The following is a 57671-nucleotide window of genomic DNA, read 5'->3' on the forward strand; positions in this document are numbered from 1 at the left end:
GTTGCCGTCTGGTTGGCCTTGTGAGCGACGTTCAGCGGACCGATGGGTTCCGGGGCGGGCGGCACCTCTGGCGCGGTTGCAGGGGCCGCAGACGACGTCTATGTCGCGGAGGCGGATGGGGAGTCCGCGGGCCTTGCGGTCCCATGCGGCTGGGGTGTGGTCGGCCTGTAGGTCGTCGGTCGCGCCGCAGTCGGTGCAGAACGGCTGCAGGCGGCGGGCGCGGCGGGACAGGTTGCGCCACGCGGCATCGTATCCGCGGGCGGCGGGGGTCCGCTCCGGGGCCTCCGGGGGCTGGCAGGTGGGGCAGCGGATACCGGTGGGGACGACGTCGCCGCAGTCGATGCATGGGCGTGCGGTCATCGTGTGCCCTTCTCGATGGCGTCGTGGATGCGGTCGGCCAGCGCGCGTGCCTCCTGGTCGTTCATGAGCCAGTGGTCGTGGCCGAGTCGGATCTCGATGCGGTCGCCGCGGCGTCGGACTGTGCCACCGTCGCCGCCGAGCTGCAGGCGCTTCACTCGTCGGCACCGAGGGTGCGGTGGGCGTTGTCCCGCGCGTCGAGCAGGCCGGCGCGCAGCCGGAGCCCTGCGGCATCGCACGCCTCGAGGACCGGGCCGAGGATGCATCGGACGGTGAGCGACAGGGCGGCGGTGGCGAGGTACCCGAAGTACTCCGGGTCGTGGCGGGATAGCCACTCGACGGACACGCGGTCGGTGGCGTCGTCGTCACCAGCGGACGCGGCCATGTCGTACATCAGCAGCGTGGCGTCGGACTGCAGGCGGTCCACGTTCACGCGGCCGATGGGCATGCCCTGCTCGTCGGAGATGAAGAACTCGGCGGGCGGATTGTGGGGGTCGAACTCGTTCATGGGGTTCCCTTCCTCGGGGCAGTGATGTTCGTTCGGCAGTTGGTGTGCTCGCGCTCGCAGCCCGGGTACACGGACCACAGGCAGTACGGGCACAGGGATCCGACGGGCGGGCGCACGCGCGGGCCGGTCGGGATCGGCGGGTAGTTGGTCATGCGGCGGGCGGCCTCCGGTTGATCGTGCGGGGGCAGCCGCCGGTGTGATCGCCGGCGTTGCCCGGGTACACGGGCCAATGGCAGACGGGGCAGATGGAGCCCTCAGCGGGGAGGCTGGTGTCGGTAGTACTGACACCAGGTTCGGGGTCGGGCACCGACGCAAGCGAACGCTCAGAACTGGTCGCCTTAGTAAATGCCTGTCCTGTCCTGTCCTGTCCTGTGTTGTCGGTCGGGACGTCCCTGGGGATGTCCCCCGGGACAACAGGATCGGTGCTGGTGGGAAGGTCCGCAGCTTCCGCTTGGCGCTTGGCCTCACGCTGCCGACGCTTCTTCTCCCGTTCGTGCACGCGCGCCCGGTCGGCTGCCTCGAGCTGGGCGCGCGTCGTCTGGGTGTTCTCGTAGTCGGTGATGAGCCAGCCCTGCGACTGCGGGGTCCACAAGCCAGCGGCCACCAACTCGGACGGGGTGCCGCGCCGGAACCCAGGGATCAGGTTCAGGTCGTCGGGCAGCAGCACCCCGTCCGTGCGGTTGGACACCGACCACATGAGCGCGAGGCAGTACGAGCGGAACGCCTCGTCGGACGCGCGGGCGAAGCGAACGTCCATGAGCCAGCGTTCAGGTAGTCGTGCGTCGGTCACTTCTCGTTCGACCTCCTGGGGCAGTCCCAGACGCGCTGAGGGCGGCCGGGGCGCCGGCGTGAGTCGGTCCAGCCGACGAACCGAATGCGGCCGTCGTGCACCACGCCCTGCACGTACCCACCGAGGACCTGCGGATGCTGGTCCAGCCATTCGCGGGTGGCCTTCGGGAGCTGGGTGTGGATCGCGTCGGCGTCGAACGGCCGGCCGTCGGCGATGACCTTGTTGATCGCCTTGCGGATCCGCTCATGGTGTTTGAGCGTCAAGACGGTGGTGGATGCGGCTACTGCGGCCGCGGGCCCGGTCATGGCCGGAACCGTTCGTAGACGCTGTTGCAGTCGGGGCAGATGATCCCCGGGACGCACTCAAGCGCCCCGCCCGCGGCACCCTTCCGCCACGTCTTGATCACGCCACAGAGCGCAGGTGCCGGCGTGCCGCTGTTGATGTTGGTCTTGCGGACGTAGTGCCTGAGCAGGTCGTCGAGGTCGTCGTCCGCCGGGGCCTGGTCCGCAGTCTGCTGCATGTGGCGGATTGCCTCATTCAGTACGTCGCCCGATCGCGCCAGGGTTCGGGTCAGTTCTTCGGTTGCCTGCTGGTAGGAGGCAAGCACCTGCGGGGTGATCGAGCTGTTGAACGGTGTCGTGCTCACTGGCCTGCCTCCTGCGACTCGATGTCTGCGAGAGCATCCGCGAGGGCGTGCAGATCCCCGACGTCGAACAGGATGTGCATCGGCTTGTCCGGGTCGGGTCCGGCGACCGTCGCGGTGACCGTCTTCCAGGTGGCATTGACGGTGATCGCGTACACGCTGCCGTCGATGCAGTCGACGGGCGAGGCGGGGGTGAACAGGCCGGCGATCTCGGCGCGCTGGGCCGGGTCGGTGACGCCGAAGTCGTCGAGTACCGCGTCGAGGGGGCGGGCCTGGGCGGGTTCGTTTACACTGGTCATGACTGGTTCCTTCTGTGAGTTCTGGTCGTTGGGCTCGGATCCGTTGCCGGCAAGCTGGTGATCCGGGCCCTTCGTGCTGTCGGGGGTGCGGCGCGGCCGGCTGTACTCGGTGACGGGCGCGCCGTAGTCCTCACCGAGGTCGCAGTGGTGTTCCTGCGGGCGGTTCACGCGGCCCCCGAAGGGTTCGAGGCGGCCTCTGCCTCCGCGATCCACGCGAGCACGACGCTCTTGCGCCACACGCGCCGCTTGCCGAGCTTGAAGCTCGCGGGCCCAGTACCGACGTGGGCGTAGTACCGCCACGTCCCTTCCGGAATCCCCGTCTCTCGCTGGCAGTCCTTGGCCTGCCAGAGTTCGTCCTCCACGTCGGACCTCCATCCTTGTGACGCTTGATCTTCAAGCGTTCCGAGAATGAATCTAGATCACGCTCGCGCTTGCCGCAACTGGCAACGCTTGGAAACGATGCGCCTGGGGCATACGCTGTCGCCATGACGGATCACGCCGAGTGGGCCGAGGCGATGCAGCAGGCCCGTGCAGTCGAGGACGAAGAACTGAGAGCAGCCGCTGGGCTGGCAGAAGCGCAACTCGCGATCGAGGCCTACAAGGCGTTCACAGCCACCGAGGCTGCGTTCGGTGCCAAGGTGAAGCAGTGGCGTCGCGGTCGTGGCTGGTCGCAGGACGAACTGGCCAGTCGGATGACAGAGCTCGGTTTCGACATGCACCAGACCACGGTGGCGAAGATCGAGTCCGGAAATAGGCCGCTCCGCGTCGCTGAGGCGGCAGCCTTGGCGCACATCTTCGACGCAAACCCGCTAGCGGTGTTCTACAGCGCTGTCCCGGACGGTGCCGGGTGGAGTCGAGAGTCCATGCAGGAGCAGATGCTCGGTTACGAAGAGTCGATCGAGAACGCGAAACGAACGCTCCGGTCGGCGGCGGAGACCGTTGCGTACTGGGAACAGGAGCGGGCAGCGATCGCGCTGCAGCTCCGCCTGGCCGCGGAGGCACAGGGCCGGGGCGACGATGACGACACGTAATCGGCGGTCCGGGGTCGAGGACCGGTGGACCCGGGTCGACGGCCAACCGAGCGCGCGTCACGGCAAGGGCCTGCGGTGGATGGGCCGCTACGTCGACGACGAGGGCCGCGAGCACACCAAGGTGTTCCCACGCAGGGTCGACGCGAAGAAGTGGGTCGACGAACAGACTGCGGCGCTCGTCACCGGGGCCTGGATCTCTCCGGAGCGGGGAGCCGTGACGTTCGGAGCGTTCTACGCGGACTGGTCCGAACGGCAGGTGTGGGCACCGTCGACGCGGCAGAATGCGAACGAGACGGCGGCCGGAGTGCCCTTCCGCGGGACCGCCCTCAGCGAGATCCGCCGCTCGCACATCGAGGCGTGGATCAAGGCGATGAGCGAGCACCTGGCACCGACCACGATCAAGACGCGGGTCGTGATCGTCCGATCGGTGTTCCGGGCCGCGGTCGCCGACAAGCACATAGCGGCCGATCCCACGGCGGGGGTCACACTCCCTCGCACCCGGCGTCGCGAGGCGGCCATGGTGATACCGAGCAGCGACGAGGTGGGCGCGCTCCTGAGGGCCGCACCGGAGGGGTTTCGGGCGTTCGTCGCGCTCTGCGCTTTCGCCGGCCTGCGCCCCGGTGAGGCACAGGGGTTGCAGGTGGGTGCGGTGGACTTCCTGCGGCGACGGATCAACGTCGAGCGACAGATTCAGCGCGACGGATCTTCCGGCCGGCCCGCGACACCGAAATGGGGGTCCGAGCGCGTGGTGTTCGCGGCCGATGAACTCCTCGCAGAGCTCTCCGCTCACATCGCCACCCACCCACCCGCGGGCGACGGATGGCTGTTCCACGCCGACGGGGTGCCGTGGATCTACTCGAAGGTGGCGTACCGGTGGCGGCAGACTCTCGGCGCTGCTGGGCTCGACATGCAGGTTAAGTCACTGCGGCACTTCTATGCGTCGGGGTTGATCGCTGAGGGCTGCGACGTGGTGACCGTACAGCGCGCCATGGGGCACGCTACGGCGACGACGACGCTTTCGACGTACGCGCACCTGTGGCCCTCTGCGGAGGACCGGACGAGGGCTGCAGCGGGGTCGCTCGCACGGGCCGCGCTCGAGTCTCCTGCGGACTGCCTGCGGACTGGCGAGCATACGTAGGCCGATTACCTGCGGTTTTACCAAGATCACACACTAGCTTGGATACGCTGAACCGCGTGGACGACAAACTCGTATGGGTCGATTGTGAGATGACCGGCCTCGATCTGACCTCCGACCGCCTCATCGAAATCGCCGCGCTGGTGACCGACGGGGACCTGAACATCCTGGGTGAGGGCGTGGACCTGGTGATCCACGTGGACGACGACGCCCTCGCGGCGATGCCGCCCGTCGTGCAGGACATGCACGCCAAGTCCGGCCTGACCGAGGAGGTCCGCAGGTCGACGGTGACCGTGCGCGAAGCCGAGGAGGCCGTGCTGGCGTACCTCCGTGAGCACATCGAGGCCGGCGCCGTCCCGCTCGCGGGCAATTCGATCGCCACCGACCGCAGGTTCATCGCTCAGGAGATGCCCGAGCTCGACGGGTTCCTCCACTACCGCATGGTGGACGTCAGCTCGATCAAGGAGCTCTGCCGGCGCTGGTACCCCCGGATCTACTTCGGCCAGCCCGACAAGGGGCTCGCGCACCGCGCGCTGGCAGACATCCGCGAGTCGATCCGGGAGCTCAAGTACTACCGCGGAACGGCCTTCGTTCCCGCGCCGGGACCGTCGACCGACGAGATCTCCGCGGTGGTCACGGAGCTGGGCCCGGCCTGATCCCGCAGGTCGGACGGCCCGCCGGCATGGAAGCCATACCGATTAGCTTCCACCGGAGCCGTCGGGTAAAGTTCTTCGAGCCTGGCGATCCCAGGCACCTGGTGGGTGTAGTTCAGTTGGTAGAGCACCAGATTGTGATTCTGGCTGTCGCGGGTTCGAGTCCCGTCATCCACCCCAATCGGTGAAGGCCGGTTGATCAGCAGCAATGCTGGTCGACCGGCCTTCGTCGTCTCGTCCGTCGCGGTCGCGGCGGCCGACGCTGCGGTGGCACCCATCGCCGCGCCGCCGGAAGGGCGAGAAGCAACTGCACCGTGCCGGGCAGGGCGCGGATCCTCGCAAGAGTGGGCATCAGTCGAGCCTAGCGGTGGCCGGGGATGATCTACTTGCCGTGTGACTTCGCAAGACTCGACTAACCATGATGACACCACGCCGACGCCCGACGCCGCTCCGATGCCCGCGCAGGCGCGCGCCGCGGCCGCACCGAAGCCCCGGCAGGTGACGCTCGGGCACATCATCATCACGATCGCGGTGCTGATCAGCGGCCTGCTCGCCTGGCACCCGTGGCAGCAGCCGCCGAAAGCCACCTCGGACCCGGCGATTCTCGGCGAGCACGCCGAGAAGGGCGGGAAGGTCCGCTGCTACGCGAACGACGCGAACATGTCCTGCGTCTTCATCCCCGACGTGAAATAGCCGAGCGGGGCTCACCCGTGCCCACCCACGGGTGAGCCCGGGCGCCTCCGGCAACACGTGGGTCTCCGCCGAGAACCGGAGCTGGCCGTTCTTGCATCGTGTTGCCAGTGACGAAAGCCCAGTTCGGCACACTCATCTCGCTCGTGCGGAATGGTAAGCTCGGCGACGATTTCTGCGGCGCCTTCGATGCGCGCCGATTCACGACTGGAGACCGAGACCCTAGGAGGGTTCGACCTTGGCCGACGGGACGCGCACCAGTGCGGCACTGCGACGCGGAACGATCGGGGTGGTCACCGTTCTGGTATCGGGAGCACTGCTGATCCCCGCCTCCGCGACCGCGGCACCGTCGGCCCCCTCCCCGTCCGTTCCCTCCTCGCCGAAGCCGAGCGCGCCCGCGACGCCGAAGCCTGGCGTCCCGTCCGCGCCGAGGACGAGCGCACCGTCGACCCCGAGCGCCGCACCGACGCAGACCCCCGCCCCGAAGTCGGTGGCGCCGGGCGATCGCATCGACATCCTGCAGCGCTCGCTCGGTGGCGGCCGCTTCGAATCCCTGCAGTGCACCATGGGTTTCGCGGTCACCGCACCGAACGGCGAACGCCTCGGCGTCACGGCGGGGCACTGCGGTGCGCCGCAGCAGCCGGTCGGCGTGAAGAAGTGGATCGTCGGCGAGGTCGTGCAGTCGAACGCCCCGGAGGTCAAGGAGGATCCGAACCGTCCGGGGCACTACTCCCCCGTCGACCCGTTCGGTCCGGACTGGGCCACCTTCCGCCTGACCGATCCGCAGGTGAAGCTGCTGGCGTCCGCGCCCGGCCTGGCGCCGCGGTCCGTGGGCACCGCCCGGGTCGGTGATCCGGTGTGCCAGCTGGGCTCCGTGAACGGTCGACGGTGCGGCAAGGTCACCAAGGTCATGAACGACTGGATCGTCTCGGACATCGTCACCACGCAGGGCGACAGCGGCGGGCCGTTGGTGCGCACGTCCGACAACGCGGCGATCGGGATCATCACCGACGCGGTCACGCTCACCGACCGCGACTCGGGGCAGGTGATGCAGCGGCTCACGCAGTACTACTCGCTGAACGCGGTGCTCCGCGCCGCGGGCGGCGCCCAGCTCGCGACGCGCTGACACGCTGATCCCCGCGCGGCGGGGCTCGGATGTCATTACACTGCCGCCATGGCGATCCTGGACGATCTCAAGACCCGGTTCCTGCAGCTCGGCAAGCACAAGGCGGTGTCCCGCATGGTGCGCGCCACCGTGCCGCTGGACAAGGCCGTCACCCGGATCAGCGGCGGCGCGGTGCACCTCATCCCCGAGGCGCTGCTCCCCCAGCTCACTCTCACCACCGTGGGCAAACGCAGCGGACTGGCCCGCTCGGTGCCCCTGCTGTACGTGCGCGACGGCGACGACTACGTGGTGATCGCGTCCAACTTCGGCCAGAAGAACCACCCGGCGTGGTCCTACAACCTCGAGGCGAACCCCGACGCGGAGGTCCTCCTGGGTACCCGCCGCACGGCGGTGCGGGCTCAGCGGGTCACCGAGTCGGACCGGAACCGACTGTGGCCCAGCATCGTCGCGGTGTGGCCCGCCTACGACGACTACATCGATTGGGCCGGCGGCCGCACCATCAAGCTGTTCCGGCTCACGCCCCGCTGACCGCGGTCCCACTGCCGGTCAGGAAGGGCGTCACGATCTCGGGTTCGACGGTGCGCGCCGTGGCCGCGGCCCGGGAGGGTGTCACGTCGACGGCGCCGAACGCGCCCGCGGCCGTCGCCACCGTCAGTGTCGCGACGCGCGCCCGGCGCTGGAAGAAGGTCTCGGTGGTGACGAAACCGATCACGCCGTCGAACTCGAGGGCGGTCCGGGTGCGCGCCACGGTGCCCGCCCCGACGATGACGAGCCGCTCGTCGGTGACGCTGCCCAGGTTCGCGTAGCGCACGCGCGCGCAGAGCACCGCCAGCCCCAGGACCACGACGACGCCCACCAGCGGCAGTATCTTCCAGATCCACGTCCCCGGCACGACGACGGCGACGGCGATCAGCGCCGCAACGGGAATGACCGATGCCAGGAAGGCTCGGGTGTACCTGCGGCGCAGGGCCATCGGACCGTGCGCGACGAGCGGCGTCTCCACCGCGCCGCGCCGGCCCAGGATGGCGTCGGCGACGTGCACCGCCTCCGCGCGCGGCGCGGGCGGGAGCAGCGTCGGGTTGCGGTCGGTGCCCGTCGCGACGGCGCGCAGCTTCGCCCCGCCGGGGATCCGCATCAGCACCGGTTCGTGCAGCTGGACACCCCGGACGCGCTTGCGCTCGATCGTGGCCGCCACGGTGGAGATGAGCCCCCGGGTCGTGTGCAGCGCACCGTCGGCGCGGCGGACCAGGCGGAAGCCCCAGAACGCGAGCACGTAGGCGACGACCGACACGAGCACCGAAAGCACGACGATCAGCACGATCGCGCCCGGAATGATCACGGCCGCACCGAGATCGAGGATCCTGGCGAACCACGACTCCGCGAGCTCCGAGCCGCGCTCGCGCAGCCCCGCCTCGTCGACGATGCGGAACCCGATGCCCGCGCCGGCCGCCACCACGGCGAACCCGGTGAGCGAGAAGGGGGCGAAGCGGATCCAGCCCGGGCGCAGCCGCGCGAGCTCCTCTTCGGGCGGCTCGGGGATCGTGACGGGCGCGTTGTCGCCCTCGGCGTGCAGGTCCGGGTTCGACGGTGCCGCCGGAGCCGCCGTGCGCCGCAGCAGGTCCCGGCCCAGTTGCTCCGCGAGCGCGGCCGGGATCGGGTCGAGTACGAGCGCGGACTCCTTGCCGCCCACGCCGGTGCCGACGACGACCTTGCGCAGCGACAGGGCGCGCTCGATCGGCCCGGCGGTCACGTCCACGCTGCGGATCCGGTCACGGCGTGCCGTGGCAGAGATCCTGCGCACCAGTCCGTGCCGTAGTTCGAGCTGGTCCTCGGTGACGCGCCAGCGGGTGGTGAGCCACGGCAGGAGGCCGACCAGCACGCTGATCGCCACACCGGCGATGACGAAGAACACCGGTCCCACGGCGCGCCCCAGGAAGAAGACGCCGATCAGCGCCGGAATGAGCGACGGGATGGACTTGATCACCCGGGTCCCGATCCCCCACGGCGACAGCCGGTTCCACTCGGTCTCGTCAGGTCGCGTCATCAGCGTCCTCCGCCGCGCTCACGGTCAGGCTCGCCGCGATGGACTGCGCGGTCTCCGTCGGCAGGCCCGAGATCCGCACGGTGCCCGCAGACGAGGCCGTGGTCACCGTCACCGTCGAGAGGCCGAAGGCGCGCTCCAACGGTCCGGCGACGGTGTCGATCACCTGCACGCGTGAGACGGGGATCAGTACCCGCGTGCGGGTGAGCCAACCCGCCTGCGAGTACACCGCGACCGGGTTGATCTCCCAGCGGTGGAATGCGTACCGGAACCGCGGCATGACGATCAGGTGCGCCGCCGCGCCGACCGCGAGCACCAGGAAGGCCAGGACGGCGACGAACCACGGCACGGCGGGGATGACGGCGAGAACCACTGTGACCACGGGAATCACGACGCCCCAGCGGATCGCGGCGCGCACCGTCCACCACGTCTTCGCGCGGGGCGAGACCTGATGGGCCGGTGGTCTGAGCACCTCGGCAGTGCCGGTGGCACCGGACGCTCCAGGGTCGACGGGGATTCCGGGGACGGCCATGCGCCCAGCTAAGCAGAGGGTCCGGCGCGGTGCCAGCGCCCACGCGGTGGGCCAGGCGCGCGAGCTCGGCGACAAGCGCAGAAACACCACCTGAACAGCCGATTTCATGTTTCCCGTTCCGTCTTGCTAGAGTACTTCAGCACGCAGCGAGCGAGAGCACGAGGCGAGCAAGTACGCGCCATTAGCTCAATTGGCAGAGCAGCTGACTCTTAATCAGCGGGTTCGGGGTTCGAGTCCCTGATGGCGCACCATAGGTGCAGGTAGAGGCCCGGGAGCGACTTCGCTCCGGGGCCTTTTCCGTACCTACTCCACCCGATACCCACCGAGCCCACCGCTATGTCGGGTTATGGGCCGCTATGTCGTTGAAGTCAGCGAGGTTCGGGCACGCCGTACGTAGCGATCAGGGTTCGGCGGGTATCGGGTGGTGGCGCGAACGGCCGCGTGTCCACCGGCGCTATTCCCAGATGTAGGCGCCGGTCGGGCCGATCTTGCAAATCGCAGTACCTTCGCCGTTCGTCCCCAATGCAGGCGCTTGAGCACCCGGGTTCGAGCAAGCCGTACCGATTCTCACGGGCGTTCGACGGCTGGCGGTCTTGCTGATCCACACGCCGTCCAGGCCGCTGCAGTACATCGTTCCGTCCGCGGAGTCTTGCTGAATCCCCGGGCTGCATGTCGCCCCCGCGACTTCCGACGGGACGGCTGGAGCAGGAGCAGTTGTGGGCACCACCCGCAACGGCGTCGTCGTGATCGGCTCCGTTGTCACCACGGGTGCCGTGGTCGTTGCGATCGTCGACTGCGTCACGCTCACCGTCACAGTCGGCGCCGCCACCACGGACGTGGAGCTCGTCACCGCGGCCGGCGCCTCATCGCCGCCCGACCTGCTCACATAGACGCCGAGCACTGTCGCCGCGACCGCCAGCACAACCACGATCGCGGCGAGGATCGGCACCGTCCGCGACTTGCTGACCGACTCGACTGATGCAGCACGCAGGTGCGTGGCATCCGAGTCCGGCTCAGTAGCTCGGAGTTCCGTCACCGCGTCCGGTGCGATCTCCCGCTTCGGCACCGCCGGCACCACGATTGCACGCGAGTCGCCGAGCTGATCCCCCAGCGCGTCCCGCAGCGCATCGCCGAACTCGGCGCAGCTCTGGTACCGGTCGCCAGGCGCCTTCGCGAGCACCTTCGCGAACACCGCATCGAGTTCGGTCGGCAGCTGCGGCGCGACCTCACTCATCGTCGGCGGCTGCTGCGTCAGGTGCGCGTTCATCAGCCCAGTGATCGACTTACCGCTGTACGGCGACTGACCCGTCAACAGGTGGAAAGCGGTGCACCCCAGCGAATACACGTCCGCTCGGTTGTCGAGGTCCTCCCCCTCGATCGCCTCGGGCGAGATGTACTGCATCGTCCCGACCGTGATCCCCGTCGACGTCAGGGATGTCGCCTCCCCCGCGGCCTTGGCGATCCCGAAGTCGGCGAGCTTCACTGCCTCGAGGTCGCCGCCGTCGACACCGAGCAGGATGTTGGCGGGCTTCACATCCCGGTGCGTGATCCGCTGCTTGCGCCACGCATAGTCCAGCGCCGCACCGGCCCCAGTGATTAGCTCCAGCGCGAGGGTCGGATCCAGCGCACCGCCGGCCTTGATCAGTTCGGCAGCATCCGTCCCATCGACGTACTCCATCGTGATCCACAATCGGTTGTCGAACTCACCCCGGTCGTGGAGCGTGACGATGTTCGGGTGAGACAGCTGTGCTAGCAGATCAGCCTCACGCTGGAACCGCGTCTTGAAGTCGTCGTTACGCGAGACGCCCGCGTCGAGCAGCTTCAACGCGTCCTGGCGCGGCAGGCGCGGGTGTTCGACCAGGAAAACCTGCCCCATCCCGCCAGCACCCAGCTGACGGACGACGCGGTACCCGGCGATCTCAGTGATGCTCACCGTCCGATTCTGGCAGGCGCCCGGCCAAAGGTGGCACTGAGGGCTCCCAGGTGAGACGGTGTTTCAACTAGGAAATGAGGAGCGGCTTCCCCCGGCGAACGATCCGACCCTTCAGTTATTAGCTACCGTAAGTTATTCTTCGATCGAGCCTGGGGAGCAACCACCTCACCTGTCCCTGCAGCGTTCTCCCCAGGCTCTCACCCACCCCGAACGCCTCGAGCGAGTCAGTCGTCACCGTCGTCCCGGCCGGACCGGTAGCCGAACGCCCCGGCGAGGGCGATACCCAGAGCCAGGCCGACCGGGATGCCCACGCCGATGTTGCCCATCGCGGTGCCGATCACCGCCCCCAGAACCACGCCGAGCGCGATTCCCAGGGCCAGTTTGTTGTAGCCCTTGTCGCTCCACGGCCCCTTCGGCCGGGCGCCGGACCCGCGTCGGTCACCGTCGTCGCTCACACCCGCACCGTACCGCCCCGACCCGCGCGGACACCGGTAGAATCAGGAGCAATCGGTCGTGCCGACCCCGTCGACATCCTCCTGGAGTGAAGAAGCATGCGCATCCGCCCCGTCGTGTCCCGTCGCGCCCTGACGGTGGTGGCCGCAACGGCCGTCACCGCCGCCCTCGTCGCGAGCTGCACGACCTCGGCGAACGACGCGATGTCGCTGCCGGACGCGAGTCAGAAGATCACCGACTCGACGCCCTTCTTCGACCTACTGCGCCCGCAGATCACCTCGAGCGCCAGGAACGGCGCGGTCGACGTGCAGCCCGGGCTTCCGGTCAAGGTCACGGCCAGCGGCGGCACCCTCACCAAGGTCGTGATGACCAACCCGGACGGCAAGGAGGTGGCCGGCAAGCTCAGCGAGGACGGCCGCTCGTGGAGCAACTCCGAGGTGCTCGGCTACAACAAGCAGTACAAGCTGCGCGCGGAGGCCAACGGCATCGGCGGCGTGAACGTGGCCAACGCGACCTTCAGCACCCAGTCGCCGAACAACCAGACCCAGGCCTACTTCAGCACCGTCGGCGAGCCCGTGGTGGGCGTCGGGCAGACGGTCGGCGTGAAGTTCGACGAGGCGATCAAGGACCGGGTCGCCGCGCAGCGCGCCATCACCGTCGTCACCGAGCCGCCGGTCGAGGGCGCGTTCTACTGGATCAGCCCGACCGAGGTGCGCTGGCGCCCGCAGAACTACTTCAAGCCCGGCACCAAGGTCAGCGTGGACGTGAAGATCTACGGCGTGGACCTCGGCAACGGCACTTTCGGCCAGAAGGACGCGTCGACGAAGTTCACCATCGGCGAGGAGACAATCGCGACCGTCTTCGACAAGGACAAGATCATCCGGATCAGCAAGGGCGGCAAGGTGGTCAAGACGATGCCCACCTCGATGGGCGAGCCCAACAACGCCACCCCCAACGGGATCTACATGATCGGCGACCACCGCGATCAGATGATCATGGACTCGTCCACCTACGGCGTTCCGGTCAACTCCGCCAACGGATATCGCACCCTCGTGGACTACGCGACCCAGATGTCCTACAGCGGCATCTACGTGCACAGCGCGCCGTGGTCGATCAGCCAGCAGGGCGTGAGCAACGCCAGTCACGGCTGCCTCAACGTGAGCCCCGAGAACGCGCTCTGGTTCCTGCAGAACACGCGCCGGGGCGACATCGTCAAGGTCAGCGACACCATCGCCACAACCCTGGAGGGTAACGACGGACTAGGCGACTGGAACGTCCCGTGGGAGGTCTGGCGCGCCGGCAACGCGAAGACCGGGTAGCGCCTCGGCGGCGTCCGCGGGAACGGGTTCGACGGTGACCGTCGGCGCACCGTCGAAGCCCGGACGGGCCGTGCCGACGAAGGCCCGCAGCCAGTCGACGAGAACCGCGACGCGGTTGCCCATGCCCGCCAAGTAGTACAGGTGCACGGCCAGCCAGCCGGCCCACGCGAGGACGCCGGTCATGCCCGGCAGGCCCATCGGCGGCTGGAGCACGGCGTGCGGGGTGTCGATCATCGCCATGCTGCCCTTGTCCAGGTAGCGGAAGTGCGTGCCGGGGCCCGTCTTTCCGCGGATCACGTCGGCGGCGTGCCGGCCCTGCTGCATCGCGACGGGGCTCTGCCCGGGCAGGCCGTTCAGGCTGGTCATGTCGCCGAGGGCGAAGACATCCGCGCGGCCGCCGACCGTGAGGTCCCGGTTGATGAGCAGCCGGCCCGCGCGGTCGGTCTCGCAACCCGTGGCCTCGGCGATCACGCCCGCGAGCGGGGTGGCCTTGACGCCGGCCGACCAGACGACGGTGCCGGCCTCGATCTCGCGCTCGGCCCCGGTCTTGTCCTTGACGGTGACGGTCTCGCCCTCGATCGCGGTCACGAACGTACCGGTGTGCACCTGCACGCCGGCCTTCTCCAGCGCGGCCCGGGTGAAGCCCGAGAGGGTGCCGCCGTAGACGGGCAGCACCTCGTCGGCGCCCTCGACCAGGTGGATGCGGACCTGCGCGTCGTCGTGGAAACGGCGGGCGAGCTCGGCGACCTGGCCCGCGACCTCGACGCCGGTGGCGCCGGCGCCCACCACCACGAAGGTGCGGGCCGGGCTCTCGGCGGGTGCGGCGAACGCGGCGCGCATGCGTTCGCGGAGGTTCTCGGCGTCCTCCAGGGTCTTGAGGGCGAAGGTGCGGCTCTCCCACTCGTCGTGACCGAAGTACGCCTGCGCGGCGCCGGCGGCGACGATGAGGTAGGTGTAGCCGATCTGCTCGATGCCGTCCGCGGTAGCGTAGGTGACCACCTTGCGCTCGGCGTCGACCTCGGTGACGTACCCGGTGATCGCCTCGACGGTGCGCCGACCGCGGAGCACGTCCGCAATGGGCGGCGCGATGCGCGCACCCGTGGTGACGCCGGTGGCCACCTGGTACAGCAGCGGCTGGAAGAGGTGGGTGCCGTTCGCCGAGATCAGGGTCGTCTCGATGTCCGACTTGGCGAGCTGCTTCGCGGCGGCGAGGCCACCGAATCCCGAGCCGATCACCACGACATGAGTGCTGCGCATGATCTTCTCCTCCTTCACGACGTCGTTGTCTATTACCAGGCTGGTGCATGTGATCTGCCGCTTCAACCTGGTAGATCGCCTCCTTGGCGATCGCATCGATCTGTTCTGTTCATAGAATGGGGGTATGGAGTTCCGTCAGCTCGAGTACCTCGTCGCCGTCGCGGATCACGGCGGCTTCTCCCGCGCGGCCAAGCAGTGCTTCGTCTCGCAGTCGGCGGTGAGCCATCAGATCGCCACGCTGGAGAAGGAGCTCGGCGCGGAGCTGTTCGAACGCGCCGGGCGCCGGGTCACCCTCACCGCCGCCGGCGACGCGCTGCTCTCCCGCGCCCGCGAGCTGCTCCGGCTGCGCGACGAGGCCGTCGACGCGGTGCGCCCCCGTCCGGACCGGATCCGGCTCGCCGCGAACATGTCCTTCGCCCACTCGGCGCTCGCCGCGACCGCGGCGGTGCGGGAGCGGCACCCCGGCGCGGAGATCGACTTCCTCCTCAAACCCTTCGCGCAGCGCATCGCCGCGGTCAGGTCGGGCGAGGCGGACCTCGCCCTGATCCGCGGGCGGTTGGACGAGCCGGGCCTGTACCTCGAGCCGCTGTGGGTGGACAACCCCGTCGTCGCCTTCTCCACGCGGCACCCCCTGGCCGCACTCGGCCGCGCACCGTCGCCCCCCGAGCTCGCGGGCTACCCCCTGCTGCTCCCACCCGCGGACCGGCAGGTGCTGCTGCACCGCCTCGTCGCGAAGGTATTCGCGGCCGAGGGTCTCGAGGTCCGGCTCGGGCCGGAGATCCGCGACGGCCACCCCGTCGCCTTCGAGCTGGTCAACCACCCCGAGGGCTGGACGCTCCTCTACGAGGACCCGCGCCAGCCCGGCATCGCGAGCCGCCCGGCGCCCGGGTTCACGCTGCCCGTCTCCGCGGTGCTGCGCACCGACGCGACGCCCAACCCGCTGGTCGCCGAGCTGCTGGTGGGCCTGTCGAACGGGTACCTCCGCTAGGCCCGACGGTGCGCCGCCGCCGTGACCGATACGGTTACGGCATGACTACTTCCGCGCGCCTGCAGCCGGGTGATCCGGCACCGTCGTTCACCCTGCCCGACCAGGACGGCACGCCCGTCTCCCTCGCGGACTACCGCGGCCGGCGGGTGGTGCTGTACTTCTACCCCGCCGCGATGACGCCGGGCTGCACCAAGCAGGCCTGCGACTTCCGCGACAACCTGGCCGACTTCAGCGAGGCCGGCCTCGCGGTGCTGGCATCTCCCCGGACAAGCCGGAGAAGCTCAAGAAGTTCGTCGAGCGCGATGCCCTCACCTTCCCGCTCCTCTCGGACCCGGATAAGCACGTGCTTACCGAGTACGGGGCCTTCGGTGAGAAGATGATGTACGGCAAGACCGTGACGGGCGTGATCAGGTCGACGTTCGTCATCGACGCGGAGGGGAACATCGAGGTGGCGCAGTACAACGTGCGCGCCACCGGCCACGTCGCCAAGTTGCGCCGCGACCTGAAACTCTGAGAGGACCAGCCTTGGAACGCACCGTCTACACCGACGACCACCTGCAGTTCGGCTCCGCCGTGCGCGACTACCTGCACAAGCAGGTGCTGCCGCACGCCGAGCAGTACATCGACGACAAGCTGATCGCCCGGGACGTGTGGCGCGGCCTCGGCGAGCAGGGCGTTCTGGGCCTGGAGATCCCGGAGTCGTACGGCGGCGGCGAGGCGGGCGACTACCGGTTCAACGCCATCGCGCAGGAGGAACTCGCGGCCGTGTCGATGGCCTTCGCCAGCTCGGTGGGCATCGACTTCGACATCACCACGCCGTACATCGTGCGCCTGGGCACCGACGAGGCGAAGCAGCAGTGGCTGCCCGCCATCGCAGCGGGCGAGGCGGTGGCCGCCATCGGCATGACCGAGCCCTCCGCCGGCTCCGACCTCGCGGCCATCAAGTCGACCGCCGTGCGCAGCGGTGACGACTGGATCCTCAACGGCTCCAAGACCTTCATCACCAACGGGTACACCTGTGATGTCGCGGTGATCGCCGCGAAGACGAACCCCGACGCCAAGGCGCGCGGCATCTCGCTGTTCGCCGTGGACTGCTCGCTTCCCGGCTTCGAGCGCGGCCGCAAGCTCGACAAGGTGGGACAGCCCGAGGCCGACACCGCGGAGCTCTTTTACTCCGACCTGCGGGTGCCCGCGAGCGCCCTGATCGGCGAGGTCGACCGCGGTTTCTACCACATGATGGAGAAGCTGCCGCAGGAGCGCATCGGCTCCGCGGTGGGCAACGTGGCACACGCCAAGCAGATCCTGGCCGAGACCATCGAGTACGCGCGCGAGCGCAAGGCCTTCGGTGCCTCGATCGGCTCGTTTCAGCACAACAAGTTCCTGCTCGCCGACCTGGTGACCCAGATCGAGATGGCGCAGGCCTACGTGGACCAGGCGGTCGTGGCGCACGCCGCTGGCACGCTCACCGCCGTGGACGCGGCGAAGGTCAAGTACATCTCCGCCGAGATCCAGAACAAGGTGCTGGACTCCTGCGTGCAGTTGCACGGCGGGTACGGCTACATGCGCGAGTACCGCGCCGCCCGCGCGTGGATGGACGCCCGTGTCACCCGCATCTGGGCCGGCTCCTCCGAGATCATGAAGGAGATCATCGGGCGCGACCTCGCGCTGTAGGTCGCTTCGACGGTTGCCATAGGGTTCCGGCGCACGACTCTCGAATTCTGTCCGGATCGGACAGCGTGTCCACAGCGGACAGAATCCGAGAGTGCCATGCGCGCCGAACCCTCGCGGTCACGACGAACCTCGGCGGCTACCAGGACTCTCCGCGCATCCGCACTTCCACGTCCGCTGGAACGCCGAAGGGCACCGTCGGGAATCCCGACGGTGCCCTTCGTGCGTGAGACCTACTGCGCGGCCTCGATCACCGAGATGATCTTCGGACGCAGGTCGGCGGCGGCGATGATCTCGTCGACGGACCCGACCTCGACGGCGCGGCGGATGCTGTGCACCCCGTCGAACTCGGACGCGACCTCGCCCAGCTTCTCGGCGCGGACGGAACCCCGCACCTCGTCGAGCTCGGCGAGCAGCGCGGCGCGCTCGGTGCCCGTGGCCTCGCTGACCTGGGCCTCGAGCTCGGTGACGCGGTCGTCGCCGGCCGTGCGGGCGTTGACCTCACCGGAGAACACCACAGCCGCGGCGGGGGCGCCGCCGAGCACCGAGGCGAACGAGCCCTCGATGGCCAGCACCGTCATGTTCGGGTTCAGCTGCTTGCTGAAGACCACGAACGCGCCGCCGTGGTAGCGCGAGATCACGCAGAACACGATCGGGCCGGAGAAGTTGACGATCGCCCGGCCGATCTCCGCGCCGTACTCCAGCTGCAGCTTGCGCAGCGACTCGGGCGAACCGTCGAAGCCCGACAGGTTCGCGAGCACCACCAGCGGACGGTTGTCGCTGGCGCCGTTGATCGCGCGGGCCGCCTTCTTCGACGACTGCGGGAACAGCGTGCCGGCCGTGTACGTGTCCGGGCCGTCCGTGGCCGGGAAGCCCAGGCGCGGTACGGACTTCGACTCGATGCCCAGCAGGCAGACCGGGATGCCGCCGATGTGCACGTCCTGCACCACGGCCGTCTCGGCGTCGGCCATGCCGGCCCACCGCTCGAGCACCTCGTGATCCTGGTCCGACAGCGCCCGCATCACGGTGCGGATGTCGAAGGGCTTCTTGCGATCCGGGTTCTTCTCCGCGGAGAAGATGTCGCCGACGGTCGTGAAATCACTGTCCGCCAGCACATGCGGGAACACCGTGATGTCGCGCTCCGCCAGATCCGTCGTGGAAGCGCGGCGCGGGGCCTGCTCGCCGGGGGCGATGTAGGTGTGCGCGTAGTGCTCCATCAGGATCTTGTGCGCGCCCATCAGATCGGCGGCCCAGTACTGCGCCTGGCCGTTCGGACCCATGATCCGGTCGTAGCCGCCGATGCCGAAGTTGTCCTCGGCCGAGACGCCGCCGGAGAAGTCCAGCGACTGCTTGCCGGTGAGCACCATGGCCGACTCCGGCGTCATGATCAGCACGCCCTTGGTGTGCATGAGCATCGTGGCCTCGGCGTTCCAGTACGGCTGCGCGCCCACGTTGATGCCGGCGGAGACGATGTTGATCTCGCCGCCCTGCTGGGTGAACTCGACGATCTTCTTGAGCGACGCGGCCACCCAGTCCATGTTCTCGGTGCCCGAGTCCATGGAGATGCGCGCACCGGCCGACAGGGCGTACCACTCGACGGGCAGCTCCATCCGGTGCGCGAGGTCGATCGCCGCGCTGATCCGGCGGCACTCCGCCTCGGCGAGCGCGCCCAGCGACTTCGTCGGATCGCCCAGCAGCAGAACGCGCTTGACGCCCTCGGGGTGCAGATCGGTGGGCGTCGAGATCACACCCACGACGATGCCCGCCGTGTTGCGGCCCTTCGGCCGGTCGGTCTGGACCAGCACGTCGGCGATGTCACCCTCGGCCAGCTCGTACTCGACGAAGTCGCCCAGCACGGAGGTGAGCTCGTACGGGTACGCGGTGTTGCGGCTCGCGGCGCGCAGCACCTTCTGCCGGTAGCCGTCGATCGGCTCCACGACGTCCGCGACATCCTCGACGGGGGCGCCGATGTGCAGGTCGGCACGGCCCGTGGGGCTGAACGACACCCGCACCTCGGTCTTGACCAGATCGCCGGTGGACTCGTCGCGCCGGCGGCCGATGAGCAGCACCTCCTCCAGGCCCGCGCCCTCCGAGGTCGACTCGATGTGCCCGGCCAGCGCCTCGAGCTCGGCATCGCTGAGATCCACCGGCGGCCAGATGTACATGACGATCCGGTTGGTGGGCAGCCGCTTGGCGCTGGGCCGCCCGGCCTGGGCCCGGCGGATCGAGTCCACGCACGTGGCGAGCGCGATCTCGGCCGTCGGCAGGGCCAGCAGGCGGCCCTTGTCGTCGCGCACCGCGGCCAGATCGCGGACCTGCGCGAAGGCGACCAGGCGATCGTCGGCCGGATTGTCCTTGGCGACGGCGCGATACAGGTACACCTCCTCGTCGTCCGACGAGGTCAGGCGGGTCAGATCGAAGCGGCGCAGCCGCTCGAGCTGCATGCGCTGCGCGATGTACGGGTGCAGGCCACGGATCAGGCGGTCCTCGGTGACCCCGTTGGTGGCCGCGCGGAAGGTGAAGTGGTGGTGCATGACCGCGCCGCCGCTGCCCGCGACGGTGACCGTCACGCGACGCACCTGCGCCGGCAGCGGATGCGCCGACAGCACGCTGTCGAACGCGGCCACCATCTCGTCCTGGTCGTCGGGCTGCTGCTCCCAACTCAGGTAGATGTCCGCGTCCACGGACGCGGCGCCGCCGGCCACCGTCGCCAGACCGGCGACGGCGTCGCTGAGCCCGTCGAAGGAGACCGCGGCGGAGGCGAGCAGGGCACCGTCGCGCTCGGCGACGACCCACTCCGTACCGGCCGCGTCCTGCGTGCGGACCTCCGTCAGGCCCTTGTTGCCGTAGTAGCGGCGGGTCAGGACCTCGAGCATGACGCCGTTGCCCGTCGGGTGGTCCCCCGCCAGGCGCTCGCCCAGCAGCAGGACCAGAGGCTCGGTGCTACGCACCATCTCCGCGATCCGCTCGGAACGATCGGCGGCCGTGGGGTTCTGGTCGAGGTGCGTCAGATGGGCGCGCACGGCCGAGTAGACGCCCTCGCGGTTGCCCAGCAGCAGCGGCTGGCCGAACCACGCGAACACCACGCCGCGCGCCAGGTCGGCGATGACCGGGTAACGCGACTGAGTCGCGTCGATCAGCCGCTCGAGCACGGCGCGCGCGTCGTCGCCCTGCTCGGTCGACGGTGCCGGCTCGCGCAGCCACTTGCGCAGCAACGCGGTGATCACGCGGACGCCGACCTTCGGGCGCTGCTGCGCCAGGAAGATCCGGAACACCGCGGACTCGAGCTCCGGCGTGCGGTCCAGCTCGGTGACGCCGTAATGGGCGAGCGCGGCCGCCAGCTTCGCGCGGTACGAATCGGGCAGGCCGGCGCGGTCCGCATCGAGGCTGCGCAGGTACGTGTGGAAGTGCTCACGCGGGCTGTGCACCTCGTCGTCGCCGGCCACCGAGCGGCGCAGGCCCAGCTCGGCCAAGTCTGCGAAGACCCCGGCCAGGGCCAGCTCCTCCGGCGCCGGAGCGGCGCCCTCGAGCTCCGCGGCCACGCGGTCCACGAGGTACGCGTCGAGCAGGCGGCTCTCGTCGGCGGGATCGACGTCGTAGCCCAACAGCTGGTTGCGCAGGGCCTCGCGCCCGTCGGCCGCGCGCTCGACGGCGCCGACCTTCGCGGGCTCCTCCGGCAGGTCGATCGGGCCCGCCGCGGAAGCGGCGTCCTCCTCGGCACCGTCGCCGAGGGGCTCGAGACGCAGCAGCGGCGCGCCGGCCTCGACCTGGCTGCCGACGGTGACCGAGGACTCCTTGAGCCGCGCCGAGAACGGCGCACGGAGCACCGTCTCCATCTTCATGGATTCGAGCACGAGGAGCGGGGCACCGGCCTCGACCTCGTCGCCCACGGCCAGCGGCACGGCGACCACGAGGGCCGGCGCGGGCGAGCGGACCACGCCGCCCTCGTCGCGGCTGACGCGGTGGGTGACCCCGTCCACGTCGACCACGTGGACCGGGCCGTGGGTGCCGGTGGTGAGCCGGTAGCGGACGCCGTTGACGACGGCCTGCCCGGTGTGCGAGTCGAACCGCTCGAGCTCGACGTCGGCGGTGCGGGTCTCCGCGCCGGTGTCGATGACGAGGCGGAAGGTGTGCGCGCCGATCCGCGCCACCCGGACGCGGTAGCTCGCGCCGCGCAGCTTGAAGTCGAGGGGGGTGCCGCTCTCGTGCTGCACCTGCGGACGGCCGCCCGACGCGGTGGTCAGGAGGCGGGTGAGCTCGGTGCGCTCCTCGTCCTCGTAGGCATCGATCGCGGCGGAGGCCAGCGCGACGGACGTGTGCCGGTCCGCCACCAGGCGCCCCTCGCCCCGCACCCGGTCGATCCAGCCGGTGTCGGCGCTGCCGTCGATCACCTCGGGCTGGCCCAGCAGGTCCAGCACGAAGCTCTTGTTGGTGGCGCCGCCCTCGATGATGACGCGGGTCTCGTTCATGGCGCGGCGCAGCCGGCCCAGGGCCTGGTCGCGGTCGCTGCCGTAGGCGATGACCTTGGCGATCATCGAGTCGAAGTCGGCGGGGATGGTGTCGCCCTGCGAGACGCCGGTGTCGATCCGGATGCCCGGGCCGGCCGGCAGGTCGAGCAGCGCGATGCGGCCGGGGGCGGGCGCGAAGTCGCGGTCCGGGTCCTCGGCGTTCAGGCGCGCCTCGATGGCGTGCCCCCGCTCGACCGGACGCGCACCGTCGAGCTTGCCGCCCGAGGCGACGTGCAGCTGCGCACGGACCAGGTCGAAGTCGTTGGTGACCTCGGTGATCGGGTGTTCCACCTGCAGGCGGGTGTTCACCTCGAGGAAGGCGAGCAGATCATCGCCCGGGTGGTACAGGAATTCGACGGTGGCGGCGCCGCGGTAGCCGACCTTGATCGCGAGCCGCTCGGCGGACTCCTTGAGCCGCTGCACCTGCTCGGGGCCGAGCACCGGCGAGGCGGACTCCTCGATGACCTTCTGGTTGCGGCGCTGCACCGAACAGTCACGGACGCCGAGGGCCCACGCGGTCTCGCCGTCGGAGATCACCTGGACCTCGACGTGCCGAGCGCCGGTGACCAGGCGCTCCAGGAACACCACGCCGCTGCCGAAGGCGCGCTCCGCCTCGTCGCGGGTGCGCACGTAGGCGTCCTCGAGGTCCGCGTCGGAGGCGACCATGCGGATGCCGCGACCGCCGCCACCGGCGGTGGCCTTGAGCATGAGCGGGTAGCCGATGTCCTTCGCCTTGGCCTTGGCCTCCTCGAGCGTCTCGACGGGGCCGCGGCTCCACGGCGCGACGGGGACGCCGACCTCCTCCGCGATGAGCTTCGCACCGATCTTGTCGCCCAGCTGGCGCATCGCCTCGGGGCTCGGCCCGACGAAGACGACGCCCACCTCGGCGCACTTCTCCGCGAAGACGGGATCCTCGGCGACGAAGCCCCAGCCGACCCACGCCGCGTCGGCGCCGGTCTCCTGCAGGGCCTTGCCGAGCAGCTCGTAGTTCAGGTACGGGCGTGCCGCTGCGGGGCCCAGGTCGTACGCGATGTCGGCCTCGCGGACGAAGGTCGCGGTGCGATCGACGTCGGTGTAGAGGGCGACGGTCTCGATCTGCTGCCCGGTCTCGGCGGCCAGGTCGCGGACCGCGTGGATGAGGCGCATCGCGGCCTCACCTCGGTTCACGATGGCGATTCGGCTGAACACTCGCTTGTTCCCTTTCGGTTCAACTGGTGCGTGACGCGGCCCCGCCTTCGGTGGGACCGTCCCGCTCTTAAGTTCTCTCGATCACCGCGAACGCCGCCGCGGTGTCACCGTCGTGGGTGAGTGACACGTGGATCGTCGCGCCCTCCCCGAGGTCGGCGGCGATCCGCCCGTGCACCCGCACCGCGGGACGCCCCCAGGCGTCCGAGACGACCTCCACCTCTCGCGCCCCGACCTCCTTCTCGGCGGGACGCTGCGCGTAGAAGCTCGACGAGAACGCCTTGAACACGGCCTCTTTGGCCGCCCAGCGGGCGGCCAAAGAACGCACGTCGCCCGCGGCGTCCCGTCGTTCCCCGGGGCTGAAGGACGAGAGCATCGTGGTCCCGGGTTGCGCGAGTTGCTCCGCGAACCCGGGCACGTGCACCACGTCGATCCCGATCCCCACCACGGCCATGGCGGAAAGCCTACTGCGCTACCGGCACCCGTCGGCGCAGTACGTGCCGTCCGGGCCCAGCCGCTCGCTGTCGTCCAGCAGCAGCGCCGCCTCGTTCCGATCCGTGACCTCCGAGGAGACGTCCGTGCCGAACCGCCGGCCCGCCGGGGGCTTGCGGTACAGGTCGGACCGGCCGCACATCGCCGACAGCACCGCGCGCCGACCCGCGACCTCGCGCTCACGCGCGGTCCGCAGGTACTCCGCCCGCGCCTGCTCGTCGAGCGAGGCCAGGAACGCGTCGCGGTGCACGACCGCGATGAGGCCGGACACGTGGCCGAAGCCGAGCGAGGTGAGCAGGCCGGCCTTCGGGCGGAAGGCGTCGTCGAACCGGTGCGTCTCGCGCAGCCAGACGAGGTGCGGGTACTTGCGCATCTCGTCGTCGACGCAGTCGAGGCTGCGGTTCGGCGGGAGCACCTGCTCGGTGAGCATCTGGCACATGCCGATCAGCTGGAACGCGGCGGCGCCGCCCTTCGCGTGGCCGGTCAGCGACTTCTGCGAGACCACGAAGAGCGGGGCGCCCTCGCTGCGGCCGATCGAGTCGGCGATCCGCTCGTGCAGGTTCGCCTCGTTCGGATCGTTCGCGTTGGTCGACGTGTCGTGCTTGCTGATGATCGAGACATCGTCGGCGGACACGCCCAGCTGCCGCAGGCTACGGGCGATCGGCGCCTCCGGACCGCCGGCGGCCACGGACAGCGCGCCCATGCCGGGGGCCGGGATGGAGGTGTGCACGCCGTCGCCGAAGCTCTGCGCCCACGCCACCACGCCGAGGACGGGCAGGCCCATCTTCGCCGCGATGTCGCCGCGGGCCAGCAGCACCGTGCCGCCGCCGTTGGACTCGACGAAACCGCCGCGACGGCGGTCGTTGGCGCGGGAGAAGCGGCGCGGGCTGATGCCCTTGGCCAGCATCTTCTCGCTGTCCGCGGTGGCCTGCATCATGCCGAAGCCCGTGATGCCCTCGATCGACAGGTCGTCGAAGCCGCCGGTCACCGCGAACAGGGCCTTGCCGACCTTGATCTTGTCGACGCCCTCCTCGACCGAGACCGCCGCCGTGGCGCACGCCGCCACCGGGTGGATCATCGCGCCGTAGCTGCCGATGTAGCTCTGCACCACGTGCGCGGCGACGACGTTCGGCAGGGCTTCCTGCAGGATGTCGTTCTGGTTCGGCTCGCCGAGCAGGGTGTTGATGAACAGGTCGCGCATCGAGCTCATGCCGCCCATGCCCGTGCCCTGCGTGTTGGCCACGTGCGAGGGGTGCACGTACTCCATCAGCTCGGCCGGCTCGAAGCCCGCGGAGATGAACGCGTCCACGGTGGCCACCAGGTTCCACAGGGCCAGGCGGTCGACCGACTCCATCATCTCGGGCGTGACGCCCCAGTGCGTCGGGTCGAAGCCGTCCGGGATCTGGCCGCCGACGCTGCGCAGCAGCTTGGTGCGACGCGGCACGCGGATCTCGGTGCCCGCCTTGCGGGTCACGTTCCACTCCCCCGACTCCATCGCCACCGCGCGGGTGTTCTCCGGGTCGGCGTCGACGAACGCACGGGCCTCGGCCTCGTTCGCCACCACGAAGGACATGTCCTCGGGCAGGAAGACCGACACCAGCAGCGGCGCCGTCTTGTCGATGATGTCGCCGTCGTCGCTGAACTCGCGGATGCCGCAGCGCTCCACGACCGCGTCGTGGTACTTGTCGGCCAGCTCCGCCTCGGGCACCAGGTCGCCCGACTCGGCGTCGTACCAGCCCGGCTCCGGGTCGTTCTCCCAGGTGATCATGCCGGTCACCCACGCCAGCTCGGCGACGCCGGCCGCCGAGAGACGCTCGTCGACCTCCATCTCGAACCGGGTGCGCGAGCTGCCGTACGGGCCGACCTCGCCGGCGCCGACGATGACGACCATGTCCTCGGGACGCGCGTCGATCGGGCCCCAGTTCGGATCGCCCAGGGTCGCGACCGGGGCACCGGGCAGCGCCGCGATGGCACCGTCGTCCTCGGACTCCGCGGCCTCGGCCAGGCGGGCCTCCATGGCCTGCTCGGCGAGCGCCTTCATGTCGAGGCTGACGCCGCCCAGGCCGCCCGTCAGGTCGTCGAACAGCGGAGCCGTCGCGGCCCGCTCCCGCGCCTCGGGGCTGGCATTGGCCAGCAGCTTGTCGGCCATCTCGAAGGTGGACCAGGTGCGCACACCGGCGGCCTCGACGGCCTCGACGAGGGGGTCGTTACCGCCCATCAGGCCCGTGCCGCGGACCCAGCCGATGATGGCGTGCGCCAGCGTGACCCGCTCCGACCAGGACTTCTCCGCGTTCCAGCGGGTGACCAGCGCGTCCAGGGAGGCCTTCGCCTCGCCGTAGGCACCGTCGCCGCCGAACATGCCGCGGTTGGGCGAGCCGGGCAGCACCACGTGCAGCCGCGACGCGAGATCGACGTCCTTGCCGATCGCGGCGAGCCCGGCGATCAGCCGCTCCACCGTCCACAGCAGGATCTTCATCTCCAGCTCGGCGCGGGGGCCCGCATCCGACATGTCGCCGGACACCCGCGGCGCCGCGAACGGGAACAGCAGGGTCGGGTTCAGCGCCTCCTTGTGGACCACCGTGTACGGGCCCACCGTCTCGGCCTGCCGCTCGCCGATCCACTCGACGAGGGCGTCGACATCGGCGTAGCTGGACATGTTGGCCGGGACCACCCACAGCGCCGCGTCCGTGCGGGCGCTCGTGCGGTAGAGCTCCTTGAAGAAGGTCAGGCGCTTGTCGTCGAGCCGGCTCGTCGTGGCGATGACGGTGGCGCCGCCCGCGAGCAGTCGCCCGGCGACCGCCGCCGCGATCGACCCGGCGGAAGCGCCGGTGACCACGGCGACCTCGCCGTCGTAGATCCCGGGCTCGGGAGTGGACTCGGCGAGCTCCGCCAGGAACCTGTAGGCCGCGGCGTGCTCGGTGCGACCGACCTCGATGGCCTTCTGCTCCCACCAGCGCGCCTGGTCCAGGAGCGCCTTGCCGGCGCCCTTGGCGGTCTCCAGAATGTGCTTGCTGTAGGTCGGGAAGGTCGACGGGTCCATGTTCCACACGCGGAGCAGATCCTCGCGGGCGCTGGCCCAGCGATCGTCGAGCAGCACGGCCTTGTTCGCGTCGAACGCCGGCGCGACCGCGGTCGCCCAGTCGTCGCCGAGTTCGGTGGCGATCAGCGCGGCGAGCCGCTCCGACTCGTCGTCGAGCGCGGGCAGGCCGCCCTGCTCGTCCTCGAGACCCAGCTTGCTCAGCAGCACGCGGGCCGACGCCGCGAGGGCACCGTCGGGGCCGGTGATCGCGGAGGTGAACTCAGCGAGCGCCGCCGCGTCGACGGTGGCGCCGCCGCCCCCGCCGCCGGCGGAGGGCTTGCCCACGGGCACGCCCTGCGCGGCGCCGACCTCGGCGATCGCGCGGTCGAGCAGCGCGTCGAGCGCGGCCGCGTTGGACACGGGACCGTCGAGCAGCGTCGCGAGGTCGCCGCCGCGGACCGACGCGCCCTCGCGGGTGCCGGTCGCCAGCGCGAGCACGGTGTGCTGCGCCCAGCCCGGGCCCAGCTCCCAGGTGCCGGTCACGTACTCGGTGATGTAGTTCGGGCGCTTGCCGGTCGAGCCCAGGAGCTTGCGCAGCTGGTTGCCGACGGTCTCGGAGAGCACCGGGCCGAGCGGCTTGTAGGTGCGCGCCAGCTTGGTGACGGTGCCGGCGAGCGTGGGCAGGTCGGCCTCCGCGGCACCGTCGATGGCGCCCAGGTTGAGCTCGCTGCCCAGGTCGAGCAGGAGCTGGTTGCGGCGCGAGCTGACGCCGTCGCACAGCGTCTCGATGGTGTCGGTCTTCTCCAGCTGGTCCGGACGCATCTTGGTCCAGATCGCGATCATGGCGCGCGTGGCGTCCGCGGCGTCGAAGCCGAGGTCGGCCGGGCGGGGGCCGCCCGACGGTGCGCTCGCCACCGGGGCGGCGGTCGGTGCGGCCGCGGGGGCCGACGGTGCCGCGGCCTCGGCCGCGTCGCCACCCTCGACGGTGTCCTCCTCGGCGACGTCCTCGTCGGTCGCGAAGACCTTCGCGGCGTCACGCTCGGCGTTGAGGACCGTCGCGGCGGCGCGCTGGTAGGACGCGAGCGCCAGCGTGCGGCTGGCGAGGTTCGCGAGCGTCGGGGCGGACGCGAGGCCCACCTCGATGAACCGCTCGACCCCCAGGCCGCCGTGGTCGGTGTCGATGAGCAGCTGATCCTGCGTCTCGATCCACCGCACCGGGCTGGCGAACTGCCAGGCCAGCAGCTCGATGAGCAGCGTGCGGGCGGTCGCCATCGGGTTCTTCGCGGCCGCGTCCCAGTCCGCGACGAGCGCGCGGACCGGCTCGCTGGGCACGACGTCGAGGATCGACAGCGCGAAGTCGGCGGTCAGCTCGAACGGTCGGGCCACCAGGTTCGGCAGATACTTGCCGACCAGCTTGGTGTAGTCGAACTCGGCGGGCACCAGCTCCTGCAGGCGCTCCGCGAACTCCGGCACGCCGGCGCGGAGCACCGACGAGTGGAACGGGATGTCGATGCCCGGCACCTGCTGGAAGGCCTTCGGGCTGCTGGTGCGCTCGGCGATGGCGCGCTCCAGCGCGGCCAGGCCGGCGCTGTTGCCGACCACGACGTACTGGGCACCGCGCAGATTCAAGTTCACGATTTCTGCGAACTCGTCCGCACCCTCCAGGTTGCCCTCGACCCAGTCGGTCAGCTCGGCGTCGTCGACGTCGAACAGCTCGGGGCGCAGCGCGGCCATCGAGTACGGGCTGCGGCCCTGCTCGTCGCGGGGCACCAGCTGCTGCATGATGCGGCCGCGGTGGAAGACGGTCTCGAGGATCGTGCCCAGCGGCAGCACGCCGGCGGAGGCCAGCGCGTTGTACTCGCCGACGGAGTGACCGGCGATGATCGGCGCGTCCACGCGGGCGCCGGCCTCGGCCAGCTCCGCGAGCTGGGCGCAGGCGACGGTGGCCATCGCGACCTGAGTGAACTCGGTCAGGTACAGGACGCCGTCCGGATGGGTGTAGACGGTGCCGTTGGCGCGGATGGACAGCGGGTTGTCCCGGACCACGGCGAGGATGGAGAAGCCGAGGTGCTCGCGGGTGTGCGCGTCGGCGGCGTCCCAGATCTCGCGGGCGGCCTTGCTGCGCGAGCGCTGGGCCAGGCCCATGCCCTTGCCCTGGATGCCCTGGCCGGGGAAGACGTACGCGGTGACCGCGGGGAAGGCGACGGCCGAGGCGGCCATCACCAGATCCTCGCCGACGCGGGCGGTGACCTCGAGGAGCTCGCCGCCGCGGTCGATGCCGACGCGCTCGACGGTGAACTGGACCTCGTCGCCCGGCAGGACCATGCCCAGGAAGCGAGTGGTCCAGCCGCGGATCTTGCGGTGCATGACATCGCCGTTGGAGGCGGACGCCACCTGCTGCGCAGCGGCCGAGAGCCACATGCCGTGGACGATCGGGCCGGGCAGGCCGGCCAGGCTCGCCGCGACCTGCGAGGTGTGGATGGGGTTGAAATCGCCCGACACGGCGGCGAAGCCGCTCATGTCCTGCGGGGCGTTCACGACCGCCTGGCGGACGCGCTTGCGCGGCGTCTCGGTGGCGGTCTCGCCGCGCGCGCCGCCCGCGGGCTGCGGGTCGGCCAGCTCGGCGGAGCCGGTGCGGCCGCGGATCGCGAACCGCTCGGTCATGACCACCGCCGGGGCGTCGGCGCCCGGCGAGCGCACGTCGATGCCGATGGTGACCACGGTGCCGATCTCGGTGGCGGTCACGTCCTCGAGACGCGCAGTGGCGCGGTAGGCACCGGGGGCGGGGTTGGCGGCGAGCTCGATCGCGTGATCGAGGTGCACCAGGTCGAGCATGCCCTCGACCACGGGACGGCCCTCGGCCGTGGTGGCGGCGCCGACCACGGCGAAGGACGCGGGCCAGCACAGGCCGACGAAGGCGTCCGGCACGGCCAGCTGCTCGTCGCCGTACAGCGCCGAGAGGCCGACCGGGAGGCTGTCCGCGGTGATCGCCGCGTGGTCGGCGGCGTCCTCGGCGCGGAACTCGAAATCGACCACGGCGGCACCGTCGGAAACGGCGGGCAGGTCGCCCGCGGCCGCCAGGGCGACCAGCTTGGACATGGCCTCGCTGGCCTCGCCGAGCTCGATGACGGGCACGCCGCCGTCGGCGCAGCTGTCCGGCACCTGGATCGGGATGACGAGCTCGGTGCCCGACACGGGGACCTGGAGCACGACGGCGTTCGGGCCGGTCACGACGACGCGCGCACCGGACGTGGCCTGCACGGCCGAGGCGACGTCACCGTCGACCGAGACCGTCCAGGTGCTGCCGGCACCGAGCCGCGCGATGGGGCTGTGCACGAGGCGGCCGGCCCACAGCACGTTGGTTGCGGCGAGCGCGCGCGCCAGCGGCACGGACTCGACGCCCGGCACCACGCGACGGCCTGCGACGGCCTGCGCGACGGCGCCCTCGCCGATGCGGCGGCGCACCAGCTCTGCCTCGAACCGGTTCAGCAGATCGCCCACGGGCTCGTCGACCCGGGTGATGCCGGCGACGGCCTCGGGGCCGGGAATGATGCACACCTCGTCGGCGGAGTACCGCGGCGAGTGGGCCTGCCAGAGCGAATCGGAGCGCCACCAGCGGCGGACGTCCTTGTCGACGACGGGGACGAAGTTGACCGGCTTGCCCGGGGTGCGGCAGAGCGAGACGAAGAAGGGCACGTCGGCCGGGTGCAGGCGGGTCGACGATGCCGCCGGGTAGCGCTGCAGAAGCTGCTCGAGCGCGGCGTAGGCGTCGTCGGTGGCGGAGACATCGGCGAAGGCGGTCTCGATGGGGCCGCGATCCTCGTCGGCGAGGCGGGCCTCGGCGCGGTGCAGCATCGACAGGAACCGGTCCTGGTGCGTGATGTCGAGCCAGCCGTAGTCGCCGAAGGCGCTCGGATCGGCGGAGGCGACCTGCTCGCGGGTGCCCACCGACAGCTCGAGGTAACGCTCGAGCCACTGCGCGTAGGTCATGGCGTCGGCATCGCCGAAGTAGGGCTTGGCGGTGCCGGCCATCGCGGCGACGATCTCGTCGCGGCGCTCGGCGACCGCATCGCCGTCACCGGCGACCTCGTCGAGCAGGCGGCCGCACGCCGAGGCGGCGTTGTCGATCTCGTGGATGTCCGCGCCCAGCTGGCTGCGGCCGGAGGCCATGCCGCCGCCGGCGTGCCCGGCGCCGATCCACGCGGGCGTGCCGGGGATCTCGGCGAGCAGACGCTTCACATCGTCCGAGGTGGTGGCCTCGAGCGTGGCCATCGCGGCGGTGCCGACCAGGATGCCGTCGACCGGCATGGCGGGAGCGCCGTACTTGCGCGACCACTCGCCGGAGAGGTACTCGGCCGCCAGCTCGGGCGTGCCGATGCCGCCGCCGACGGCGAGCACGATGTTATTGCGGTCGCGCAGCTCGGCGTAGGTGGCGAGCAGCAGCTCGTCCAGGTCCTCCCACGAGTGGTGGCCGCCGGCCTTGCCGCCCTCGACGTGCACGATGACGGGGTACTGCGGGACCTCCGCGGCGATGCGCGCCACCTGGCGGATCTGCTCGACGGTGCCCGGCTTGAACGCGACGTGGCGCATGCCGGCGTCGGTGAGCTCCTCGACGAGGGCCGTGGCCTCCTCCAGCTCGGGGATGCCGGCGGTGATGATCACGCCGTCGAGCGGGGCGCCCGCAGCGCGGGCCTTCTGCACGATCCGCTTGCCGCCGAGCTGCAGCTTCCACAGGTACGGGTCGAGGAACAGGGAGTTGAACTGGGCGGCGCGACCCGGCTCGAGCAGCGCGGTCAGCTTCTCGACGTTGTCGGCGAAGATCGGCTCGGTCACCTGGCCGCCGCCGGCGAGCTCGGCCCAGTGGCCGGCGTTCGCGGCCGCGGCGACGATGCCGGGATCGACGGTGGTCGGGGTCATGCCCGCCAGCAGGATCGGGCTGCGGCCGGTGAGCTCGGTGAAGCGGGTGGACAGCACGGTGCGGCCGTCGGGCAGCGAGACCACCCGCGGCGAGAACTCCGACCAGGCCAGCGGGAGCTCGGGCACGCCGCCGGGCGAGAAGAGGTTGCGGGCACCGCGCAGCGTGGTGGCGGGGACGAGGCCCACGCCGCGGCCGCGCGCGGGGGCGGCCGAGAGCTTGGTAGCGATGTCCTCGGGCCCGAGGTCGATCAGCCAGCGCGCGCCCTTGGCGATCGCACCCTCGACGTCGGCGACCCAGTCGACCTGCTCGACGAGCACGGCGGCGGCCAGGCGGCCGGCGACCTCGACGTCGAGGCCGCAGCGCTGCGCCCACTTGGTGACCAGCGCGACGCCCTCGGCGAGAGCGGGGTGGTGGAAGCCGATGTCGACCGCCACGTCCTCGAACTTCGGCGCGAAGGCGGCGCCGCCGGTGAGCTTCTCCTTGCGCTCCACCTCCTCGGTCTCGGCGACGGACTCACAGAACTCGCGGAAGCCCGCGAGCAGCTTGGGGGTGCCGGTCAGCACGAAGGAGCTGCGGTTGTTGCGCACGGCGAGCACGGGACCGCAGGCGTCGAAGGCGACGGTGGCGGTGAAGTCCGCGAGCAGGGCCTCGAGCTTGTCCTGACGGACGCCGACCACGGCCATCATCGGGGTCGCGCCACCGAGGGCGACGAGGCCCCGGCGTCGTGCGACCACGCGGCCCGCGGCGCCGATCAGGCGCGCGATGGCGAGCAGGTCGCCCTCGCTGCCGCGCGAGGCGAACGCCGAGACGGCGAGCTGGCCCTGCGAGTGACCGATCACCGCGACGGGCGGCACGTCCCACGGGTCGAGCCCCTGGGCCTCGAGCCCGTACAGGGCGACGAGCTGGCTGAACAGCACACCGGGAACGGAGAAGACGGCACCGTCGACCTGCGGCGCGAGGACGCGGCGCGCGCCGGGCGCGGCCGGGGCGGCCTCCTCGCCCTCCTCGTCGGGGGTCTCGGCCTCGGAGGCGGCGATCGACGCGTCGCGCCAGCGCATCGGGTCGAAGGTCAGGGCCTGGGCACGCAGCAGCTCGGCGCGGACCGGCTCGAGCGCGCTGTCCGCCCGCGCGACGAAGCCGTCGAACTTCTCGCGGTACTCGGGATCGTCGGCGAGGCCGGTCTGCTCCAGGAGGGAGACGAGGCCGGGCAGCCACGGGCCGCCCTGTCCGCCGAAGGTCAGGGCGTACTGCTCCCCCGCTGCCAATCTGTCGACCAGTGCGTCGTTGCTCCGCGGGCCTTTGGCCGCACGCGTGTTCGCGGTGACGAAATCGTCGACAGTCATGAATCTCCTCGGTTCAAATTCACAGCGCGCCGCTATGACGGCACGTCCGCGGCAGGCCCGCGGAAAACCCGTATTCCATGAGACCACAGGTTTCGCGATACCTCTGACGTGCGGATTTGTAACCAGCGGGTATACCCACGAGTAGCTTGGGGATATCGATTCACGGGTGTATCCGAGCGCTGATACACGCGTGAATCCATGCAGGTCTTCCGGCACGTGACGGCATTCACCGATGTTTCCCGCCAGTAGCAGTTGTTATCGAATCGTTACCATCACAGGGGCCGACGCGCCGCTCGGTAGGCTGAGCCGATGCAGCCCGGTATGCGCCCCTCCGACCGTCCCGATACCGTGCCCGCGCCGCCCGCCGTCGCCGAGCTCGTGCGCTCCGCCGAGACCGTCGCGGTCCTCACCGGGGCGGGGATGAGCCGCGAGTCGGGGATCTCGACCTTCCGCGAGGCGCAGACCGGGCTCTGGGAGCGGTACGACCCGGAGGAGATCGCCTCCGTCGACGGCTGGTCGCGCGACAGGGAACTGGTCTGGGGCTGGTACCAGTGGCGCGCGCACGTGGCGCGCCGGGCGGAACCGAACGACGGTCACTTCGCGCTCGCCGAGCTCGCCGCCGGCCGGGCCGTCTCCATCGCCACGCAGAACGTCGACGACCTGCACGAACGCGCCGGCTCGCGCACGGTCTCGCACCTGCACGGCAGCCTCTTCGCGCCGCGTTGCGAGCACTGCGACACCCCCTATCTGGGCGTGGACGCCTTCCTGCCCGACGGTGCCGATGTCTCCCCCGAGCTGCGCACCACGCCGCCCACCTGCATGCACTGCCTCTCCGCGGTGCGGCCGGGCATCGTCTGGTTCGGCGAGGCCCTCCCGATGGACGCCTGGGCCCGGGCGGAGGCCGCGGTGCTCACCGCCGACGTGGTGCTGGTGGTCGGGACGTCCGGCCTCGTCCACCCCGCCGCACGGCTACCCGAGTTGGCGCTGGAGACCGGTATCCCGGTGATCGAGATCAATCCCGAGCCCACGCCGTTGAGTGCTGCCGCGACGCACACCTGGCGCGGCACGGCCGCGACGACGCTGCCCGCGCTGGTCGCCGCAGTCACCGCGGAGACTGCTCCGTCCTGACCGGCGGAGCGGGCGGCCGGGCCGGGTCCGGCGCACCGTCGGACCGCCACTGCCCGATGACCCCCGGACCGACCAGTGGCATGTCCCCGACCAGCTCCTCGCCGTTGCGGCGGTCGATCAGGTAGGCCGGCACGCGGTGCCGGCCGTCGCCCTGACCGCGTTGTCCGGCGCCGCCCGCCGGCGGGATCCCGTACGGACCCGACGCGGGTCGCGCGCCCGTGGTCGGGACGCCCGCGCCCGCCGCGGTCGTCGTGGTGGCCGAGCGGAGGGCGGGCGCGTCCTGCCGCAGTCCCAACGGCGACGCGGCCCGCGCGAGGTCCGGGGTACGCCCGCCCACTCCCCCGACGGGGCTCCGCGACGTGGGCGTCATCGGCACGGCGGCCGCCGGGGTGAGGAGCCCGGACTGCGGCCGGTCGGCGGCGTCGGTCGGGGCGGGGTCAGCGGTGGGGTCGGCGGTGAGCGGGACCGTTCCGGCACCGGGGGCCTCGGCCGCGGTGGGCGAGCCCGCCCCGGAGCCCACTCCCGTCCCCGTGCCGGTTCCGCCCGCGCCCGTTCCGGTCCCGGTGTCGCCGCCCTTCCCCGCGCCCGCCCCGGCTGCCGCGGAGTCGTTCCCCGCGTCCGCGGTATCCGTCCGGACCGGGCCGGTCCCGGTGCCGGTGTTCTCGTTCCCCGTGCCCGACGGTGCGCCGCCCCCTCCCGTCGTCCCGTCGCCCGGGCCCGAGCCGACCGACGGGACCTCGGCGTCCACCGGCGGGGCGTCGACGGACGGCGACCGATCACCCCTGCGGTCGGCGTCCCGCCCGAAGCCGATCCGGGTGACCTCCGCGCCGAGCGGCATCGAGGCCGCATCCGCCTGGACGGGGGCCGTGTACGTCGCCCGCAGCTCGGCCGCGACCGCGGCGCCCACGCCGCCCGTGGTCGCGCCCCCGGCCCGGCCGTCCCGCGCGCCGATCCCCGGATCCGCGAGGTCACTGAACCTCGTGGTGGTCGCGGTCGCGGCGCTCGACAGTCCCGTCAGCTGCCGCACCGTCCCGGCGATCTCCTTGTCGACGAGATAGGAGGCCGTGGCGAACCGGCCGACCTGCTGGAAACCCGCATCCGCCGCCTCCCCCTTCCAGCGCGGTACCAGCGCGGCGATGTCCCGTTCCAGCTCAGCCACGCTCTGCGCGTGCGCGGCCCCCGCCTGGCCGATGGCCCGGGCGTCCGCCGCGATGCCGCCGCCCGACAGCTTCCTGGCGATCGCCCGGATCTCCGACGCCGCCATCTCCTCGAACGGGGTGCTGCCGATGTCGCGAAAACCCTCCATGTCCATTGGACGCACCAGCGTCCCGTCCGGTTCCCACTCCCGTCGAATCCCGGACGGAACCGATCACGGGGCTGGTGCGTCCAATTGATAGGAGCGCGCTCACCGGAGGCGCCTCGATGCGAGGAGGGTGCCATGGCGGACGGTGAGCTGACGCAGATCATCGAGGCCGCCCGCGACGGCATCGCGGACCGCCCGAACATGGTGTCCGACGGGAACCCGCAGGAGGAACTCGCCCGCGCCCTGGAACGCCACGCTGATCGGTTGGCGAAAGCGGCAGAGGAGATGTCAGACGTGGGCTCACTGAACTACCTCGGTCCGACGGTGGAGGGCGAGTCAGCAACCCACAACATTCGCCTCGGTGCCGTCGAACACGAGCGCTCGCTGTACAACACCTTTCTCGCCCAGGCAGTCGAGGCCCGCTCCTTGGCAACCACGTACCGCGAGATCGGCCGGTGGATCCTGCGCACCGAAGGCGCCAGCGAGGACCAGATCAACCACGTGATTGGCCGCTGAGTGGGCCTGAGGAGTATCGCTCTCACCCTCGTTGGAGCACTGGTGTTGGTCGGCTGCAACGCCACGGTCCCGGGCGAGCCGATCACTTCCAATAAGGCCAGCACTTTGACCAAGCCCCTGCCGTTCACCCCGACGATCAAGGAACGCACCAACGACCGCACCGACGGAACGAGCTTCGAACCCTGCAGCGCCTACACCGATGGCGAACTCCGTGCCCTCGACATCAACCCCGCAACCGTCGAAGACGCGGCGAAGGTGGATTCTGCCAACTATCGAGGTTGTCATTGGCGCGGTAACGACTACAGCGTCGCACGCGGCGGCACACAGTACTCGCAGGTCGTCGGTCTCGAAATGACCCTCGATGAGTACAAGCGCTACATGAAAACTCTGCCGTGGCAGGCAGATCGCACTGCACACGGCCGTTCTCTCGCCGTCGTGGCCGAGAACAACTACTGCATCGCGGTGTTTCGCGCGGAACTGTCAATCGTCACGACCAGGTCATCGTCCACCAACCCCTCCCCGGGGCGCACCGTCGAATGTGAACGGGCGGTGGCGTTCGCGTCCCTCGCCATCACCAAGGCACCGTAGCGAGCCGACCCGCGTCCGCGCCGGAGGCGATTAGGGTGAACGGGTGAACGAGACGATCTCCATGCCCGACCGCGACACGGTCCTGTGCATGTCGCTGTCCGGCCGGCCGAGCAACATCGGTACCCGATTCCACAACTTCCTGTACCGGGAGCTGAGCCTGAACTACGTCTACAAGGCCTTCACCACCACCGATCTGCCGGCGGCGATCGGCGGGGTGCGGGCGCTGGGCATCCGTGGCTGCGCGATCTCGATGCCCTTCAAGGAGGCGGTGATCGAGCTGGTGGACGTCATGGAGCCGTCGGCGACGGCGATCGACTCGGTGAACACCATCGTCAACGTCGACGGTGTGCTGCACGCCTATAACACGGACTACGCGGCGGTGGCCTCACTGCTCGCGTCGAATGCGGTGGACCCGGCGCTGCCCGCCGCGGTCGCCGGCTCGGGCGGCATGGCGAAGGCCGTCGTCGCGGCGCTGCGCGATCACGGCTGCTCCGACGTGACGGTCGTCGCGCGCAACGCGGAGGCGGGCTCCGCGCTCGCGGGGCAGTACGGTTTCCGGCACGCGACCGCTACGCCCGACGGTGCCCGGGTCCTCGTCAATGCCACGCCCGTCGGGATGGCGGGCGGTCCGGCCGCCGACGATCTGTCGTTCCCGGCGGCGCTGATCGAGGCGGCCGACACCGTCTTCGACGTGGTCGCGATGCCGCCGGAGACGCCGCTGGTCCGCGCCGGACGGGCGGCCGGCGCGACGGTGATCACCGGCGCCGAGGTGATCGCCCTGCAGGCCGCCGAGCAGTTCGTGCTCTACACCGGCGTGCGGCCCGACCCGGACCTGGTGCGTCGCGCCTCGGAGTACTCGCGCTCCTAGTATCTTTCGACACATGAATCGCACGTGCTCGATCGCCATGGTCGCCGCGTCCCTGGTCGCGACCACGGCGGTCACGAGCTGCTCCAGCACGCCGGACATCACGTTCGGCTCCCCGATCACCACGGGCGCGCCGATCTCGGTCCCCGCGGGCGAGGTCGCGTTCTCCCAGTGGCCCGACACGTGCACGCTGCTCTCCGACGCCGAGATCACCGCGATCCTGCCGCAGGCGACCGACATCACGCGCAAGCCGAAGAAGATCGTGCTCCTCGGGCGTCTGGGCACCCTCAACCCCGATCTGACGGTGTCGGGCGGATCGTCCGGAGGTGAGCTCCCGAGGGGCACCTGCGCCTACAGCTTCACGCTCCCCAACGAGCACGACCTGAAGGGACTCGCCTTCCTCGAGGTCAGTCTCCCGGCGATCTCGACGCCGGCGAACATCGCGCAGTACTACGACGAACAGCTCTCTACGCACGGCAAGCACCTCGACGTGGGGTCCGCGTGGGGTCCGCAGCGCTGCGACGTGCGGACCGAGAGCGTCATCGAGGCCGTGTGCCAATCCGGCCGCTTCTACTTCGAGGTCAGCACGGAGGCCGAGCGCACCTCGAACGACGACTGGCGCGAGAAGGTCCTCAAGCCGGCCGTCCAGACCCTCGCGACCCACCTGCGCTAGTCGCAGCGGTCGGGCTCACTCGGTGTCGATGTCGAGCCCCACGGGCTCCCACAACTCCACGGAACCGTCGGAGGCCCGCTCGCCGACGGTGAGCGCCCGCTGCAGGGTCAGGGGGTGCACGCCGCGCCGGTCCAGGGCCTTGAGCACCACGGCCATCGCGGCATCGGCGTCGGTGGCGAACACGGACTCGCGGATGCGGACGAACTCCCACCCGCACCGTCGGAGCTCCCGCTCCCGCTCGATGTCGGACCGGGCCTGCTCGGGCGTCGAGGCGAAATCGGCGCTGTCGCACTCGACGGCGAGCTTGCCCTGTTCGCCGGTGACGACGAGGTCGATGGCGCGGTTGTTCACCACGACCTTCGGGTTCACGTGGTAGCCCATGTCCCGCAGCCGCACGAACACCTGCTGCTCGAAGAGGTTGTCGAAGGGCTCGACGCGCCGGTCGACCGGCACATCCGCCGGCATCGGCTGCGCCACTTCGACATCGGCGCGCGTGATGTACCGCAGTAGCGAGGCGCGCAGGTCGGCGGGCTTGAGGTCCTGCTCGGCGACGGACGTGAACAGCCACATCTGGTCGCGGGCGCGCGACGCGGCGACGTTGAACCGGCGCTGGAAGTCCCGCCCCGTCAGCGCGCGGAACCGGTACTCGGGCGCGACGACCATCGACAGCATCATCACGTCGCGCTCGTCGCCCTGGAAGTCGGGCGGCGTGCCCACCCGCAGCCGGCGGGCGTCCCACTCGTCGGGGTCGATCGCCTCGCGCAGGCGCCGGTACAGCTCGTCGACCTGGCCCTGCCCCTGCAGCACGATGACGCCGAAGGTGCGGCCCGCGTACAGCGGATCGGCGAAGCAGCGGACCAACTGGTCCACGATGGCCTGGGCCTCCGTGGGATTGCTGATCCGGGCCCCCTCGCCCACGACCTCGGCCTTCGGGACGTGCGTGACGCGCAGCGGGACCGGACGGTCGGCGCCGTAGTGCCGCACCGGGATCAACGGGGCGTCACTGTAGAACTGCCGCGAGGAGAAGTCGATGATCTCGGGCATGCAGCGGAAGTGCTCGCGCAGCCGCACGGTGTGCCCGAACCGGGTGCGCAGCAGCGTGAACAGGCTGGACCGCGGGGTCAGCGAGTCGCGCAGGTAGGGCGGGATGTCGGGCAACTGGGCGTCGAGCCGGTCGAAGACCTGGTCGAGGCTGACGCCGGTGAACGACGAGGGGGCGCACTGGTTCTCGTCGCCGACCACGATCACGCGCGGCGCGAGCCATAGCAGGAAGGAACTGGTGATGTCCGCCTGGCTGGCCTCGTCGACGATCACGACGTCGAAGGCGTTGCGCTCCGGCGAGATCGACGCCACGACCTGCGAGATGGGCATGATCCAGGCCGGTACCGCGGACTGCGCCTGGCGCATCGCCTCGCGCGCTGCGACCCGGAAGCGTTCGGCGTGCCGCCCCGATCCGCGCCCGATCGACGACACGTGGTCACGGTAGGCGTGCAACGCCTGGATCTCGTCGAAGGTCATGCGCCGCAGGCACTGCCGCCATGCGCTCGCCGTCGCGATCCGGGTCGTGTAGTGCGCGACGTCCTGTTCCGCGGCCTGCAGATCGGCGTCGAGTTGGGCGTCGTCGCCGGGGTGGACGCGGGAGGCGGCCCACGAGACCGCGCGGCGCCACGACCAGGCCGCGGCCAGCTCGGGTACGCGTGCGTCCCATACGGGGTCGTCGGCGGTGCGGGCCACCAGATCGAACAGCGCGGGCGCCTTGGTCCGCAGGCGCAGGGCCAGCAGGTCGAGGGCGCCGCGGTCGTCGCGGTCGGTGCGGGCGGCGTCCCACGCGCGGCGCGCGTCCCGGATCGGGCCGTAGGTGTACTGGCGCAACGCCGCCACCATCGCGTCGCCCTCCGGCGACGGTCCGCGTTCCACGATCTCCTGCACCCGCACCCGCACGGCGTCGAGCCGGCTGTGCGCGTCGCGGGCACCCGCTGCGGCGGAGATCGCCACCACCTGCTTCGCGGTCTGCTCCGTCTCGGTGAGGTCCTTGGGGCGAGGGGCGTGCTCCGAGATCGCCTGCATCGCCTCGACGAGCCGGTCGCGCTCGGACACCAGCCGCACCACCGTGCGAGCACGCAGCAGCTGATCCGCGGCCTGGCTCAGCCGCTCGCTGCGCCCGCGGGTGGCGGTGCGGCCGGACGGGTCGGTGGCGGGCGCCTCGAGCCCGAGGGCGCGGAGCACATCGCCGACCCGACCGATGACGTCCTCGACCCGCAGGTGCATCACCGCGGCCCGCAGGTGCTTGCCGTCCGTACCCTCGACACCGTCGACGACGATGCCGAGGCCCGTCTCCTCGAAGGCCTTCTGCTCGGGCCGGCGGAACCGCTTGCGCGCGACATTGCCGGCCGCGAGGTGCCGGGAGTAGTCCTCGATCGCGGCCCGGTCGTTGGCGTCCGGGGTGTCGCTGAGTTCGACGGTGGCGCCGTCGAGTTCGCCGTCCGCGTTGCGCGCCGTCGCGATCTGCTCCTCGAGCCCGGTCAGCCGCGACGCGAGGTGCGCGCGGTCGCCGATGAGCATGTCCTCGGCGAGCAACTGCGCGGACGGCGGGTAGCGCCGCACCCGGTCGACGAGCTCGCGGATCAGGTCGGCGCGGGCCCGGATCACGGTGAGCCGGTCGGCGTCGACGCCGCCGAGCACGTGGGCGAGCGCGTTGTCCCCGCCCTCGGCGAGGGGCGAGTCCACGAGGCGGCCGGTCAGCTCCTCGAGGTCGTCGGCGTCGGGGATCTCCGAGAGGTCCGGCAGGTTGTGGGTCAGGCGGCGCGAGAACAGGTCGTCGTTGCGGCGCAAGAGCGCGACCAGCCGGTCGAACTCCCGGGTGTCGAGCGGGGGCACGGCACCGTCGACGGGGCCGGGCAACCAGGAGTACGTGTCGGCGTCCCGTCGGACCTGCGCGACGATCTCGGCGGGCTTGCCGGAGTACGCCGAGGTCAGCCAGTCCGAGTCCTCGGTCTCGGCGGTGCGCAGCGACCAGACCTCGCGCACCAGGTCCTCGCGGCGGGCGACGGCCCGGTCGCGCTTCGCGCGCAGGTCGCGCAGCTCGGCGTCGGCGAGGGCCTCGGAGTAGGTCGACTTGCGGGTGGCGATCTCGGTGACGGAGGCGGCGAGCGACGCCGAGCCGTCCTTGGTGACATCGGTGACCGACACGACGAGCTGGCGCACCTCCGGCGGCAGCTTGTCCTCCAGCACGGCGAGTGCCTGCGCCTTCTCGGAGACGACGAGTACCCGCTGGCCCTTCGCGAGGAGCGCGGCCAGCAGGTTCGCGATGGTGTGCGTCTTGCCGGTCCCGGGCGGCCCCTCGACGACGACGCCGGAGTCGGCGCCCATGTGCGCCAGGATGTCCCGCTGCTCGACATTGGAGGGCAGCACGTAGTACGCCTCGTCGAGCAGGTCCAGCGGACTCATCGCACCGTCGACGGCGAGCTGCCGGATCCGCTCCTCCGAGCTCACGCCTTCCACGAGCTGCGCGAGGCCGATCGGCACGGGCCGATCGGGGTCGGCGACGTCGGCCTTCATCGCGTCGTAGAAGCCCAGGAGCGGCGCGGATCCGCGGGTGCGCAGCACCAGCGCGGGGGCGAACTTGATGCTCGCTCCCCCCTCGCGCGACGCGGCGTCGAGCCAGGTCGCGGTGAACTTCTCGCACGCCGGGTCGAGCACGGTGCGGGCGGTCTCGCGCAGCTCGGCCTGCAGCGCGGCGGAGCCGGACAGGTCGAACGAGGGCAGGCCCGCGAGCAGCAGCGAGTCCTCGACGCGCGGCACGGAGTCGCGCGGAAGCACGACCGTCAGCTTCTTGCCGCGCCGGTCGCGCTCGAGCAGCACGGGCTGGGTGAGCAGGTGGGCGCGGATGGCGGTGTCGCCGTCGCGGGCGGTGAGCAACCCGGAGGCCAGCACCAGCTCGACCGATTCGGGGTGGTCGGCCAGTTCGTCGAACACGCGCAGCAGGCGCGCGTGCGGCGAATCGGGGGCGTCGTCCCGCGGCACGGTGAAGATGGTCGCGCCGGGCTTGGCGTCGGCGTCCCAGGTGTCGGTCAGCGCGCCCTCGCCGGTGAGCGGCAGCACGGCGAGGTGATCGTCCAGGTCGCGAGCGACCATCGAGCGGGACCGGATCAGCTCGTCCAAGTACTGCAACAGGCGGACGACCCGATCGCGACGCCCGTCCGGGCCGTCGCCCTGATCACCGGCGGCGGTCATGCGCTCCTCGAGTCTGTCGGGTCGGCGGCAGCCGACTCTCGGTGTAGTCCGGCCGGACTATACCTTGACTAAAGGTTAATACATGTCGGCGCGTACGCCGAGCGGTCATTACCTCTTCCGGCCCGCGCGGAAGCGCTGCTTGCCCCCGGTCGGGCGGCCCGACGGTACGCCGGGGTCCGGTTCGAGGTTGATCAACTGCCCTGAAATGCGGGTTCGCTCCAAGGCGTCGAACACGTCGCGCCCCAGATCGTCCGGCAGCTCGACGATGCTGTGGTCCGGCCGGATGCTGATATGTCCGAAATCACTGCGCCGGAGGCCGCCCTCGTTGGCGATCGCGCCCACGATCTGCGACGGGGTGGCGTGCTGGCGCTTCCCGACGGCGATCCGGTACGGCATCATCGGCCGCCCCGTCTTGCGGTGGGTCGACGGCTCGCGGTCGCGATCGCGGTCCCGGCCGCGCGCGGGACGCGCGTCGCGGTCACCGAAGTCGCGGTCCTTGCGGTCGCGCGCATTGCGCTCGCGCTCCGGGGGGTCGGGCTTGAGCAGGAACGAGGCACCGTCGCGCGACTGCAGCGCGAGCGCCGCCGCGACGTCGACCAGGGGCACGTCGTTGGCGCCCACGTAGTCCTCGATGAGCCGCCGGAACATCTGCAGGTGGTCGTTGCTGAGGTTCTCGGTGATCGAATCGCCGAACTTCTCGACGCGGTGCGCGTTGACGTCCTCGACGGACGGCAGGCCCATCTCGGTGAGCGGCTGCCGGGTGGCCTTCTCGATCGCGCGCAGCAGGTGCCGCTCGCGGGGCGTGACGAACAACAGCGCGTCGCCCTTGCGGCCGGCGCGGCCGGTGCGGCCGATGCGGTGCACGTACGACTCGGTGTCGTGCGGGATGTCGTAATTGACGACGTGGCTGATCCGCTCCACGTCGAGGCCGCGGGCCGCGACATCGGTCGCCACGAGGATGTCGATCTTGCCGTCCTTGAGCTGGCCGATCGTGCGCTCGCGCTGCGCCTGCACGATGTCGCCGTTGATGGCGGCCGCCGCGTGCCCGCGGGCGCGCAGCTTCTCGGCGAGCTCCTCGGTGGCGGACTTGGTGCGGACGAAGATGATCATCCCGTCGAACTCCTCCACCTCGAGGAGGCGGGTGAGCGCGTCCAGCTTGCGCTGGTGCGCGACCTGCAGGTAGCGCTGCGTGATGTTCGACGCCGTCGCGGTCTTCGCCTTGACGGTGACCTCGACCGGGTCGTGCAGGTACTTCTTCGAGATTTTCCGGATACCCGCGGGCATCGTGGCGGAGAACAGCGCGACCTGCTTGAACTCCGGGGTGTCGGCGAGGATCCGCTCGACGTCCTCCTGGAAGCCCATGGTGAGCATCTCATCGGCCTCGTCGAGGACCAGGAACTCGAGGTTCGACAGGTCGAGCGTGCCCTTGGAGAGATGGTCGATCACGCGGCCAGGGGTGCCGACGATGATCTGCGCACCGCGACGCAGACCCGAGAGCTGCACGCCGTAGCTCTGCCCGCCGTAGATCGGCAGCACGGTGATGTCGGGCATGTGCACGGCATACTTGCCGAAGGCCTCGGACACCTGCAGCGCCAGCTCGCGCGTGGGCGCCAGGACCAGGGCCTGCGGCTTGCGGTTGGCGCCGTCGATCTTGGACAGCACCGGGACCGCGAACGCCGCGGTCTTACCGGTGCCGGTCTGGGCGAGGCCCACGACATCGTTGCCCGAGAGCAGGGGCGGGATCGTGGCGGCCTGGATGGGCGACGGGTTCTCGTACCCGACCTCGGCGAGGGCACGCAGGACGCGCTCGTCAATGCCGAGGTCGAGGAAGCTCACCGGCTCGGCGGCAGAATCGGAAGCCTGCGCATCACTGTCGGCGGAGACGGGGGCGGTGCGCTCGGCACCGAATTCTTCAGACATTGTTTCGCCAGCATATGCGGTGTACCCCGGACACGCGAAACACCAGCAGATTCGGACATCCTCCGATAGGTTGTCTGAAGTTCACTATCGCCCCCGAGGAGAAGCTCTTGCGCATCGAGGCCACCGCCGCCACCCGGTCCCACTCCGCATCCGACAACCTGACCACGAAGGTCCGAGCGTTGGTCGAGTCGACCCCGTCGTTCGAGCTGTTCCTGCGCCCCTCCGGCGAGGGCTGGTCGCCCGTCACCGCACAGCAGTTCAACGACCAGCTGACCGCCGTGGGCAAGGGCCTGATGGCCCGCGGGATCGAGACCGGCACCCGCATCGCGCTCATGAGCCCCACCCGGTACGAGTGGGCCCTCCTCGACTACGCCAACTGGTCCGTCGGCGGTTCGACGGTGGCGGTCTACGAGTCGAACTCGGCCGCCCAGGTCGAGCACATCCTCTCCGATTCGGGCTCGATCGCGCTGATCACGGACACCCGCGCCACCGCGGACCGGATCGCCGCCGGCGTGCCCGCGGGCGTGCAGGTCTGGGTCATCGAGGAGGGGCTCGTCGACGCCCTCGTCGCCGACGGTGCCGCTGTCGCCGACGAGGCCTACCTCGCCCGCGCCACCTCGGTGGACTCCACCGCCGAGGCCACGCTGGTCTACACGTCCGGCACCACCGGCAAGCCCAAGGGGGTCGTGCTGACCCACGACAACCTGCTCTCCGAGTACGACGCGATCCACCAGGGCCTGAGCGAGATGACCGGGCCCGGGGACAGCACCGTCATGTTCCTGCCGCTCGCGCACATCTTCGCCCGCGCGATCTCCGTGGCCGCCGTTCAGCACGGCATCCGGGTGGCGCACACCGCGGACCTGTCCAACATCACCGGCCTGTTCGGCGAGCTCAAGCCGTCCTACATCCTGAGCGTGCCCCGCGTGTTCGAGAAGGTCTACAACACGATGAGCAGCAAGGCCGAGGAGGGCGGCAAGGGCAAGATCTTCGGCGCCGCGGTGGAGACCTCGATCGACTACAGCAAGGCCCTCGAGTCCGGCGGCCCCGGGCTGGTGCTCAAACTCAAGCACGCACTGTTCGACAAGCTGGTCTATTCCAAGCTGCGTGAGGCCCTCGGCGGCAACTGCACGTGCGCCGTATCGGGCGGCGCTCCCCTGGGTGCGCGCCTCGGCCACTTCTTCCGCGGCGCCGGCGTCACCGTGTACGAGGGCTACGGCCTCTCCGAGACCAGCGCCGCGATCACCTGCAACAGCCCCTCCGAGCAGCGCGTGGGCACCGTCGGGCGGCCGCTCCCGGGCCACGAGGTGGCGGTCGCCGATGACGGCGAGATCCTGCTCCGCGGCCCGGTCGTCTTCGGTGGGTACTGGGGCCTGCCCGAGGCCACGGCCGAGGCGCTGCAGGACGGCTGGTTCCACACGGGCGACCTCGGCTCGCTGGACGCCGACGGCTACCTGTCGATCACCGGCCGCAAGAAGGAGATCCTGGTGACCGCCGCGGGCAAGAACATCGCGCCCGCGCAGACCGAGGATGCGCTCCGCCAGCACCCGCTGGTCTCGCAGGCCATGCTCCTCGGCGACAAGAAGCCCTTCGTGGCGGCACTGATCACCCTCGACGCCGAGGCCCTGCCCGGCTGGCTGTCGGCGCACGGACTGCCCGCGGACACCTCGATGGAGGACGCCGTCGCGAACGAGACCTTGCAGGCCGAGATCACCTCCGCAGTGAACACCGCGAACTCGCTGGTCTCCAAGGCCGAGCAGGTCAAGAAGTGGCGGGTCCTGACCAGCGACTTCACCATCGACGGCGGCGAGCTCACACCCACGCTCAAGGTCAAGCGGAACGTGGTGATGGATCAGCGCGCCGCCGACATCGCCGAGATCTACAGCTGACCCTCGGATACGCGAAACGCCGCCCACTGGATCGGGAGTGGGCGGCGTTTCCCGTCGCAGGGCGTCAGAGGTCGAACTTCGCCCGGATCTCCGCCTCGTTCTTCTTCTCGAAGTAGAACGACGCGAACGGGATGGTGCCGGCGAGCAGCGTCAGGAAGAAGCGGAGCGCGGGCCAGCGCACCTTCATCCCGAGGTCCAACGTGAACAGCAGGTAGATCACGTAGCCCCAGCCGTGCACTGCGCCGATGTACCAGAGCCAATCCGGCGCGGGCCAGTCGAAGAGGTTGGCGAAGACGTACTTGTAGATCAGCTCTGCGCACAGGATCAGCAGGAAGACACCGGTGAAGTTGGCCATGAAGCGGTATCGACCGAGCGCGCCCTTGATCTGGGTGCGGCGCTTGTCCGCCAGTTGCTGCGAGGTCGGCTTGACTGCTTCGGTCACTTCTTCTCCTCGATCTTCTCGCTCGTCGCCAGGTCGGCGAGGAGTCGGTTGTACTCGTCGTGTGCCGGGTCGTCGGGTGCGGCTTCCGGGGCCGACGGTGCGGCCGCCCGGCTCGGCAGGAACCCGTCCGGGATGGCGGTGAGCTTCGTGGTGACCGGCTTCGGCACAGGCCGGTCCTCGACCGCCGTGCCGGCCTCCTCGACCTCGAGCTGCTCCTGCAGCGCGGCCTCGTCCTCGAGCTGCACGAAGCGCCGGTAGCCCCAGATGAAGGCCACCGCGAACAGCGGCCACTGCATCGCGTAGCCGAGGTTGCGGGCGGATCCGGCGGTCGACTCGAAACGCCCCCACTGCCACCAGCCGAGCGCCAGGCACGCCACGGCGGCGACCACGACGAACGCGATCAGTGCGGGACGGTGGCGACGACGTTTCACGCCCTCGACGGTACCCGTCGCGGCGACGACGTCCGAAAACCGGTATCGTGACCTGCGCCGCAGCAGGTACGGTTCGCTGTCGCACGCGCCCGTGGCGGAATTGGCAGACGCGCTGGATTTAGGTTCCAGTACCTCAGGGTGTGGGAGTTCAAGTCTCCCCGGGCGCACCCGTCACGCTTGCGGCGTCCGCCGCGACTCTCCCCCACCATCCGCGGAACCGGCCTCGCGCCCCCAACGGATCAGGAACGCGACCACCCCGAACACCACCGCAATGACCATCGTCTGTGCGAGTCCGGCACCGCCGCTAGCGGTCTCACCGTTCGAGATCGACTTCAAGACCGACGCAGCGGCGACCATGAGACCGACATCGGCCAACCCCAGCAGGCCGGAAGCGACGAACCCCAGCCGATCGGCGACGATACCGATCATCCACAGTCCGATCCCCGCCGACGCACAAGCGGCGAGACCGATGAACACCAGGTCGAGTCGCACGTTGGCGACCCTGGATGCAGTCACCCTGTTGAAGCTCGACATGAGCACGACGGCGACAAGCGGTAGAGCGAGCGCCAGGGCCACCGACGCACCCGAGCCGCGATCATCATTCATGTACACAAATATAGACTGTTCGATGTCACACCGCGCGGATCCTGCCGCGTCTTGTCAGGAGATCGGGATCTCCTTGATCTTCGAGTCCGGCTTCCCAACGGTCTTGCAGTACAGGATCGCCTGCTGCTGAAGGCCGCTCACGACGAGGGCCGAGGGCTCGTCGCCGTGCTTGTCCTTGTACAACGACGTCACCTGCTCACGCTGGTCCGAATCGGACATCTTCAGGTAGTTCTGGCAGGTGGTGTCACCGCCCTGCTTCGTGCATCCCGCGAGGACGAACACGATTGCGAGCAGGGCGCCGATACGAATTCGGGTTCCGGACATGCGAACTCCTCAGTCCACGCAGGGGATCTGGCCGCCCCGCAGGGTGGTCCCGGCGTCGGGGGTGGGACCGTCGGACGGGGTGGGACCGTCGGACGGGGTGGGCGAGACGGTCGTCGTCGCGGGCGAGGCGGGCTGCGTGTAGCCGACGGGGTGCGGCGCCTGCGTGGTGCTGTCCGCCCCGGAGTCCGCCCCGGAGTCCGCCGACTCGTCGCTGCCGGGCACCGACTGCCCGAAGGCCTTCTGCACCTGCGCGCGGATGGCCACGGGGTCGATGATGTTCACCGCCTGCTCGTTCACCGTGGCGTAGCCGCGCACGGGCAGCGTCGTGAAGGTGAGGTTCGTGCCGGCGATCTGGCCCGCCTGCTGCGCGAACTCCTGCAGGTTCCAACCGTCGGAGACCACGACGTCCTTCTGCGCCACCGCGATCAGCGATTGCAGCTTGCGCACGTCGCCGAACACGCCCTGATCCTGCAGCTGGACCATGGCGCCCGCGATGAAGGCCTGCTGCCGGTGCGTGCGGTCGAGGTCACCGTCGGCGAGCCCGTGCCGCTGCCGGACGAAGGCCAGCGACTGCGCGGCGCTCAGCTTCTGCCGCCCCGCGGGGAAGGCCGCGCCGGAGTAGCTGTCGCGCACGGGATTGTTGAGGCACACCTCGACGCCACCGAGGGTCTGCGCGAGGTCGTAGAAGCCCACGAGGCTGACCTCGGCGAAGTGGTCGATCGGCACGCCGACCAGCCGCCCGACGGTGGCGATCGTCGCGGCGCGCGCCGACTCCCTGGCCCGGCTCTCGAGTTCCTTGCGGTCGGTGACTCCCTGGGCGACCAGCTTGTCCTCGACCTCCGCCTTGCGGGTGCCGTAGGCCTCCTTGATCTTTCCCTTCGTCCGCGATTCGACGCCGGCGAAGGTCACGTAGTCGTCGCGCGGAATGGAGAAGGCGGTGACCTTCTTGCCGTCCGCAGGGATGTGCATGAGGATCAGGGTGTTCGTGTTGTAGCCGCCGTTGTCACTGGTACCGGCGTGCAGCTGCTTGAGGACGTCTGACGGCAGATCGTCGCCGTTCTGGTCCTTCCGGGTGTCCAGGCCCATCAGCAGGATGTTCTTGGCGCCGCCGGTGGACCTCGCCACCTTCGCCTCGGCCAGGGCCCGCGAAACGTTGAAGCCGCCGATCACGAGGTTCGTGCTCCACCAGACGGTGCCGGTGACCGCGAGCACGAGCACCGACAGCAGCGCGATGGCCACACGAGCACCGCGGCCCGACGACGGTCTGCTGCTCACGACGCCACGGTACCGTGCCGCGCGGCCTTACTCCGGGACGCGCGCCGCCAGCTCGCGGAGCGGTTCCACCAGCGAACTCAGTGCTCGCGCACGATGACTCACGGCATTCTTCTCGTCCGGGGACATTTCCGCCGCGGTCACCGCCGAGCCGTCGGGGAGGAACACCGGGTCGTACCCGAAGCCCCCGTCGCCCCGGGGCTCGCGCAGGATCGTGCCCCGCCAGACACCGCGCACCGTCGACTCCCCGGCATCGGAGACGAGTGCGCAGGCGGAGACGAACTCCCCGCCCCGCCGCGCGGCGGGTACGTCGGAGAGCTGCGCGAGCAGCAGCGCGGTGTTCGCCGGATCGTCTCCGTGGCGCCCGGACCAGCGGGCGGACAGCACGCCCGGCATGCCGTTCAGCGCGTCGACGCAGATCCCCGAATCGTCCGCGAGACACGGCAGGCCGGTCCGCTCGTACCCCTGTCGGGCCTTGATCAGCGCGTTGCCCTCGAACGACGGTGCGTCCTCCGGCAGTTCCTCGAAGGGCTCGACCTCGTCGAGGCCCACGACCTCCAGCCCGACGATGCCCGCGTCCGCCACGACCTGCCGCAACTCGCGCAGCTTCTTGGCGTTCCGGGACGCGAGCAGCAAGCGCGAGGTCACTGACCGAACTTCTTCTTCTGCTCGCCCTCGAACTCCGGCAGCACGCCGGGGTACGGCGCCGCGAGCGCCTCCTTCTGCACGGCGAACAGTCGCTCCGTGCCGGCGATCGCGGAATCGAGCATCCAGTCGAGCGTGGTGCGGGCGAAGGTCGCGCCCTCGCCGGTGCCCTGCACCTCGACCAGCGTGCCGGTGTCCGTGGCGACGACGTTCATGTCCACCTCGGCGCGCGAATCCTCCTCGTACGGCAGGTCCAGCCGGACGCGCCCGTCGACGACGCCCACCGAGACCGCGGCGATGGCGCACGAGATCGGCTGCGGGTCGGTCAGTTTCCCCGCCGCGCCGAGGTAGGTCACCGCGTCGCACAGCGCGACATAGGCGCCGGTGATCGACGCGGTCCGCGTGCCGCCGTCGGCCTGCAGGACGTCGCAGTCGATGGCGATCGTGTTCTCGCCCAGTGCCGCGAGGTCGATGCACGCGCGCAGCGACCGCCCGATCAGCCGGGAGATCTCGTGGGTGCGTCCGCCCACCTTGCCCTTGGTGGACTCACGACGGCTGCGCTCGTGGGTGGCGCCGGGGAGCATCGAGTACTCGGCGGTCAGCCACCCCTGCCCCGAGCCGCGGCGCCATCCCGGCACGCCCAGCTCGACGCTGGCGGTGCACAGCACCTTGGTGTTGCCGAACTCCACCAGCACCGAGCCCGCTGGGTTCTGGGTGAATCCCCGGGTGATGGTCACGGGGCGGAGTTCGTCGTCGGCCCTGCCGTCTGCGCGTCTGCTCACGCGCCCAGCCTATCGCCTACGACGGTGCCGGGTCGTCAGAGCTCGAAGACGTCGCCGCCCGTCACCGCGTCGACGGGGCCGTCGTAGGTGGAGCGGGCCTCCGCGAGCACGGCCTCGCGCGAGGTCCACGGCGGGATGTGGGTGAGGAGCAGGCGCCCGACGCCGGCGTCCGTGGCGGCCTGCCCCGCCTCCACGCCCGAAAGATGCACCCCGAGCGGTCGGTTCGCGGGGTCGTGGGTCCAGCTGGCCTCGGCGAGCAGGACGTCGGCACCGCGCGCCACCTCGACGAGGTTCTCGCACACCCCGGTGTCACCGGTGTAGGCGAGGATCTTGCCGCTGGGCGCGGTGATCCGCAGGCCGTGCGACTCCGGCGGATGGAACATGCGGAAGGGCCGCACGGTGAAGCCGCCGATCGTGTGGTCCTCCCCCTCGGCCCAGGCGGAGAAGTCGAAGGTGTCCGAGATGTCGTCGAGCATCGCCGCCGACTCGGCCGAAGCGCGCCCGATCCGCTCGGGGGTGTCGGCGGGCCCGATCAGGCGCGCGCGACCCGCGGCGGGCGTCGGGTGGTAGCGCCGCCACACCAGCAGGGAGGGCAGGTCGAGGCAGTGATCCGCGTGCAGGTGCGAGAGCATCACCGTCGCCGTGTTCGGGTCCACTCGCTGCTGTAACTCACCCAGGACGCCGGGGCCGAAGTCCATGACCACCGGGTCGTGCCCGTCCACCTCCAGGAGGTAGCCCGCGCAGGCCGCCCGTGGACCGCCGACGCTGCCGGAACACCCGAGGATGGTGAGACGCATGAAGCTCATGCTGCCAGATCCGCGATCGTCACGTGGCGATCGCGCCCACCTGCCGTGAATTCCCGGCACCCGGGCGGGTTCGGCCGCGGCGGCCGACGAGCACCGCGGCGATGATGCCGCCGATCGCTCCCCACAGATGCCCCTGCCACGAAACACCGGGCTGACCGGGGAGAACGCCCCACAACATGCCGCCGTAGAGGACCATGAGCACCACACCGACGACGAGGTCGAGTGCCTTGTGCGTGAACAGTCCGCGCAGTGCCAGGTAGGTCATCCAACCGAACAGGACCCCGGAGAGTCCGATCACGACGGTGCCGCTCCCGCCGGTGAGCCAGACGCCGATGCCCGCCACCACCCAGATGATCGCGGTGGCGATCAGGAACCGGCCCGCTCCCGCGGCCAGACCGACGAAGCCGAGGATCAGGGCCGGGACGCTGTTGGCGGCCAGGTGCTCCCACCCGCCGTGCAGAAGCGGCGCCATCACGACGCCCCGGACCACGCCGTCGCCGGAGCGCGGGTGGATCCCCCACTGGTCCAGGGAGTTGCCGAGTACGGTGTCGATCCCCTCGAGCACCCACAGCGCCGCCACGAAGACGATGATCAGGACGGCCGAGCGCCCCGCCGTACTGCCGGCGACCCGGCTCGACAGGGAGCGCGGCGCACCGTCGTTGCTGGGAACCGTCATGGCGACCTCCTCGCGCGAGCGGGCACCGGGCCGATCAGGCCCAGAGCTGGCCCTCGAGGGCCTCTTCCGCATCCTCCAACGTACCGTCGTACGCGCCGGTCGACAGATACTTCCATCCGGCGTCGGCCACGATGAAGGCCACGTCCGCCTGCTCCCCCGCCGCGAGCGCGGAGTTCGCGACGCCCAGCGCGGCGTGCAGCACCCCGCCGGTGGAGACCCCGGCGAAGACGCCCTCCTCGTCGATCAGCTGCCGCATGCGGCGCACGGCGTCGTAGGAGCCCACCGAGAACCGGCGGGTGAGCACCGACTCGTCGTACAGCTCGGGGACGAAGCCCTCGTCGAGATTGCGCAACCCGTACACCAGTTCGCCGTACCGCGGCTCGGCCGCGACGACCTGCACGCCGGGCACGTGCTCGCGCAGGTACCGGCCGGTCCCCATGAGCGTGCCGGTGGTGCCGAGGCCGGCCACGAAGTGGGTGATCTCGGGCAGGTCGGCGAGCAGCTCGGGCCCCGTTCCCGCGTAGTGCGCGCGGGCGTTCGCGGGGTTGCCGTACTGGTAGAGCATCACCCAGTCGGGATGCTCGGCGGCGAGCTTCTTCGCCTCGGCCACGGCCCGGTTCGAGCCGCCGGCCGCCGGTGAGTCGACGATCCGCGCGCCGTACATGGTGAGCAGTTGCCGTCGCTCCGCGGAGGTGTTCTCCGGCATCACGCACACCAGCCCGTAGCCCTTGAGCTTCGCGGCCATCGCCAGGCTGATGCCGGTGTTGCCCGAGGTGGGCTCGAGGATGGTGTCGCCGGGGCGGAGCCGCCCGTCGCGTTCGGCCTCGTCGATCATCCGCAGCGCCGGACGGTCCTTGATCGACCCCGTCGGGTTGCGGTCCTCGAGTTTGGCCCACAGCCGCACGTGCGGCGCACCGTCGGCCCCCTCCCACCGGGGCGAGAGCCTCGGCAGCCCGACCAGCGGCGTCCCGCCGAGCGAGTCGAGCAGCGAGTCGAAGCGCACCTATCCGCCTGCAACCGCGGGAAGCACCGTGACGGTCCCGCCGTCGGCGACGGGCGTGTCCAGGCCGCCGGTGAACCGCACGTCCTCGTCGTCGACGTAGACGTTGACGAACCGGTGCAGCGCGCCGTCGGCGATCAGCCGGTCCTTGATCCCGGCGTGCCGCGATTCGAGGTCGTCGATGACGGCCCCCAGCGTGGCCCCGGAGGCGGGCACGCGCTTCGCGTCGCCCGTGAGCGGGCGCAGGATGGTCGGGATGGAGACGGTGACGGACATCAGTCCTCCTCGATGTGGACGGGCTCTTCGGTGATCACGGAATCGACGATGGAGAAGCTGCGGACCTCCGCATCGGGCCCCAGCTCGTCGCGGGTGGAGATCAGCACGTAGTGCGCGTTCGGCTCGGACGCGAACCGCGCGTCGGTGCGCGAGGGATACGCCTCGGTGGCGGTGTGCGAGTGGTAGATCACGACCGGCTCCTCGTCGCGCTCGTCCATGCCGCGCCAGACGCGCAGCTGCTCGCCCGAGTCGAACCGGTAGAAGGTGGGCGAGCGCTCGGCGTTGAGCATCTCGATGAACCGCTCGGGCCGGTCGGAGCCCTCGGGCCCGGCGATCACGCCGCACGCCTCGTCCGGGTGGTCGCGGCGCGCGTGCGCGATCATCTTCTCCACCAGCTCACGCCGGATGTGCAGGCCCGTCACGCACCCTGCAACCGCGCCCGGGCGCGGGCTATTCCGGCTCGCGCTCGAGCATCACCGACACCAGCACGTCCAGCAGGGCCGAGAGCCAGTGGTAGACGTCCACGTGCCCCGCACGCGTCGGATCGTCCGACGACGGCCCGTCGGGCAGGTCCGCCGTGATGCCGAGCAGCGTGCCCAGCGCGAGGCGCAGGTCGTTGACGCAGGTCAGCCAGTCCTGCGCCTCGCTCTCGGTGAGGGTGACGGTGCCGGCCCGTTCGGGAAGGGTCGCGAGCACGGTCTGCGCCGCGGCCCGCTTCGCGTCGATCACCTCGGGCTCGTTGAGGGAGCGCAGCGCGCCGTTGAGGTCCTTGGCGAACTCGCCCGACGGTGCGTCCTCCGCGCCCGGCGCGTTCGCGTCGGGCCGGTAGAAGTCCGGCAGCAGCCGCCGCAGCACCGTCTCCGGGGGCGGCTCGGAGTGCCCCGTCCGCAGCCCGGTGAGTTCGGCCAGCTCGTCGTGGGGGGCGGAGTCCTCACGCTCGTCGAACAGCTCGATCAGGGAGCCGACGAGGGACCGGACGAGGCCGACCTCCTCCGGATCCATCTTCGAGACGAAGCGGACATCCCCGCGTACGCCCCGCTTGACCTGCCAGTTACGCACTCAGCTGTCACGCTGCATCGTCGCCCACAGACCGGCCGCATGCAGCTTGCGGACGTCCCCCTCGACCTTGTCTCGGTCGCCCGTGGAGACCACGGCCTTCCCCTCCGTGTGCACCTGCATCATCAGTTCCTTGGCCTTGTCGGTGCTGTACCCGAACAACTTCCGCAGCACGAAGGTGACGTACGACATCAGGTTCACCGGATCGTCCCAGACGACGGTGACCCAGGGCTTGTCGATCGCCTCGTCGGTCCGGCGCTCGAGCACCGCCGACGTACCCGGCTGGGCAGCAGTGGAACCTCCGCCCGGACCCCCGGCACTTCCCGGGGCCGCTGCGCTGCTGTCGGTCATGGTTCTAGGGTACCCAGTGTGACGGTAGATGAAAACGGGCCCGACTCCCCCTCGCGGAGCTCCGCCCTGCTCACCGATCAGTACGAACTGACGATGCTGGCGGCGGCCCTGCGGGACGGCACCGCGCACCGTCCGTGCGTCTTCGAGGTGTTCGCCCGCCGCCTGCCCACGGGGCGCCGGTACGGCGTGGTCGCGGGTACCGCCCGCGTCCTCGACGAGCTGCGACGGTTCCGATTCGGGCCCGACGAGCTCGCGGTCGTCGAGCGCTTCCTCGACGCGGACACGCTGGCCTGGCTGCGGGACTACCGCTTCACCGGCGAGATCGACGGCTATCGCGAGGGCGAGCTGTACTTCCCCGGCTCCCCGCTCCTGACGGTGCGCGCGAGCTTCGCCGAGGGCGTGATCCTCGAGACGCTGATCCTGTCGATCCTCAACCACGACAGCGCGATCGCCTCCGCCGCGGCGCGCATGGTGTCCGCGGCGGCGGGCCGCCCGCTCATCGAGATGGGCTCGCGGCGCACGCACGAGCAGGCCGCGGTGGCATCGGCCCGCGCCGCGTACCTCGCCGGCTTCACCACGACCTCGAACATGGAGGCCGCCCGGACCTACGGCGTACCGTCGGGCGGCACGGCGGCGCACGCCTTCACCCTGCTGCACACGGGCCCGGACGGCCCGGACGAGGAGGCCGCGTTCGTGGCCCAGGTCGCTGCGCAGGGCGCCGGCACGACGCTGCTGGTGGACACCTACGACATCACCGAGGGCGTCAACCGCGCCGTGCGCGCGGCGGGACCGGAGCTCGGCGGCGTGCGGATCGACTCGGGCGATCTCGGCATCATCACCCGCCAGGTCCGGGCACAGCTCGACGGCCTGGGCGCGACGCGGACGAAGATCGTCGTCTCGGGAGACCTCGACGAGTACGCGATCGGGGCGTTGCGCGCCGAGCCCATCGACGTCTACGGCGTCGGCACCTCGCTGGTCACCGGCTCGGGCGCGCCCACGGCGGGGATGGTCTACAAGCTCGTGGAGGTCGACGGCCTGCCGGTCGCGAAACGCAGCTCGCACAAGGAGACCCAGGGCGGGGAGAAGCGCGCGGTCCGGCTCGCGCGCAGCACCGGCACGATCGTCGAGGAGGTGCTGTTCCGGCCCGGCGCGACACCGACGGTGCCCGCACACCTGTCCGCGACGCCGCTGCAGATCCCGCTGGTGCGCGGCGGCGACCAGGTCGACGGGCTGCCGACCCTCGAGGACGCGCGGGCGCACCTGCGCGACGCCCTGGTGACGCTGCCGTGGGAGGGCCTGGGCCTGTCCAACGGCGAGCCGGCGATCCCGACGCGGTTCGAGGAGCGCCGATGAGCGCCGCATTGATCGTCGTGGACGTGCAGAACGACTTCTGCGAGGGCGGGTCGCTGGCGGTGGCCGGCGGTGCCGCGGTGGCGCGCGCGATCCACGACGACCTCCTGGAGCACTATCCGACGATCGTCGCGACCCGGGACTGGCACATCGATCCCGGCGCACACTTCTCCGCGACGCCCGACTACGTGGACTCCTGGCCCGTGCACTGCCGGGCGCGCACCGAGGGCGCGCAGTTCCACCCGAATCTGCGCCTGCCGCTGCGGGTACCGGTGTTCAGCAAGGGCGCCTACTCGGCCGCGTACTCGGGCTTCGAGGGACATGACGCCGACGGCGCCTCCCTCGCCGAATGGCTGGCGGCGCACGATGTCTCGTCGATCGACGTGGTCGGCATCGCCACCGACCACTGCGTGCGCGCCACGGCCCTCGACGGCGCGTCCGCGGGCCTGACGGTGCGCGTCCTCGCGGACTACACCGCGGGCGTCGCGAAGGCCTCGACCGAGGCGGCCCTGGCGGAGTTCGTCGCCGCCGGGATCACGGTGGCCTGAGAGTCATTCGCCGGATTCGTCGCCGGGGTCCGCGGGGTCGTCGCCGGGATCCGGGAGGTCGTCCGGGTAGACGATGTCGATCTCGCGGATCGACTTCGGGAAGTCCTTGCGGTTGTTGGTCAGGAAGCGATCGGCACCCGCGGCGATCGCCGTCGCGAGGTGCACCGAATCCGCGGCTCTGAGCTTGTACTCGATCGCCAGCGCCAGCGCCAGCTGTGCGGTGGAGTCGTCGACGGGGTGGAGATCGAGGCGGCCGACCAGCTCGAGGAGCCTCCGCGAATCCGGGGAAGACGGATCGAGCCGCATGGGTTTCGCGAGGACCTCCGACAGGAGGATCAGAGAACCGACTCCGGCGATCCCGTCAGGAGCGTCCGGAAACAGCCGCAGTATCCGGCGCCCCAACGGGTGCCCGACCTGTCCGGCGTAGATGACGACGTCTGCGTCGAACGCGACGAGCGGGTTCACCGCGCCTGCCGGTCGGCGTGGATCTCCCGGACGAGCTCATCCGCCCGTTCGACGGAGATCCCCTGCGTGAGCGGACGCCGCCGGGCCGCTTCGAGGCGCGCGCCGATCTCGTCCGCCGCCGCCCACGCGGCCGCAGAGCGAGGCGAGCGCAACGCGTCGGGCGAGACGAGCACAGCGACCACGCGTCCGTGCCGCGTGATCTGCACCTGCTCCCCCGCCTCGACACGGTCCAATTGCGCAGGCAGGGTCTGCCGCGCCTCACTCGCACTGACGGTGGTCACCGACCGATTGTACGACTCCGTACATGGTCGTACAACTGAGCTACGACGGTTGCCCGGCCTGGACGGCCGACAGTTCAGCGAGCAGCTCGTCGGGGTACTCCATCGGCAGCGAGTGCGTCCCGTCCGGCCAGACCCGGACCGTCGCGTTCGGGAGGGTACGGGCCCGCTGCTCGGCGGCAGCGGTGTCGGTGACCGCGCTCCGGCCGGCGAGTCCGACGAAGACGGGCATCGCGAGCCGGGCGAGCGCGGCATCGTCGAGCTGGACGGGCGTCGGGAGCGCGGCGCGGTACCCCGCCGCGCCGGCGTCGATCATGGCGCCGATCGGGCTGCCGGTGGCGTCGGCCTCGTCGGCCCCGCCGA

At 70.7% G+C, this 57671-nt stretch carries 53 protein-coding genes, 3 tRNA genes and 1 pseudogene (1 of these 57 running past the window's edge); 21 read left to right on the plus strand and 36 right to left on the minus strand.

The window, feature by feature from the left end:
- Positions 1–356 precede the first annotated feature (356 nt).
- From HF999_RS16440 to HF999_RS16470, 7 genes are all read right to left on the minus strand, one after another.
- Positions 357–515, minus strand: coding sequence for a hypothetical protein (locus tag HF999_RS16440; RefSeq protein WP_168546930.1), 159 nt, complete (start codon positions 513–515; stop codon positions 357–359).
- Positions 512–865 carry a hypothetical protein gene (locus tag HF999_RS16445; RefSeq protein WP_168546931.1) on the minus strand — a complete coding sequence of 118 codons (354 nt, stop codon included), beginning with the start codon at positions 863–865 and terminating at the stop codon, positions 512–514. The genes HF999_RS16440 and HF999_RS16445 overlap by 4 nt, the downstream gene beginning before the upstream one ends.
- A 148-nt stretch (positions 866–1013) precedes the next feature.
- Positions 1014–1622: a hypothetical protein gene (locus HF999_RS16450; protein WP_168546932.1), complete on the minus strand. Its 609-nt coding sequence runs from the start codon at positions 1620–1622 to the stop codon at positions 1014–1016.
- A gap of 29 nt (positions 1623–1651) precedes the next feature.
- Positions 1652–1960, minus strand: a complete 309-nt coding sequence (locus HF999_RS16455; protein ID WP_168546933.1) for a hypothetical protein — start codon at positions 1958–1960, stop codon at positions 1652–1654.
- Entirely contained in the window at positions 1957–2301 is a 345-nt protein-coding gene (locus tag HF999_RS16460; RefSeq protein WP_168546934.1) for a hypothetical protein, read from the minus strand. The genes HF999_RS16455 and HF999_RS16460 overlap by 4 nt, the downstream gene beginning before the upstream one ends.
- Complete coding sequence (locus HF999_RS16465; protein ID WP_168546935.1) at positions 2298–2597, minus strand: hypothetical protein; 300 nt, start codon at positions 2595–2597, stop codon at positions 2298–2300. The genes HF999_RS16460 and HF999_RS16465 overlap by 4 nt, the downstream gene beginning before the upstream one ends.
- Before the next feature lie 164 nt (positions 2598–2761).
- On the minus strand, positions 2762–2959 hold the full coding sequence (locus HF999_RS16470; protein ID WP_168546936.1) for a helix-turn-helix transcriptional regulator: 198 nt from the start codon (positions 2957–2959) through the stop codon (positions 2762–2764).
- Between the two features lie 24 nt (positions 2960–2983).
- Here HF999_RS16470 and HF999_RS16475 point away from each other — a divergent pair, with 24 nt between their 5' ends.
- The 5 genes from HF999_RS16475 to HF999_RS16495 all read left to right on the plus strand — a co-directional run bounded on the left by HF999_RS16475 (position 2984) and on the right by HF999_RS16495 (position 6109).
- A complete protein-coding gene (locus tag HF999_RS16475; protein WP_168546937.1) occupies positions 2984–3628 on the plus strand; it encodes a helix-turn-helix domain-containing protein in 645 nt (214 codons plus the stop codon).
- Positions 3615–4766, plus strand: coding sequence for a tyrosine-type recombinase/integrase (locus tag HF999_RS16480; RefSeq protein WP_210733889.1), 1152 nt, complete (start codon positions 3615–3617; stop codon positions 4764–4766). Before HF999_RS16475 ends, HF999_RS16480 begins: the two co-directional genes overlap by 14 nt.
- 56 nt (positions 4767–4822) lie before the next feature.
- On the plus strand, positions 4823–5419 hold the full coding sequence (gene orn / locus HF999_RS16485; protein WP_168546938.1) for an oligoribonuclease: 597 nt from the start codon (positions 4823–4825) through the stop codon (positions 5417–5419).
- Between the two features lie 101 nt (positions 5420–5520).
- Positions 5521–5596, plus strand: a tRNA-His gene (locus tag HF999_RS16490).
- Positions 5597–5809: 213 nt separating this feature from the next.
- Positions 5810–6109 (plus strand): hypothetical protein, encoded by a 300-nt coding sequence (locus HF999_RS16495; RefSeq protein WP_168546939.1) that lies wholly within the window; start codon positions 5810–5812, stop codon positions 6107–6109.
- Between the two features lie 219 nt (positions 6110–6328).
- On the opposite strand, the gene HF999_RS16500 is transcribed toward HF999_RS16495, so the two are convergent.
- A complete protein-coding gene (locus tag HF999_RS16500) occupies positions 6329–6616 on the minus strand; it encodes a hypothetical protein (protein ID WP_168546940.1) in 288 nt (95 codons plus the stop codon).
- Between HF999_RS16500 and HF999_RS16505 the strand changes: the two genes are divergently transcribed.
- Both HF999_RS16505 and HF999_RS16510 read left to right on the plus strand, forming a co-directional pair.
- Complete coding sequence (locus HF999_RS16505) at positions 6597–7232, plus strand: S1 family peptidase (RefSeq protein WP_168546941.1); 636 nt, start codon at positions 6597–6599, stop codon at positions 7230–7232. The two genes, HF999_RS16500 and HF999_RS16505, sit on opposite strands and share 20 nt — an antisense overlap.
- A gap of 48 nt (positions 7233–7280) precedes the next feature.
- A complete protein-coding gene (locus tag HF999_RS16510; RefSeq protein WP_168546942.1) occupies positions 7281–7760 on the plus strand; it encodes a nitroreductase/quinone reductase family protein in 480 nt (159 codons plus the stop codon).
- On the opposite strand, the gene HF999_RS16515 is transcribed toward HF999_RS16510, so the two are convergent.
- Together HF999_RS16515 and HF999_RS16520 are read right to left on the minus strand one after the other, a co-directional pair.
- Positions 7747–9276: a PH domain-containing protein gene (locus tag HF999_RS16515; RefSeq protein WP_168546943.1), complete on the minus strand. Its 1530-nt coding sequence runs from the start codon at positions 9274–9276 to the stop codon at positions 7747–7749. The genes HF999_RS16510 and HF999_RS16515 overlap by 14 nt on opposite strands.
- Positions 9263–9805, minus strand: coding sequence for a PH domain-containing protein (locus tag HF999_RS16520; RefSeq protein ID WP_168546944.1), 543 nt, complete (start codon positions 9803–9805; stop codon positions 9263–9265). The genes HF999_RS16515 and HF999_RS16520 overlap by 14 nt, the downstream gene beginning before the upstream one ends.
- Positions 9806–9980: 175 nt before the next feature.
- Here HF999_RS16520 and HF999_RS16525 point away from each other — a divergent pair.
- Positions 9981–10056, plus strand: a tRNA-Lys gene (locus HF999_RS16525).
- A gap of 203 nt (positions 10057–10259) precedes the next feature.
- Here the strand turns inward: HF999_RS16525 and HF999_RS16530 are convergent.
- Together HF999_RS16530 and HF999_RS16535 are read right to left on the minus strand one after the other, a co-directional pair.
- The gene (locus tag HF999_RS16530) at positions 10260–11738 is read right to left on the minus strand and encodes a serine/threonine protein kinase (protein ID WP_312854172.1); all 1479 of its coding nucleotides are present in this window, start codon (positions 11736–11738) and stop codon (positions 10260–10262) included.
- Between the two features lie 224 nt (positions 11739–11962).
- Positions 11963–12193, minus strand: a complete 231-nt coding sequence (locus HF999_RS16535; protein ID WP_168546929.1) for a glycine zipper domain-containing protein — start codon at positions 12191–12193, stop codon at positions 11963–11965.
- Positions 12194–12289: 96 nt separating this feature from the next.
- Between HF999_RS16535 and HF999_RS16540 the strand changes: the two genes are divergently transcribed.
- A complete protein-coding gene (locus HF999_RS16540; protein WP_168546945.1) occupies positions 12290–13510 on the plus strand; it encodes a L,D-transpeptidase in 1221 nt (406 codons plus the stop codon).
- Here HF999_RS16540 and HF999_RS16545 read toward each other — a convergent pair.
- Positions 13451–14767 carry an NAD(P)/FAD-dependent oxidoreductase gene (locus HF999_RS16545; protein WP_168546946.1) on the minus strand — a complete coding sequence of 439 codons (1317 nt, stop codon included), beginning with the start codon at positions 14765–14767 and terminating at the stop codon, positions 13451–13453. The two genes, HF999_RS16540 and HF999_RS16545, sit on opposite strands and share 60 nt — an antisense overlap.
- A gap of 124 nt (positions 14768–14891) precedes the next feature.
- On the opposite strand from HF999_RS16545, the gene HF999_RS16550 reads away from it, so the two are divergent.
- From HF999_RS16550 to HF999_RS16560, 3 genes and pseudogenes are all read left to right on the plus strand, one after another.
- Positions 14892–15755, plus strand: coding sequence for a LysR family transcriptional regulator (locus HF999_RS16550; protein WP_168546947.1), 864 nt, complete (start codon positions 14892–14894; stop codon positions 15753–15755).
- Between the two features lie 41 nt (positions 15756–15796).
- A pseudogene (bcp, locus tag HF999_RS16555) lies at positions 15797–16269 on the plus strand (thioredoxin-dependent thiol peroxidase).
- Positions 16270–16280: 11 nt separating this feature from the next.
- The gene (locus HF999_RS16560) at positions 16281–17426 is read left to right on the plus strand and encodes an acyl-CoA dehydrogenase family protein (protein ID WP_168546948.1); all 1146 of its coding nucleotides are present in this window, start codon (positions 16281–16283) and stop codon (positions 17424–17426) included.
- Positions 17427–17656: 230 nt separating this feature from the next.
- Here HF999_RS16560 and HF999_RS16565 read toward each other — a convergent pair whose 3' ends face one another.
- From HF999_RS16565 to HF999_RS16575, 3 genes are all read right to left on the minus strand, one after another.
- Positions 17657–23119, minus strand: a complete 5463-nt coding sequence (locus HF999_RS16565) for an ATP-binding protein (protein ID WP_168546949.1) — start codon at positions 23117–23119, stop codon at positions 17657–17659.
- A 67-nt stretch (positions 23120–23186) separates the two neighbouring features.
- Positions 23187–23570, minus strand: a complete 384-nt coding sequence (gene acpS / locus HF999_RS16570) for a holo-ACP synthase AcpS (RefSeq protein WP_168546950.1) — start codon at positions 23568–23570, stop codon at positions 23187–23189.
- 18 nt (positions 23571–23588) lie between these two features.
- Positions 23589–32888: a type I polyketide synthase gene (locus HF999_RS16575; protein ID WP_168546951.1), complete on the minus strand. Its 9300-nt coding sequence runs from the start codon at positions 32886–32888 to the stop codon at positions 23589–23591.
- Positions 32889–33197: 309 nt separating this feature from the next.
- On the opposite strand from HF999_RS16575, the gene HF999_RS16580 reads away from it, so the two are divergent.
- Positions 33198–34016: an SIR2 family NAD-dependent protein deacylase gene (locus HF999_RS16580; RefSeq protein WP_168546952.1), complete on the plus strand. Its 819-nt coding sequence runs from the start codon at positions 33198–33200 to the stop codon at positions 34014–34016.
- On the opposite strand, the gene HF999_RS16585 is transcribed toward HF999_RS16580, so the two are convergent.
- Positions 33991–35322 (minus strand): hypothetical protein, encoded by a 1332-nt coding sequence (locus HF999_RS16585; protein WP_168546953.1) that lies wholly within the window; start codon positions 35320–35322, stop codon positions 33991–33993. The genes HF999_RS16580 and HF999_RS16585 overlap by 26 nt on opposite strands.
- Positions 35323–35454: 132 nt before the next feature.
- Here HF999_RS16585 and HF999_RS16590 point away from each other — a divergent pair, with 132 nt between their 5' ends.
- The 4 genes from HF999_RS16590 to HF999_RS16605 are packed head-to-tail and all read left to right on the plus strand — an operon-like array spanning position 35455 to position 37961.
- A complete protein-coding gene (locus HF999_RS16590) occupies positions 35455–35835 on the plus strand; it encodes a hypothetical protein (protein WP_168546954.1) in 381 nt (126 codons plus the stop codon).
- A gap of 42 nt (positions 35836–35877) precedes the next feature.
- Positions 35878–36423, plus strand: a complete 546-nt coding sequence (locus tag HF999_RS16595) for a DUF3558 domain-containing protein (RefSeq protein WP_312854173.1) — start codon at positions 35878–35880, stop codon at positions 36421–36423.
- Between the two features lie 55 nt (positions 36424–36478).
- Complete coding sequence (locus tag HF999_RS16600) at positions 36479–37291, plus strand: shikimate 5-dehydrogenase (RefSeq protein ID WP_168546991.1); 813 nt, start codon at positions 36479–36481, stop codon at positions 37289–37291.
- 13 nt (positions 37292–37304) lie between these two features.
- On the plus strand, positions 37305–37961 hold the full coding sequence (locus HF999_RS16605) for a hypothetical protein (protein ID WP_168546955.1): 657 nt from the start codon (positions 37305–37307) through the stop codon (positions 37959–37961).
- Positions 37962–37976: 15 nt separating this feature from the next.
- Here HF999_RS16605 and HF999_RS16610 read toward each other — a convergent pair whose 3' ends face one another.
- Both HF999_RS16610 and HF999_RS16615 read right to left on the minus strand, forming a co-directional pair.
- Positions 37977–42194 (minus strand): PDDEXK-like endonuclease domain-containing protein, encoded by a 4218-nt coding sequence (locus HF999_RS16610; protein ID WP_168546956.1) that lies wholly within the window; start codon positions 42192–42194, stop codon positions 37977–37979.
- Between the two features lie 108 nt (positions 42195–42302).
- Entirely contained in the window at positions 42303–44114 is a 1812-nt protein-coding gene (locus HF999_RS16615) for a DEAD/DEAH box helicase (protein WP_168546957.1), read from the minus strand.
- A gap of 113 nt (positions 44115–44227) precedes the next feature.
- Here HF999_RS16615 and HF999_RS16620 point away from each other — a divergent pair, with 113 nt between their 5' ends.
- On the plus strand, positions 44228–46000 hold the full coding sequence (locus tag HF999_RS16620; protein ID WP_376766498.1) for an AMP-dependent synthetase/ligase: 1773 nt from the start codon (positions 44228–44230) through the stop codon (positions 45998–46000).
- Positions 46001–46064: 64 nt separating this feature from the next.
- Here the strand turns inward: HF999_RS16620 and HF999_RS16625 are convergent, their stop codons facing one another.
- Both HF999_RS16625 and HF999_RS16630 read right to left on the minus strand, forming a co-directional pair.
- Positions 46065–46442, minus strand: coding sequence for a DUF3817 domain-containing protein (locus tag HF999_RS16625; protein WP_312854174.1), 378 nt, complete (start codon positions 46440–46442; stop codon positions 46065–46067).
- The gene (locus HF999_RS16630; RefSeq protein ID WP_168546959.1) at positions 46439–46873 is read right to left on the minus strand and encodes a hypothetical protein; all 435 of its coding nucleotides are present in this window, start codon (positions 46871–46873) and stop codon (positions 46439–46441) included. Before HF999_RS16630 ends, HF999_RS16625 begins: the two co-directional genes overlap by 4 nt.
- Before the next feature lie 85 nt (positions 46874–46958).
- On the opposite strand from HF999_RS16630, the gene HF999_RS16635 reads away from it, so the two are divergent.
- Positions 46959–47040 (plus strand) — tRNA-Leu (locus HF999_RS16635).
- Between the two features lie 4 nt (positions 47041–47044).
- Here the strand turns inward: HF999_RS16635 and HF999_RS16640 are convergent.
- The 12 genes from HF999_RS16640 to clpS all read right to left on the minus strand — a co-directional run bounded on the left by HF999_RS16640 (position 47045) and on the right by clpS (position 54667).
- Positions 47045–47449, minus strand: coding sequence for a hypothetical protein (locus HF999_RS16640; RefSeq protein WP_168546960.1), 405 nt, complete (start codon positions 47447–47449; stop codon positions 47045–47047).
- A gap of 84 nt (positions 47450–47533) precedes the next feature.
- Positions 47534–47803 (minus strand): hypothetical protein, encoded by a 270-nt coding sequence (locus HF999_RS16645; protein ID WP_168546961.1) that lies wholly within the window; start codon positions 47801–47803, stop codon positions 47534–47536.
- A 9-nt stretch (positions 47804–47812) separates the two neighbouring features.
- Positions 47813–49078, minus strand: coding sequence for an LCP family protein (locus HF999_RS16650; RefSeq protein ID WP_168546962.1), 1266 nt, complete (start codon positions 49076–49078; stop codon positions 47813–47815).
- A gap of 27 nt (positions 49079–49105) precedes the next feature.
- A complete protein-coding gene (locus tag HF999_RS16655; protein WP_168546963.1) occupies positions 49106–49723 on the minus strand; it encodes a non-canonical purine NTP pyrophosphatase in 618 nt (205 codons plus the stop codon).
- Positions 49720–50502 (minus strand): ribonuclease PH, encoded by a 783-nt coding sequence (rph, locus tag HF999_RS16660; RefSeq protein ID WP_168546964.1) that lies wholly within the window; start codon positions 50500–50502, stop codon positions 49720–49722. The genes HF999_RS16655 and rph overlap by 4 nt, the downstream gene beginning before the upstream one ends.
- Positions 50503–50537: 35 nt before the next feature.
- A complete protein-coding gene (locus tag HF999_RS16665) occupies positions 50538–51299 on the minus strand; it encodes a cyclic nucleotide-degrading phosphodiesterase (RefSeq protein WP_168546965.1) in 762 nt (253 codons plus the stop codon).
- A gap of 28 nt (positions 51300–51327) precedes the next feature.
- On the minus strand, positions 51328–51984 hold the full coding sequence (locus HF999_RS16670; protein WP_168546966.1) for a rhomboid family intramembrane serine protease: 657 nt from the start codon (positions 51982–51984) through the stop codon (positions 51328–51330).
- 34 nt (positions 51985–52018) lie between these two features.
- Entirely contained in the window at positions 52019–52987 is a 969-nt protein-coding gene (locus HF999_RS16675; RefSeq protein ID WP_168546967.1) for a PLP-dependent cysteine synthase family protein, read from the minus strand.
- Positions 52988–53260, minus strand: coding sequence for a MoaD/ThiS family protein (locus HF999_RS16680; protein ID WP_168546968.1), 273 nt, complete (start codon positions 53258–53260; stop codon positions 52988–52990).
- On the minus strand, positions 53260–53682 hold the full coding sequence (locus HF999_RS16685) for a M67 family metallopeptidase (protein WP_312854175.1): 423 nt from the start codon (positions 53680–53682) through the stop codon (positions 53260–53262). Before HF999_RS16685 ends, HF999_RS16680 begins: the two co-directional genes overlap by 1 nt.
- Before the next feature lie 28 nt (positions 53683–53710).
- The gene (locus HF999_RS16690) at positions 53711–54319 is read right to left on the minus strand and encodes a DUF2017 domain-containing protein (RefSeq protein WP_168546969.1); all 609 of its coding nucleotides are present in this window, start codon (positions 54317–54319) and stop codon (positions 53711–53713) included.
- The gene (gene clpS, locus HF999_RS16695; protein ID WP_168546970.1) at positions 54320–54667 is read right to left on the minus strand and encodes an ATP-dependent Clp protease adapter ClpS; all 348 of its coding nucleotides are present in this window, start codon (positions 54665–54667) and stop codon (positions 54320–54322) included.
- Between the two features lie 18 nt (positions 54668–54685).
- On the opposite strand from clpS, the gene HF999_RS16700 reads away from it, so the two are divergent.
- Both HF999_RS16700 and HF999_RS16705 read left to right on the plus strand, forming a co-directional pair.
- Complete coding sequence (locus HF999_RS16700) at positions 54686–56020, plus strand: nicotinate phosphoribosyltransferase (RefSeq protein WP_168546971.1); 1335 nt, start codon at positions 54686–54688, stop codon at positions 56018–56020.
- The gene (locus HF999_RS16705; protein WP_168546972.1) at positions 56017–56565 is read left to right on the plus strand and encodes an isochorismatase family protein; all 549 of its coding nucleotides are present in this window, start codon (positions 56017–56019) and stop codon (positions 56563–56565) included. The genes HF999_RS16700 and HF999_RS16705 overlap by 4 nt, the downstream gene beginning before the upstream one ends.
- Positions 56566–56568: 3 nt before the next feature.
- On the opposite strand, the gene HF999_RS16710 is transcribed toward HF999_RS16705, so the two are convergent.
- The 3 genes in view from HF999_RS16710 to HF999_RS16720 are tightly spaced (at most 40 nt apart) and all read right to left on the minus strand, a layout consistent with a single transcriptional unit that may run on beyond the window.
- Positions 56569–57030 (minus strand): type II toxin-antitoxin system VapC family toxin, encoded by a 462-nt coding sequence (locus tag HF999_RS16710; protein WP_168546973.1) that lies wholly within the window; start codon positions 57028–57030, stop codon positions 56569–56571.
- On the minus strand, positions 57027–57311 hold the full coding sequence (locus HF999_RS16715) for a type II toxin-antitoxin system Phd/YefM family antitoxin (RefSeq protein WP_168546974.1): 285 nt from the start codon (positions 57309–57311) through the stop codon (positions 57027–57029). The genes HF999_RS16710 and HF999_RS16715 overlap by 4 nt, the downstream gene beginning before the upstream one ends.
- Positions 57312–57351: 40 nt before the next feature.
- Positions 57352–57671, minus strand: the 3' end of a protein-coding gene (locus HF999_RS16720; RefSeq protein ID WP_168546975.1) for an alpha/beta fold hydrolase. It continues 652 nt past the right edge of the window; the window shows 320 of its 972 coding nt (coding positions 653–972); the start codon falls outside the window, past its right edge; it ends in the stop codon at positions 57352–57354.

The sequence above is a fragment of the Tsukamurella spumae genome (assembly GCF_012396015.1).
Classification (GTDB): Bacteria; Actinomycetota; Actinomycetes; order Mycobacteriales; family Mycobacteriaceae; genus Tsukamurella; species Tsukamurella spumae.

Bases quoted from the DNA above. Each gene is read 5' to 3' on its own strand.
- HF999_RS16445 (WP_168546931.1), bottom strand. From the start codon at position 865: ATGAACGAGTTCGACCCCCACAATCCGCCCGCCGAGTTCTTCATCTCC.
- HF999_RS16450 (WP_168546932.1), bottom strand. From the start codon at position 1,622: ATGGACGTTCGCTTCGCCCGCGCGTCCGACGAGGCGTTCCGCTCGTAC.
- HF999_RS16455 (WP_168546933.1), bottom strand. From the start codon at position 1,960: ATGACCGGGCCCGCGGCCGCAGTAGCCGCATCCACCACCGTCTTGACG.
- HF999_RS16465 (WP_168546935.1), bottom strand. From the start codon at position 2,597: ATGACCAGTGTAAACGAACCCGCCCAGGCCCGCCCCCTCGACGCGGTA.
- HF999_RS16480 (WP_210733889.1), top strand. From the start codon at position 3,615: ATGACGACACGTAATCGGCGGTCCGGGGTCGAGGACCGGTGGACCCGG.
- HF999_RS16500 (WP_168546940.1), bottom strand. From the start codon at position 6,616: ATGCGATCGCCCGGCGCCACCGACTTCGGGGCGGGGGTCTGCGTCGGT.
- HF999_RS16510 (WP_168546942.1), top strand. From the start codon at position 7,281: ATGGCGATCCTGGACGATCTCAAGACCCGGTTCCTGCAGCTCGGCAAG.
- HF999_RS16515 (WP_168546943.1), bottom strand. From the start codon at position 9,276: ATGACGCGACCTGACGAGACCGAGTGGAACCGGCTGTCGCCGTGGGGG.
- HF999_RS16520 (WP_168546944.1), bottom strand. From the start codon at position 9,805: ATGGCCGTCCCCGGAATCCCCGTCGACCCTGGAGCGTCCGGTGCCACC.
- HF999_RS16540 (WP_168546945.1), top strand. From the start codon at position 12,290: ATGCGCATCCGCCCCGTCGTGTCCCGTCGCGCCCTGACGGTGGTGGCC.
- HF999_RS16545 (WP_168546946.1), bottom strand. From the start codon at position 14,767: ATGCGCAGCACTCATGTCGTGGTGATCGGCTCGGGATTCGGTGGCCTC.
- HF999_RS16550 (WP_168546947.1), top strand. From the start codon at position 14,892: ATGGAGTTCCGTCAGCTCGAGTACCTCGTCGCCGTCGCGGATCACGGC.
- acpS (WP_168546950.1), bottom strand. From the start codon at position 23,570: ATGGCCGTGGTGGGGATCGGGATCGACGTGGTGCACGTGCCCGGGTTC.
- HF999_RS16575 (WP_168546951.1), bottom strand. From the start codon at position 32,888: ATGACTGTCGACGATTTCGTCACCGCGAACACGCGTGCGGCCAAAGGC.
- HF999_RS16580 (WP_168546952.1), top strand. From the start codon at position 33,198: ATGCAGCCCGGTATGCGCCCCTCCGACCGTCCCGATACCGTGCCCGCG.
- HF999_RS16585 (WP_168546953.1), bottom strand. From the start codon at position 35,322: ATGGAGGGTTTTCGCGACATCGGCAGCACCCCGTTCGAGGAGATGGCG.
- HF999_RS16590 (WP_168546954.1), top strand. From the start codon at position 35,455: ATGGCGGACGGTGAGCTGACGCAGATCATCGAGGCCGCCCGCGACGGC.
- HF999_RS16605 (WP_168546955.1), top strand. From the start codon at position 37,305: ATGAATCGCACGTGCTCGATCGCCATGGTCGCCGCGTCCCTGGTCGCG.
- HF999_RS16610 (WP_168546956.1), bottom strand. From the start codon at position 42,194: ATGACCGCCGCCGGTGATCAGGGCGACGGCCCGGACGGGCGTCGCGAT.
- HF999_RS16615 (WP_168546957.1), bottom strand. From the start codon at position 44,114: ATGTCTGAAGAATTCGGTGCCGAGCGCACCGCCCCCGTCTCCGCCGAC.
- HF999_RS16645 (WP_168546961.1), bottom strand. From the start codon at position 47,803: ATGTCCGGAACCCGAATTCGTATCGGCGCCCTGCTCGCAATCGTGTTC.
- HF999_RS16665 (WP_168546965.1), bottom strand. From the start codon at position 51,299: ATGCGTCTCACCATCCTCGGGTGTTCCGGCAGCGTCGGCGGTCCACGG.
- HF999_RS16670 (WP_168546966.1), bottom strand. From the start codon at position 51,984: ATGACGGTTCCCAGCAACGACGGTGCGCCGCGCTCCCTGTCGAGCCGG.
- HF999_RS16680 (WP_168546968.1), bottom strand. From the start codon at position 53,260: ATGTCCGTCACCGTCTCCATCCCGACCATCCTGCGCCCGCTCACGGGC.
- clpS (WP_168546970.1), bottom strand. From the start codon at position 54,667: ATGACCGACAGCAGCGCAGCGGCCCCGGGAAGTGCCGGGGGTCCGGGC.
- HF999_RS16705 (WP_168546972.1), top strand. From the start codon at position 56,017: ATGAGCGCCGCATTGATCGTCGTGGACGTGCAGAACGACTTCTGCGAG.